This is a genomic window from Patescibacteria group bacterium (assembly GCA_018897195.1).
Taxonomy (GTDB): domain Bacteria; phylum Patescibacteriota; class Patescibacteriia; order Patescibacteriales; family UBA12075; genus JAHILH01.
Window position 1 is genome coordinate 461,371 of sequence record JAHILH010000001.1, and the last position, 57,671, is coordinate 519,041.

Below are 57,671 nucleotides of genomic sequence, written 5' to 3' on the forward strand. Positions count from 1 at the left end.
AAACCTCTCGGGAGAAAATCACGCCCCAAAAATTACCATTCCAGACTGCCGGTCGAATACTCTTTTACGGTTGCTTCAAAGAAATTACTTTCCGTCATATTCCCCTGGGTAAATTCATCCAACCAGGTAAAGGGATTTTCTGTGTTCCACTTTTTTGGTAAGCCCAAAGATTTTAAACGCAGGTCGCCAATAAAATAAAGATAGTCGGTTAAATTATTTTTATTCAAGCCCAGGATGCCATCATTGATGCACGACAAGCCCCAGCTCAATTCATGTTCAATAGCACCCTCGATATTTTTAATGATACGCTCTTGAAATTCCGCTGTCCACAACTCGGGCTGCTCCTGCTTGATGGTGCTGACAATGTTAATAAACAACTTCAAATGCATATCCTCGTCGCGGTTAATAAATTGGATCATTTGGGCGCTACCCGGCATTTTATTATTTCGTCTCAAGACGTAAAAATTCAAAAAAGCGCTGTAAAAATATATTCCCTCTAAAATGACATTACCAACACACGCCTCCAAGAAGGCCTGGTCGCTTTCCAAGGTGCCCGTCGTAAAACTGCGATCACCGATTTTATTAATCGCCGCCAAGACATATTGATTTTTGGTATATAATTCTTTGTCCACTTTATACATCCCATAAATTTCATCCGGATCAAAACCCAGCGCCTCGATCATCGTGGCATAGCTATGCACATGCAATGCCTCCTCGTAGGCCTGGCGCACCACCGCCAAGGTCACCTCTGGCGATGTAATTTGATTAATAATATTAGTCGTCAAATTGGCGGTTTGAATGCCGTCCAGGTTTGAAACAAAAGCCAAGCTTCGCTTATAAACCCGTCGTTCATTTTCTGTTAAAAAATCCGGTTTTTTCCACTGCTCGATATCTTCTTGCAGATTCACTTCTTGTGGCACCCAATTATTTTTGAGCATCGTCTTAAAGATTTCATCGGCGAAAGGATGTTTTAGTGGAGCGACTTGCATCAAGCCATCGTCTTCACCGTTAATGACGCGCCGTTTGTTTATCACTTCGGCGTTTGAAAGATTGTTCATATTTATTTTATTCTTAATTTTATTAATATTTCTATTGACAAGCCTCACAATCTGGATTGTCAATCAGACAAGCCTTCGGGGCAGCGACTAGATTGTCGCCACCAGAGGCCTCCGGCGCACCCGCTTCAGTCGCAGGCATTTCGATGGTTTTAGTTATTTGTGACGCTGCCAAAGTGCGCAAATAGTAAGTCGTCTTCAAACCAGTCTTCCAGGCATCGATATAAATATCACTTAATATTTTACCACTACTTGTCGTCACAAAAATATTTGTCGACGCACTCTGGTCAATCCATTTGCCACGGTAAGCGGCGGCGCGCACCACCCAGTGAGGCTCGATTTCAAAAGTTTCGCGATACTTGTTTTTTAATCTTTCGGGAATGACCGGAATATTTGCAATCGAGCCATTGTCATATTTTATCGCTTCAAGAATTTGCTTATTCCAAAGATTTTCCGCCATCAAATCATCCACCAGATATTTATTCAGCACCAAAAAACTACCAGACATATTTTCTTTGCTGTAAATATTTTTGAAAATCGGTTCCACGCACGGAATCGCACCAGCAATATTTGAAATTGTGGCCGTTGGCGCAATCGCCAAACAATTTGAATTACGCATGCCTTGTCGACTTATTTTGTCGCGCAAGCCCGCCCAATCCAGTGTATAATTTTTATCAATCGCGAGCGGAACATTTCTTTCTGCCTCAAGTAGACCCAAGGTGTCAATCGGCAATAATCCCCGACTCCATTTGCTACCCGGATAGGATTGATAAACTCCCCGCTCCTTGGCTAAGTCTGAACTCGCTTCCAATGCGCAAAACGAAATATATTCCATAGAGCGATCTGCAAATTTCCAATTAGCCTCACTGGCAAAATCAATGTCGACTTGATATAAAGCATCCTGATAACCCATCAAGCCAAGACCAACCGCCCGATGGCGACTATTGGCTGTTTCGGTTTCTTTGATAGTATAAAAATTAATATCAATCACATTGTCCAACATGCGCATCCCGCTCGTAACTGTTTGTCGAATCAAATCCTTGTCTAACTCGCCATCGCAAATCATTCGTGCCAGGTTCAAACTAGCCAAATTACAAACTGCCACCTCGTCGGCCGAATTGTTCAGTGTAATTTCCGTGCATAAATTAGAATTGTGCACTACACCAACGTGATCTTGCGGTGAGCGCAAATTGCAGGGATCCTTGAAGGTAATCCAGGGATGTCCAGTTTCATACAACATCGTCAAAATCTTTTTCCAGAGATCTTTGGCCGAAATTTGTCGCGCTCCTTGGATATTTGCTCTTTCGTATTCCTGATATTTTTCTTCAAACTTCTGGCCATACAAATCGTGTAAGCCCGGAACGTCGTTTGGCGAAAACAAGGTCCAACTCTCATCATTCAAAACCCGCTTCATAAATAAATCAGGAATCCAACACGCCGGGTGAATATCGTGCGCCCGTCGGCGTTCGTCGCCGGTGTTTTTCTTTAACTCCAAAAATTCTTCAATATCGCCATGCCACACTTCTAAGTAAGCCGCCAAAGCCCCGCGCCGTTTCCCGCCCTGGTTCACTGCCACTGCAATATCATTAAAGATTTTAATAAAAGGAATAATCCCCTGTGAATCACCGTTGGTTCCCTTAATCTTGGAGCCCATGGCCCGCACCGGCGTCCAATCAGTCCCGACGCCACCAGACCACTTGGACATACTCGCCACATCACTGAACGATTTAAAAATACCCGCAATCGAATCTTCAATTGTATTCAAGTAGCAAGAGCTCAACTGACTATGTGTGGTGCCGCTATTAAACAAGGTTGGTGTTGAAGGCAACAATAAAAATTGTGACATCACATTATAAAACTCAATCGCCCGCTCCTCGCGATTATCTTCGCGCAAGGCCAAGCCCATCGCCACCCGCATCCACAACCATTGCGGTAATTCAAAAATTTGGCGGGGCTTTGTCGGCGTTTTTAACAAATAGCGGTCATGCACAGTTTGCGCTCCCAGATATTGAAAATTATCATCACGTGTTTTATCCAAGGCCTTGGCCAATTTCAACAAATCAAAATTAGCTAATTCCGGATTAAGCAATTCGTAACCAATCCCATTGGCAATATAATCAATAAAGCCTTGTTGGTATTTTTTTATACTCAAATCTTCTCCCAGTAGCACTTTGTCATAATCAAGACCCAACACCTCTTCATAAAGCTGGTCCCATAACAAACGCGCGGCCAGGAAAGAATAATTGTAATGCTTTTCGACCAATGACGTAGCCGCGTTAATAATCGTCTTTTTTAATTCGCTCACCTTGATGCCCTCGTATAGATTTTTTTTAATCTCGGCCAACACCAGGGCTTGGTCAATAAAGTCCAGCCCCTTGGCCATAGTTGTCAATTTGGCCACAATTTTTGCTTCAGAAAAAACTTCCGCCAAACCGTCATTGTTCACAATCTTAAAAGCATGATGCGCAATTGAGTCCTGTACCTGTTTTTTCTCCGCTTCCCGCAATTTGGCATGCTCGGAGCGATAAATAATAAATTTTCTCGCGACATCATAGGCGCCCGCAGCCATCAAAACCTCCTCGATGACATTCTGTACATTCTCCACGCTCAGTGTTTTTTCCTGATCAATATAATCAATTTGTATTCGATTTATAACCTGGGAATAAAGCTCGTCCAACGACCAGCGCTCAGTTTGATTAACGGCAGCCACAGCTTTGGCGATTACCATTTTAATTTTATCCGCCTCAAAATCGGCCAATAAACCATTTCTTTTTGTGATTTTGTATAAATCCATATTTTTTTCATTTAGTGCGCTTATACTACAGCTAGTATACAACTACTTAATTATACCACAAGATGTAGTGTTGACCAAGCAGCGATAATAACGCTAATCTAACAGCACCGAGACAAATCAATTCCAAATATCACTCGCAGTGCGCACATAGCTGTGTATAAAATAGAGAAATAAAAAAACTGTTCTAAAATTAAAACAGTTTTTTCGGCTCACTTCCTAGACCAGCCCTGAGTTAAGAAAATATTTTGCAATAATTGTAAATATTATTCATTTTTATAATAATTATCAAATAAAAGGATTAATCATTTCGAATAAAATTTGCGGTGTTTCCATGTTTACCCGGTTTGTACTGATGTTGTATTTCTCGCTATACAAAGTATCGACAGAGCAAAATTTAGCTTGGTTATAATTAAAGCCAATCTTTTCTGACACCTTCATGACCTGCTCCGTCGACTGTCCCTCAACCTCCACAAACGGTTCCAAAAAAGGCCATTCGTCTATTGTTATATCCACCCCATCCAATTCCCACAATTCGCGCATACTTTCTTGATAGGCTTTTTCTTTGCAACCGATTCCGGCTAAAAACTTTTTTGCCTCTTCGAAATTATCAACCGTCAACATTGTCTCTTTTTGATTATGAATTTTATTACCATCAACCACTTTCAAACTCATAGTAATCCTATCGCCCTCATCTCGCACTCGCAGCCAACCGCCATTGATATGATTCCCTTCTGGCAATTTAAAAACCGCGCGCTTTTGCATAAATTCTTTTTTGACTAGCTTCGCTCCCGCTTCCTGTAATTTTTCTCGCACCTCATCTTTGTCTACATTTGTATATGTTGCTTCGTATTCGATATTCATATTTTTATTTTATTTAAAACATTAATTATTTCCCCAGGTCTTATATCATTATCCTTAATATCAACAAGTGACAACCAAGTCGGTTCATAATAATTATTACCAGACATTTTTTTATATTCTTCTCCATGTCCATGTCCCACAGCACCACTCACTATGTCGCACAAATAAAACAACTCCTCATTTTGATTAAACACCTGCTTGAATATCAAATCAGCAACCGAAACGCTCACGTTTATCTCTTCAAGGCATTCCCGAACTAACGCTGATTTATTATCCTCACCATCGTCAACACCACCACCAGGAAAAACAAAATATGCCTCATTGTTTTTGATACGTTTTATGGTAAGCACTTTACCATCTTGCACAATAACTGCTCTAACTCTTTTTTGCATATAATTTTATTACGTCATTATTATACCATAAGTTCTATCTCCTACCACCCTAAACAAAAAACTGTTCTAAGATTAGAACAGTTTTTGTGTCTATAAGTCTTTCATGTCCACTAATTGTCATTAGTTACAATTCCAATCTTTCAGCCACATAATCAACATCCTTATCACCCCTACCAGATAAGTTAACTATTATTATTTCTTCTTTTTTGAGCGTTGGAGATAGCTTGATTGCATGAGCGATGGCATGGGCACTTTCAAGGGCTGGAATTATTCCCTCTGTCTTGCTAAGTTCCAAAAAAGCACCAAGCGCCTCTTTGTCATTTATACAAACATATTCAACACGTCCCTTGTCTTTTAAATCAGCATGCACTGGACCGACACCAGGATAATCAAGACCGGAAGCGATTGAATGGACCGGCAAAGGCTCACCCTTCTCATCTTGAAGTAAATAAGTCATCATACCATGCAGAGCGCCTTTCTTGCCGAGTGTCAAAGTAGCGGCATGCTCACCGTCCTTAAAGCTTTTTCCAGAAGGCTCCACTCCAATCATCTTCACGTCATCATTCAAAAATTCATGAAAAAGGCCGATGGCATTAGAACCGCCACCCACGCAGGCGATTAAATAATCCGGCAACACTCCCTCCTTCTCACCAATCTGCACTTTTGCCTCTCTCCCGATAATCGATTGAAAGTCTCGAACAATCATCGGATACGGATGAGGACCGACAACGGATCCGATGGCAAAAAAGATATTTTGCGGATCACTCAAAAATGTTTCAAAGGCACTATCAACCGCATCCTTCAAGCATTTTCCACCACTCGTCACGCTAACCACCTTTGCGCCTAGTAATTTCATTCTCAAAACATTTTGATGTTGTTTTTTGATATCTATTTCGCCCATATGGATTTCGCAATCAATTCCCACTATAGCTGCAGCCGTTGCCAGGGCCACCCCGTGCTGTCCTGCTCCCGTTTCAGCTAACAACTTTTTCTTCCCCATTCTCTTCGCCAACAATGCCTCTCCCAGGGTGTGATTAATCTTATGAGCGCCAGTGTGATTTAGATCTTCTCTTTTTAGATATATCTTTGCTCCACCAAGCTTTTCTGATAAATTTTTCGCATAATAAAGCGGAGAAGGTCTGCCGACATAGTCACGCAAGAGCATCTGATATTCTTCCAGAAAACTCTCATCCTCTATCGCCTCCCTGTAAGAAACATCTATTTCATCAAAGATTGTTTTTAGTTCCGGCGGTATAATTTGTCCGCCATATTCGCCATAATAGCCTTCTTTATTTGGTAATACTTTTAAATTGTTTTTCATATATTTATTCTTAATTATTAATTATTTTAGAGATTATAAAACTTACGATTTGCATCGCCAATAATACGTCGCTCGGTTGTAAAAATAATATTTCATAAGACAAATAAAAAAAGACTGCTCAATATCTATAATATTGAGCAGTCTTTAATAATTACAAAACAAAAAACATCTACTCAATATTTTGAGCAGTCCACCAGCTGTTATTTTGTAATGCTTGTAACTTCATAATTGAACTATATCACAACTTATTAAAAATTGCAATATTCACGTCATTTGTAAATATTTCGTTTCTATTTTCATAATTATTTTTTCACTATAATAAAATTAGTGTCTACGTAAGACTTCTGATTTTCAATATTAAATTTGGATCTGGACAGACATCTAAATAAAATTCTTTTTTCGATTTTGCTGCCACCCCGGGAAAATCGCCAGACTTGCCCATTAAATCGGTAATAATTTCAAAATGAAGATGTGATGGCCAGCCGCCATTTTCTTTATAATTTCCGATAGTTCCTACTTTATCTCCTTTGTGAAAAATTTTGCCAACAACCCAATCACTCATTGAACTTCTAGAGAGATGACCATAGAGGGTCCAGAATTTAACACCATTAATAAAATGTTCCAAGATTAAAGTCGGACCATAATCCCCAAAAGCATCATTATCCTGAAAACTATGAACAATCGAATCAAGTGGCGTACTAATCTCCACGCCTGCCTCAACCCAGATATCAATTCCCAGATGAATAGTTCTTGACTCTTCTTTTGATTTAAAAAGATCACTCTTTCGATAAATTATTCGGTCCTCATCATATCTTCCGATTCCATATCTAGCATCCTGATTCCCGATTTCGTCTGAGATATACTGAGAAAAACTTTCCGGATTGCCCACATCCACTTTTTCCAACTTTTCATCTTGGCAGGAAAAATCAAAAATCGTCGCACGTTTTTCGTTAAGATTAAAGGGAAAGATTTCTCCGATTTCCGAAGAAATGTCTTTCAATAATCTTTTTACCTCTAATGATTTTGATGAATGCATATTTTTATATTAATTTGTAATTATATTTCATTAATTAACGACCCCAATCTTTATACCAAGCACGCCATGTTCATCTTCTTTTTCTTTTTTATAAAAATTATAAATATCAGCAAGTAGAACTTCCTTACTATTACTACCAAATTCATAAACATCACGAGCATCGAATAACTGTTTAAAAGTGTCATAAGGTAATAAGCCACTTACCTTAACTTTAATTTTTTCATCAGTTTTTACATTTGTAAATTCAATAACATCTCCAACTTGCAATAATTTTCTTTTCTCATCATTAAGTCTAACTTCAATAGTTTTATGACCATCTCTTATTAAATTGAAAGACTCATTCTGTAATTTCATTTTGATCATAAATTTTTAGTTACAAATTATTAATCATCCTTATTCATTAGCATACATTTTAAATGTAAACACCATGAGTAATGAAGAATACATGTGACCAATTCCGGCATATTTTTTTCCATCTTTTTCAAAAAATTGTCCTGACCCCATTGACTCAATATACGTATATCCTTGTTGTTCCATGCTTTTAGTAAAGTTAGTCGGATTTTTGGACAGATAGGTGTCGTCATCAAGACGTGTGACACCAGAATTGAAGATTACTTTTGGCAATGCTAAAAAAATACCAATATGATTTTCTGACTGTCTGAGTGCGCGCCCAAAAATCACAAAATATGACAATAACAAAATAGTTGTAATAATCAAAAAAAGGATAAATATTTTTTTTAAATCTATACTTTTCATATAAAAATTTTTTCTAACGCCCACTTTATTAAAACACTCAAAATGAAAATCAACTCCTATTCTCGTGTATTATATAAATTATTTCAAATTTACAGCGCACTTGTTTATTTCATTCACATCCAAGTCCTCGCCACTCTTTGGAGAAAGCTTTACTGTCAGACCATTGTCCCCCTCCAGAATTTCCATTTTTTCCAACTTATCATACTCTTTGCTCTTGCAATTGCATTTTCCAGACTGGCATTTGCCAAGTGATTTCATAACCCTCGCCTTAGCGTCACCCAAGTTTTTGATATTTATTTCTACTATGTCCCTGTTCTTAGTTGCTTTGATATCCATATAATTTTATAAATTATTAATTATTTAAATTTCAAAAATTAACCCTGAATTAATTACCAATTTATTCAAAAACCTAATTAATTTCAAACCACTCCCCCTCGCCAATCACCTCGACTTTGCCGTCCACAACTTTCAAGGCAGAATTATCGTCCATAACATAAATTTTTTCCGTCATATCCTTGACAGCCTTTCTCACAAAATCTTCGCGCAAATTAATAAAGTATTCTGAATTCAAATGTGGCAAGAAATAGAAATCAACAAAATTTAATCCCTGCATTTCATAATCTTTGTCCAAATCTTCGCCATAAACTATTTGTGAAATTTTTAGCAACAAATCTTTATTAGTAACCATGCTGCCCGCACTAACCCCGACATAAACTTTTTCTTTGAGCAGTCCTGGTAATACTTCAGCGAGTCCCGACTTATCCAGCCACTCCATGAGATAATAAGTGTTTCCACCCTCAAAAAACAAAACATCCGCCTGTTCCAAGCTGGGTCTCCAGATGTTTTCATCTACCGCTGAAATATCGGTTATTTCAATCGATTTAAAATTTAGATTATTCAAGCTAAGCAAATCATCGATGAGCCAACCCTTATCACCAGTTTCAACGTTTGACGCTGTTGGAATATAAACCAAAGTTGTATCCTCTGGCTTTTTTCCGGTTAAACTAAATAAAGCGTTAGCTATTGATTGATTAGTAATACCTGCTGAGGTTAAAAGTAGTTTCATATAATGTTAAATTTGCACAAATTTTTTAAAAATCTTTTCTTTCTCCCACTTTATCAAAACACTCAAAATGAACATCCTTATCATTAAAAACTTCCATAACTTTATACTTACCCTTAGTCCACATCTCACCGCCTTGAGCAAAATGCGTCGCTTCCAGCATGAGAATGCTTGCTCGCGGACGAGACAAAACTTCATTCCCGCGAGTTTCAATTAAAGGAATCTCACCGAAAAACCAATAATTTCTTTGATCTCTTTTCAAAAATTCATAAACCTCGCCTTCTCTCATATTTTCAGGAAGACACTCCTCAATTTTTCGATTGCCTTTTTTGTATTCCTCAATACTCCGCAAGGCAAGGTCTGGATTGTATTCAACTTTTATTCCCATATGGTTTGTAAATTATTGCAAATTTAATTATTTTAATATGAAATTCAATTTTTCAAAACCAGACTTGTCTAAATATTCACTTACATAAAATTCTTCATCCCTAATATCAAAGGCTTCTTTCGTCTTTGGATTAATCCAAAAATAATAGCTATATCTTTTGCCATGAATCTTTTTATGTTGCGTAGTTAGCTCTTGAAGTTTTTTTGTAGGAATAACAATCGAATGAGGACTCAATGTTCTTCTCCCGATTTGAACGTCTTCTTCTATGACATAAATTAAAAAAATGAAAAATTCAGCCGTTGCACCAAATATTGTTTTTCCCTCAAGATAAAACCAGCCCACATTTCCATGTCCATGCCTACGAAGCTCATTCTTTTTTGGCTCAAAGGCCTTGCTACCCTTAACCTGGATCGTTACTGCGCTCTTGGTGTCCACATTCATTAAAACCAAATCAACACCTTTCATTTGTGCATTCATTGGCATTAAGACTTCAATATTCTTATTGGTTTCGTTTCGTAATATTCCAGAAACGACAGCCTCATCCGTATTCAAAGACCAAAAATTTTTATAAGAGACTCCCATATTTTTTATAATTTATGATTTATTCTTTTGACAATATTAAACGCATCAATAGTCCAGTAAGATACATAAAAGCTTCAGCCTCTTTATTTGAAAAATTAGATCCAGAATGTCTACTGCTATATTCGTGAGCAATTTGCTTGTAATTATATATTATTTGTTTATATTCTTTAGAAAGCCCAATTTCATCCACCAAATCATTTGAGTTTTTTTCAAAAGTTTTATTATTTTTCAAAATCAGCCTGGTCAAACCCTCTATTGAAGAATACGCATTAGTAATGGCATCTTTACGAGATGCTAAATTCCCCAAGGAGTCCTTAAAATGATTAAGTGCTACATTATACTGAATCTTAATAGCTGGATATTTATCTAACCATAATAAATTATCCAATATTAAGGCGTCATCAAGCTCTTTAGCCCCTGCTCTGTAGAAATTTCCATCTTTCCAAAATATACCAATCTCCGAACTTGAATTTAAAAAAACATCTTCGATTCTTCTATTAAAGTTGCGGGTATTGACGACTCTTGAATTATCGAATATATATCTCCTATCCATTTCTCGAAGCCTACCGGTATCTATAAATTCATGACAATACTCTACCAACAACAAAGTCTTGATAAAATCATTGCCCGCAACAATTTTCAATGACATGTCGACATATTGACCTTCGTGGTTTTGGTGAAATTTTTCATTCCAAGCTTTGCCAGATTTCAGACTTATCCATAGAACGAAATCGCTATGCCAGTAAAAGCCATCATCGCTCTCAAGCCAACTAAAAAGATGTGAATTAACCCTATTCACAAATTGATTTTTCAACTCTTCTAAATTATCATCGGAAATTCCAAATCTTGAATTAAAATCTTTGCTCATTTAATTATTAATTTTAACACCAAATAAATCATTCTTTATATTTAAATAAGTCATCCTTTGTTCCGTCAGAGTCTCTCTATGAGCACTTAACGAATTTTTTTATACCCCAACACTTCGTGTCAAATATCACCTCACTAGAGTAATTATCCAGGAGACTTTAATGGACAATAAGGGCTTATATATATCAATATTTATCACTGAAATTAGCAGCCCACCGCTATTCACACGTTAATAATAAATTTTGAATAAATCACAACATCATATGTATTAATTTTATCCAATCAGCATTACGCGTTACCTCGCCTTCATGTCATTAATAGCTTCTAATAATTTTATCGTAACATCACCATCTAAATTATCTCCATCATATCTAACTTGATATAGACCTTGTAGATTTGAAGGGAGTTCAATGCCATTTTTTACTAACAATACAAATCTTCTGTTATACAAAGCCATCGCAGCCCCAATTTCTATCAATACATTGGAATTTATTACTACTCTTTCGTTGGCATTTTCGTCAATTAATTTTTCCTCGGCATCAACGTGAATAATTGCTGCTCCGCATTTTCTCATTCCCTCCAAAACCTTATCTGGTACAGGAACAGAAACTGTTTGTTCTTCAATTGCTACCACAGCTTCAAGTTCCCCAAATTTTAATAATTTTTTAATTGATTCTATAAATGCTTTGTTTCTGCCGTGTGTTATAAATACGCGTCTTTTCTTACTATCATCTTTGTTTGCATTTCCCATATTTCCGTCATTAATATCGTCAAATCTGTCGTCGCCACCATTGTCATTTTCAACAATATTAAGACTTTCCCCACTTCCATTCACAATACTATCCTCCTCAATATGTGCTTGTCTAGTCGGCGCCACGTCCAAAGATACGTAACTCTTTCCTTTTATATTTTCAATAAAATTAACAGATTGTGAAGTTTCAATAATTATTTGATAAACTTGTTTTGCCTTTTTGTTCGGAATGCCCATTTCCTCTAATACATTATAAGCAATATTCTCAGTTGGCAAGGCATGATTATTGTATTTGTTAAGAAATTTATTGATAACGCTTGGCATTAGAGCAGCCTCTCTTTTTGCAATCAAATCTCCTCCTTCAACAATAGGTTTTATTACCCGTCTACCTAAATCAGTAACACTTATTACGGACGCATTATAACCCCCCACGGTTAGGCCATAAGCTATTGATGCGCCACACATCATCCTAAAAGGACCAGATGAAAGTGATACATTCATTGCTTTAGCCACAAGAAGAGGTTTTGTTGGCTGTCCTCCGTAATTATCAATAATCGCCCGCGAAATACGAAGAGCATTTTCAATATTATAGCTTGGCACATCAGACTGACTCACATAGCCTTTTTTAAAATTTACTGTTTCTGATTCATTCTTTTTCATATTATTTTTATTATTAAATAAGATAATTCTATTATACATGATAAAATGTGTTTGTCAACTATTTATATTTAATTTAATATAAGCCAATAAATTATATTATTAAAAATATAAACACATTTCCAGACATTTTTATAATAAACAATAAACTATATTTATTTAATATTAGCAGAGGCATTCAGATTATTATCCCGAAATGTCTAAATAGCAGACAATATCAAAATGTCATCTATTAATCCAATAATTATATAACTTACCCAAAATGCATCTAGAATTATAACAAATTGCGTAATAACACAAATAGGTTTAGATAAAAATGCTCTTCTGCCACCTACTCTCATCACAATCATGTGGGCAAATAAAAATTCTGACCATTAAAAATAATTATGATCAACAAAAAATACAAAAAAACCAAGGGTATAAACCTTGGTTTTTGAAAAAGTAATTATCTACACAAAATATCTAGTAAAACACCAATATCCAACTATGTAGAAATTCTAAGCACTAAAAACTATTATGCACGGGTGGTAAGAATCGAACTCACGCTAGAGGTTTTGGAGACCCCTGTACTACCATTATACTACACCCGCCTGCGCTGAAGCTACGGCGTGGCGAGGCCCGCTTATCTAACAAGATATAACTTGGCATTGCCCACTATATTTCAGTTTATTTATTTGTCTTTCCTCCATTATAAAACAAAAAGTTCATAAAGACAAATTATGAACTTTTTTAAAACTTTGTGTATTACTTAGTTTCTTTGTGTGGTGTATGCTTTTTGCAATATTTGCAATATTTGCTAAGATTCAATCTCTCTTTCAAGGTTTTCTTGTTCTTTCTTGAGAAATAGTTAACTGTTTTGCATTCAGTACACTCAAATTTAATCATGTTGTCTTGTGACATATGCCCGCTTTAATAACAATAAACAGACGTCGACGCCTGTCTAAGGTATGTAAAATAATATTAATTTCTGTATATATAATATTACAAAACTGTAATAAAGTCAACTATTGTGGCAACTGGTGTCTTTGTGGATATTTTTTACCTAATATTAAGCAAAATTATCTATTCCAATCTCAATTCCGATTCTAGGTCTTTTGGCTCTGGAAAAAGCAAAACGTCTTCTGGATAAAATAGTAAAAAAACCTGATCACCCACCTTAAAGCTCTCCTTGATCTTTTCCTCCTTAATTCGCTTGTAGGAGCGGAAAATAACCCCATCACCGATATTGACCTTATATTCATACATTGTCCCCAAAAAATCAATATCTTCGATTTTTCCACTCAACATATTGTTGGTGCCATTGGTGCGTAAATGAATCTTTTCCGGACGCACACCGAGGACTAATTTCTTATTCTTGGGTGTCTTTGCTACCTCGATATACTTCTCATCAAAAACAACCTCAGTACTGGAAAATCTTTCTACCTTCAAAAAATTACATTTACCGATGAAGTTAGCTGCAAAAATTGAATTGGGATGATTGTAAAGCTCTTCCGGACTACCCATTTGGATTATCTTACCCTTCTTCATCAAGATAATGTCATCAGACATCGTCATTGCCTCTATTTGGTTGTGGGTAACGTGAATAGCGGTGATTTTATTTTCGCGAGCGATTCTTTCTAATTCATGACGCAAGAAAGTTCCAATCTTGGCATCAAGAGCTGACAATGGTTCATCTAGTAATAAAAGTCCAGAGCTAGACGCTAGGGCCCTTGCTAAGCCTAAGCGCTGACGCATACCACCGGATAACTCACTAGGCATCGCCTCTGAACGATGCGCCAAGCCAACGCGTTCTAGATTTTCCTTCACGATTTTATCAATCTCCTCTTGGGGTAGACCTTTGACTGTTGGACCATAGGCTACATTATGCCAAACATCCATGTGCGGGAAAACAGCGAAGTGTTGAAAGACAAAACCGATATTACGAGCTTGTGTCGATAACTCGGACACATTCTTGTTATCAAAATATAACTTCCCGCTCGTCGGCACCTCTAAGCCGGCAATAATGCGCAAAAGAGTTGTCTTGCCACAACCGGATGGACCAAGCAAGGTGGTATATTTTTCATTTCTAATTTCCAAATCAACATGATCCAAAGCAAAGACTTCCCCACCCTTGGCACCTTTGAATTTTTTTACTAAATTTTTTACGGTAATTTTTGGCATATTTTTATTATTACATCTTATTCTTATTATACTTCAATAAAGTTAGGAAAACAATTGCGAGCGCGAATAAAACCACACTCACAAAGGCGGCTTGGTTTAATTCATTCGCTTTCACTAGCTCAACGATATAAACTGGAATAGTTTTTATATTACTCGACACCGCCAAAGTGGCACCCGTTTCTGATAGACTACGCATAAAGACCATAATTGAACCGGCAATTAGCGCAGGTTTGATTTGAGGCAATAAGATTGAGGTGAACATTTTACGGAAACTGGCACCAAGGGTAAAAGCCGCTTCTTCGGTCGCTTCGGAAATATCCTTGATAGCCGCTGAGACCGGCGCCACTAGCAAGGGAAAAGAAAAGCTAAGATGCGTGAGAACTAAAATCAATAATTCATTCCCAAAAAAATTACGCCAGAACAAAACTAAAGAAAGACCCAGGGCGCTCGTTGGCACCAAGAGGACAACTTCATTTAAGATGTCTAACACCTTGCCCAGGCGATATTTATTGCGGGCAATAATGTAGGCAATCGGCGCGGCTAAAAGCAGGTTCAAGATAGTCACGAGAAAAGCGACAGCGAAAGTTATTACCAAACTATTCAAGAAAACACTATTAAAGAAGGGCTCGAAGTTTAAAAAATTATACAAAGCAATAAATATCGTTGGTAAAAAGATTATCAAAGCAAAAAAGATTAAAGTCACGGTATTAATCACCGGCTTCAGCCCGATAATTTTCTTTTCAAAGTTCGGATAAACTTTTCGCAAATTCAAACTGTTTTTACCCAAAAATAATTTACCGACAAATAAAATAATCACCGATGATATAATCAAAATAATACTCGCCCCCGCCGCCTGCGGAATTGAGCCGGCATTTTTTAAACTCACCACCAAAACTGGTGCGGTCATAAAAGTCCCCGCCACCATCATCGTAGCGCCAGTCTCGGAAATACTGCGGGTAAACGACAAAACCGAGCCCACGATAATTCCATCCTTAAACAAAGGCAAAGAGACAGTGCGAAAAATCGTGAACGGATGAGCGCTCAAGGTCAGAGCTGCTTCTTCCAAGTTCGGGTCAAGCTGTTGAATGGCCGCCGTTATCGAGCGAATCATATATGGCAGAGTAAAGACAACATGAAGTAAAATAATCAAAAGTGGACCCTTGGATATCAAACCACCCTCAATCCCAAATAAGCGCGCCAGACCATTGGCAGAGCCCCAATAAAGAAAGACTGAAAAACCCAAGGCCGCTGTTGGCACCACTAAGGATAGATCGATAAGATTGTCCAAAACCTTCGCCCACCAAGATTTACTACGCGACATCCACCAAGCTAGCGGTAAACCAAAGATGAGATTTACCAAAGTCACAATCAAGCCGATTTCAAACGACAAGGTTACCGCCTTGATAATATCCGGACCAAAGGCGCCGTCGCCAAAAGAAAAATGACCAAGAATAAAGACAGCCGGCAAGAAAATTATTGCTAAAAAAATAACTATCGCCGACCCAAAGCCGAGATTACCGATTTTGAAAATTGTTTTTTTATTGTTCATAGATATTGTTTTAAATTTCCCCCTCACCCCGACCCTCTCCCGCGGGGCGAGGGAGTTTATATTCCCTCTCCTTGCCAGGAGAGGGTTAGGGTGAGGTAGTTTTTCTAACTAGGCCCGAATCAATACTCGTGCCAGACGCAATTCATCATAATCATATTTCCCATCCAAGTATTCAAATACCGGCTTCAATTTATCATCACCGATTTTCTTGAAGGCTTTTTTCATCGCCTCAAAGCGATCGCTGGGTAATTTTAAATAATTCAAATCCATTATCTCACCAGCATCAATCATTTTTTCAATATGATTCACAATCGTCGCGGGTTGGACTTTTTGGTTCTTGGCAATCTTGTCAACGGGAATTTTCTTGGCCAAAAGTTCTTTGGTCTTCAAATAAAAAGTCGGTCGTCTTTCCTTGATTTCAATATCGTCACTGCTTTTTTTCACTTTTTTCTGATCAATCTCAATTGATTGAATATTATGCGTGCGCGCAAAGATAGCAATTTCTTTCAAAAAGATGTCAGCATATTCTTCGAGCTTCTTGGCACCAACACCAGAGATTTTCGCAAAGGCTTCTTTGTCAGCGGGAAAATAATAAGCCATTTCACGCAAAGAAGTGTCGCCAAAGATGACGAAGGGCGGCACATTGGCCTTCTCTGCCAACTCGCGCCGAATACCACGTAATAATTCAAATAAGTCTTCATTGTATTTGAGCTCGCCTTTTTTCTTAGTCGCTTTTTTATCGAGAACATCAACTAATGGTTTCACTATTTCCAGCACTTCATCGCTTGGCAAAAATTGCCCCGCTTTTTTGGTAATGCTCAGTGTCGGATATTTCCCCTCCGTCTTAATCAAATAACCTAGATTGACTAATTGATTAATAATCTGGCCCAACTCCCCTTCGGAAAAATCATCAACAATGCCAAAGACAGACAATTGTTCATGCTTATTCGCTCTAATCTTTTGACTCTTCTTACCCATGAGCACATCAATAACATAATTCTTACCAAAACGACTTTCCGTTCTGACCACGGCTGATAATATCTTCTTGGCAATCACAGTCGCATCAAACATTTCCTTCACCGTCAAACAAACATCGCAAGCGCCACAATTATCCCCTTGCATTTCCTCACCAAAATATTTTAATAAATATTTCTTGCGACAAGTAGCCAATTCACCATAACTCAAAACCTCGCTTAATTTCTCCTCCGCTCGTTCGCGTAAAATATTGTCCTCAATTTGATTGATAAAAAACTGATGCTTACGCGTATCAGCATAGGTATAAAACATGACGCAATCACTTGCCAAACCATCACGACCAGCACGACCGATTTCTTGGTAATAACCTTCGAGGGTTTTTGGATAAGTGTAATGCACTACCAAGCGCACATCGGGCTTATCAATGCCCATACCAAAAGCAATGGTCGCCACAATAATATCCACCTTGTCTTTGATAAATAATTCCTGCACCAATTTACGCTCGCTCGCACTCAGACCGGCATGATAGGCACGCGCACTTAATTTATTTAATTTCAAATTACTAGCAATGTCTTCGGTCTCTTTGCGTGAATGGCAATAAATAATCGCTGACTCTTTGGGATATTTATTTAAGAGGTTAACTAATTTCACAAAAGCCTGTTTTTTCTCAACCACAGAGACGCGCAAATTCTCCCGATTAAAACTGGAAACAAAAAGTTGCGCCTTTTGCAGGCTTAGCTGACGCACAATATCCTCACGCACCTTCTCCGTTGCCGTCGCCGTCAAAGCAATCAAGGGCACGCCAGGAAATAGCTTGCGCAAGGCGCTGAGATTGCGATACTCCGGTCGAAAGTCATGACCCCATTCAGAAATACAATGAGCCTCGTCAATCGCAATTAAACTAATTTCTAAAGTTTTTAAAAAATCCTGAAAACCTTTCGCCCCAAAACGTTCTGGCGCTACATACAAAATCTTAATATCACCCGCCTGCGTCCGTTCACAAATCTGATCAATCTGAGCCGGCAATAAAGTCGAATTAATAAACTCGGCATTCACACCGCAAGCCTGCAAAGCATCGACCTGGTCTTTCATCAAAGCAATCAATGGCGAAACCACCAAAGTGACACCGGGGAACTTCAAAGCTGGCAATTGGTAACACAAAGACTTACCACCACCAGTCGGCATCAGCACAAAAGCGTCTTTTTTAGCTAAAACATTATTAATAATTTCCGCCTGCAAAGGCCGAAATTCGTCATAGCCGAAATATTTTTTAAGAAGTGTTTGCATAGGGTTATTTTAACATTAATTAGTAAAAAGTAAAAGAATATATATTGTCATTCTGGAGCGAAGCGATAGAATCTTCGACTACGTAAAAAACGAGTGTTAATATTCGAATTTTAAATCTTAAACATCGGAAGATTCTATCGGTCGTCCCGACTCCCTCCAGAATGACAATCGATTAAATTTTATAATATCAGATGACTATTCACCTACACAAAAGACGGGTATTAACTCCCTCTCCTTTGTAGGAGAGGGTCGGGGTGAGGTAGAGCGTGCGAAGAATATTATATAGGAAGTATTTTAACAATGCTCCCTCACCCCGACCCTCTCCCGGCGGGGCGAGGGAGAATACGATGACACACTTCCTGCTATATAAATTCAAAGTCATATTTTCACCAAGCCTCCCCCAACATCGGAATCGCCAAGCGTTTTCGGATTGTTTCACCTTTGAACAAAACACTTTTCCGATCCGCCTTCGCTTCGCGTCCGCCTTGGTGCTGGCGGAAATTCATTGCCTGCCAGCTGGTCCCGAGAAATAGCGTATGCTTGCCATAACGCGCCGCCATGTCGTCGACGCTGCCGAAAATTTTGAAATATTTATCTGACTTAAGCACTTCACCAAAGATATCTAATTGGCTCGGTTTGTGTTCCGCCAAGTCAGTCAGCACTATGCCAGACGCGCGATATAATTGGCGCTGATTGAAGACCTCGTCAAAACGATTGGCAATCAAACTAATCACGTCATTGGGCGAGGCCGTTTGGCGATTCATTTTTATTTCCAAACCGGCATATTGAAAGTCCTGGGTTTTTAAATAAAAAAAGAATTTCTTGGTAGCCAACTTATAACGACGAGCTTTAATAAAAGCATTTTCAACATTCTTGGAAAGTTGCGACAGAATAAATGCTTTGTCGCTTGATGGTGGCGTAAAAGTTTTGGTCTTGCTAATTGATTGATAAAGAGATTTTTTCGCCGTGTCGACATCGTTGACCACTTCCCCGTTTAATTCTTTCCAAATCTCTAAATACGGTTTGGATAAACGACTCTTGACCCAGTCAAAATCTTTTTGCGCAAAATCCAAGGCACTGCGTATGCCCAATTTATTTAAATACGCCGTTGTTTGCTGACCAATGCCCCAAACTTTATCGACGCTTAATTTTTCTAAAAAATAATGAAGATTGTGACCAGGCATAATTGTCAGGCCTGATGGCTTTTTCCACTTGGAACCAATCTTGGCCAAGACCTTGGTCGGTGCCAAACCAATGGAGAAGGTCATGCCCAATTCAGCATCCAAGTCACGTTTGATACTATCAGCAATCTTTTCGTAGGACATATTCAAGGGTCGTTGCAGGCCCGTCAAATCAGCAAAGCATTCATCAATGCTATATTCCTCCACATCGGAAGTATAGCGTCGAACAATCTCATACATCCGCACCGAAAAAAGACTATAAGTCTCATAATCGGACGGCAGGAAAATCGCATCCGGACAGATTTTCTTCATCTCCCAAAGGCTCATCGCCCGCTTCACGCCCCTCGCCTTGGCCTCATAGGTCAAAGATGACACAATCCCCCTCTCACTGCCGGTAACAACCGGCTTACCCCTCAAGGCTGGGTTTTTGGCCACTTCACAAGAGGCAAAAAAACAATCACCGTCGATGTGGAGGATGGCTTTGGGGAAATCAAACAATTTTAATGGCATATGTCTCCTTTTAAAGCAGTATATATAAATATTTATGTTTAATTTTCTAATTTTCAATTTTCAATTTTCGAAACAATTTTCAATGACACAATTTATTAATTTTCAAACACGATAATCATTCTATTTATTGTTTGAAAATTGTTTCATTGAAAATTTAATCATTGTTTTGAAAATTGAAAATTGAAAATTCGAAAATTAATCAATACTTCCGCACCACCGCCTTGACCACTGCCGAGATCTTTAATTCTTCTTTGGGATAAATCGGTTGAAAATCTTTATTTGCTGGTTCAAGGAAAATCACATTGCCTTTTTTCCGAAAATATTTAATCGTCCATTCGCCATCAACTTCGGCAATGACAATATCCCCGCTCCGTGGCGTGATATTTCGCTCGACAATCACCATGTCCCCCTCAACGATCCCCGCATCCTTCATCGAATCGCCGCGCACCTTGAGAATATAGGTCGCCTCACGATTGCCCACCAGATACTCATCGAAAGTAATCGTGTCCGCCAACTCCTCCTCGGCCGGCGACGGAAAGCCCGCCTCCACATAACCCAAAGTTCTAATCGCGCCATAAAGACTTCCTGGGCTCAAGCGCCCTTTACTATCTTTACTCAAAAAACCCTCATCCACTAAGCGATTAACCAACTTAAAAACCGCGTTCTTGGACTTATAACCCAACAACGTCATGATCTCGCTATACACCGGCATCCGCCTATTTGTCTTATAAAATTTTTCAATTTTGTTTTTCACATCCATGTCTATATAATAGGTGAACAGTCGTTCACCTGTCAAGTGGATAAGTATTATTATTATTTGATTGACAAAATCCAAATATCTGCTAATATTTAAAAATCAAAAAAGAAACAGCTCTTTCAAATTATACATATTTAGGCGAACTAGCTTGAGGAATTAAGCTGGTTCAAATAATGAATCAAAAGGGAGATGTGGAGATGAATACAACCACGGCTTTACCAAAAGAAAAGACAACGGGGGCAAAAGATTTGATTGGCAAATTTTTAAGCAGCCTCCCCTTTTTTGGCATGCATAAAGATCGACCCAGGATAAATCTATCATCTGATGGATTGCGAGTGCCGATAAAGGCGGCAGCGCCGATAAAAAGGACGGCGGCAACTGACCGTGTAATAGCCCCTGGAGTGCCCCTTCTTTCTAAAGGTGCCGAGGGAAATATACAATATTACATCATAGTTGAAGGGAAAACATTCAACGTTGACCCATGTTGCCATCTTAAAGACATCACCGAGGTTGATGAAAATTGGGAAAAAACAATTGCTATATCAAAAGGTATAACTGTCTATAGTGACCAAAGTAAAGCATTGGTTTCATACGCCAGAGCTTTTTACATCAACAACAAACAGATGCCAGCGCTGCAAAGAATCTGCCATGAAAACGGCCGAGAAATCGAAGGGGAAAACGGCAGAGAAACAATGGACATCCCAAGGAGTGAAATCTACAAACTCTTCACTGAGCAACCGACACGCGTCATGGCCGCAATAGCCGGCTTACCCCACGATTATCTAAGCGAACCCCTGCAAAAGGCGCCGGGATTTCCAATTTGGTAAAACCAACAATCACCATCACCCAGGACGCCCCCAAGCGTCCTTTTTTTTATCCAAAAAATAACACTTTACAAAATCAAATAAATCTGCCAATATATAACAAACATAAAAAAAGGAGGAATCGATGAAAAAAATAAAAATGATTGTGTTTGATTTGTACGGCACGCTGATTTTCACAAAAAGGAAAACTAGTCCGTATAAAATGTTCTTGGAAGCAATTTCCGCCCGCAATCATAAAGAGCTTGTAAACATAATCCTTTGTAGCGATTTTTTCAAAACGCCCGAAGGAGAGATTGAGCTCTTTAATCTTGGCAATTCTGTGGATGTTGAAAAATTTACAACTGATTTGCGCACCGAATTAGAGTCAACCGAGCCATACCCGGAATCAATCGAGCTGCTCAAAGAATTACGTAGCCTTGGCTATATGACTGGCGTGATTTCCAATCTAGCCACACCTTACAAAAAACCATTTTTCCAATTAGGCCTTGATAAGCTCATTGATCACAGTGTCTTTTCCTGCGAAGTTGGTCACATTAAACCGCACAAGAATATCTACACAGTAATGAGCAAAAACTCCGGCATCGCCCTTGAAGAAATGCTCATGATTGGCGACAGCCTAAGATGTGACGTGGCTGGCCCAAAAGCAGTCGGCATAAACGCCATTTTGTTGGACAGAGCCGGTTCATCCAAAGAAACAAACAAAATAAAAACGTTAGACGAAATTCTAACCATCCTCTAACCCCCTCAGAATAAAAACTGAGGGGTTTTTTATACAAAAAAAATAACCACCATTGCTGATGATTATTCTTCGTGTGGGCCGGGAAGGATTCGAACCTTCGAAGGCGTAGCCAGCAGATTTACAGTCTGCCCTCGTTGACCGCTAGAGTACCGACCCAATATCCTTTTAAAACAAAATAATGCCCTATTCCAGGGCTTATTTTACCTATAATCAAAATAACATATTTAAAATAATAAATCAATACCAGGCATTTTGTCAAAAATATTGTTAAATATCGCTATTTTTGTAAGAAAAAATCGCCTAATGGCGATTTAATCTCAAAATTATCTTAACAAATTTTAAACCTTTAGTTTCCACATGAACAACTGCCATCTGAACAACAATCGTCATCTTCGTAATCATAACCATCTTCATCCACCTCGGTAGCCATATCATAGTCGGCATCATCATAATCAGCCTCATCGTCCTCGCCCTCATCAAGCGCCTCGTCAAATTCAAAAGCGAAATGAGCTAAGTGGTGATCAGGAATATTTTTATAACGTGGAGCTGTAATCATCTTCTTTGCTTCAGCAATCCATTCTTCCTCATAGCCAATCATATCTTCTAATTGTTGCAAAGCATCTTTCTCTGTCAATAAAAAATCAGGGATATAATTGTATTGCCAAACCTCCTTCTTGTCTTTATGCTTGGCAATAATTTTATCATGCACTTTTTTCTCCAACATTAATTTATCCAATTTCATTTGAACAGCACCAGCCTCCATCATTAAGTCTTCAAGGTCAATTTTTCGTCGGCGGATTAATTCACAAAGCATAAACTCTTGATCTTCCTTTTCGCTATTTGGTTGATAATAAATAAATTCGCATTCCTCCAAGGCCATCTCCGCGTAGGCTCTTTTTTCCTCATCTTGCTCAATTTTTAAATATTGCTCAATTTTAGCAATCGCCTCTTTAGTCCCCGCGTTGGCCAATTTTTGCAATTCACCCGGCGCTAAGTCCTTAATTACTGTTCCCTTTTTAGCAGCAACTTTCTTATTGTTTACCTTAGTTTTTTTCGTAGCCATAAATTTGTATTTAATTAATAAATAACTTACTTTTTTATACTAACATACTTTTTAATCATGTCAATTTTTTCCTCCCGCGATAAATTTTTAATTCTAATTTCTTCTTTTGAGGCCAAGGATCGGTTGGCAAAATTCTGCGCATAAACAAGTCTTACTGGACGTCGGCCACTCGTATATCTTGCCCCCAAGTCAGAGCTATTATGTTCACCCACTCGCCTTTCCAAATCAGTTGTAATGCCCGTATAAAAAGTCTTATCCGCACACTTTAAAATATACACCTGCCACATGAAATTTACATTAATAACAAAAATTTTAAATTGAATACTTAGTCAAAGATTGATTAACAGAATTTCTTTTTATTGAAAAATAGATGCCAATCATAATAAAGACAATTCCGGCGAATTGATACAAGGAAAAATCTTCTCGGAAAATGCTAACCAAGAAAAGCAAACTAAATAAAGAAGATGTCATTCCCAGGGAAATGGCTTTTGATATATCCAAACGCCTAAGACCCTCATACCAAATAACCTTGCCAATACCTAATGAGATAACACCCACAAAAACAATTAATTTCCAATGACTTAAGATTGGACCAATTCCATTTCCTTGTGGCTCAAACAACAAAGCCAAAACTAACATAAAAAGGCCCCCTAATAAAAAACGCGTAAACAAAATTATCGACGGTGACACCAAATTTAAAGCCTTTTTCGCATAAAAATTACCGAGCGGAAATGTTATAGTGCTAACAACAATCAATAAATCACCAACATTTAATCGCGGGGTGCCATTATATAAAATCAACGAAGCCCCAATAAACACTCCACCCGCACCAAGTAATTTCAACCTGGTTGTTTTTTCACCAATAAAGTGTGTGAAAATTAAAGTGAATATTATTTCCGATAGCTTTAAAAAAGAAGTATTAATGCCAGACGTTTTACTTGAGCCAATAGACATTAAAAGATACGGAATTACTACAATGCAAAAAGTTACCATCAACATCGAGGCGTAAGCATTTTTATTTTTTAATTCATGTAATTCTCCTCGAGTCGCTGCATAAATAAAAGAACCACTAGCCGCCAACAAAGTTGTAATCGCGGCAAACATCACCGGTGGCACAAGTTGCGTTCCCCTATTCACCAAAATCGGAAACATTCCACCAATCGCCGCACTTACCAAGGCAAAAATCACGCCTGCATTTTCTTCTTTTCTTGTCATATTAAATTACGCTTAAACTGCCAGTTAAAAAAAGATACGCTAAATATAAAAAAGTACTATTCTGGACAATTAATAACGGAATTCCAACCACAAAATACCACTTCCGAGTTTTGTGACGAAAAGCAAACATCCCAGCATACACGCCCACACTCCCAAAAACTGTCGCCATAAAAAACAACATCCCTTCAGAAATTCTTTCCGCCCCGCTAATTCGCGACTTACTCTTATCCAAAAGCATCAAGAAAAAAGCGATAAAATTTATCGCCAAAAAGATTGATAAAATTACTAACAATTGATTGTTCATAAATACATAATATCATATTTGAGCCATATAAACAAAAAAACGGCCGAAGCCGTAATTTTATTATTTTGGAGTTAACTAGGCAAACATCTTGCTTTCCATCTCCACCCAATCATCAAGACCCTCATCCCATTTATAAGCCATCATCTGCTGACTTCTATCGGTCTTACTATAAGTATAATCTATTTTTGTTTCTGATCCAATTCGATTGGAGTAAGTTGTTTTTTTATCTAGAATTGCCGGCCTGGAAACATATTCTAATCGCATCTTCCCTAATGGACCCGCAAAAACAATATAATCAACATCAATGCCGCCCTCTTCGTCAATATGTTCACTCCCCTCATCCTCTACCTCAAAAGTATCCTTAATGTGGCTCGTGGTGTCTTTCCATCGTTCGATATCCATATTATTTTATTGAAAGTTATAATAAAATCCTTGAGCCATTGTCGGGAATCGAACCCGAGACCCCTTCCTTACCATGGAAGTGCTCTACCAGCTGAGCTACAACGGCGAATAAGCTGTAATAGCTTAAACCTCTAATTCAACAATCTCTTGTTCCAATTCAGCCAATTTTCCATTCTCCGGATCAACTTCTTTTAATTTCTCAAAAGTAGCGCTGGCTAATTCTTTGTTTTTATTTATTATACAAAGCTCAAATTTTGTGTCAAGGTAACGCGGGTTATTAGGCTCAATATTTAGAGCTTTGTCAATATAACTCATGGCCAAATCGTTGTTTTCGGAGATTTTTTCAATTAAGCTTAAATCAAAATATATACCAGCGAGTTGTCTATTATTAGTACTATCAACGCCGTCCAAGGCATAATCATCAGTATCGCTTTCCAGAAGCTTAATTACATGTTTGTATGTTTGCTTGGCCTCATTATATTGCTTTTTTTCAAAATACAAATCACCAAGACCTTGAAAAGCTTTCAGATTTTGGCTATCCATGCCAATAATTTCGATATATTTTTTTTCGGCTAAATCCTCATCATCATTCTTCAAACATTCTTCAATATCAAGAAACAAACGACTGATAATAGTCTCCTCGCTTTCCAAATTCACTTTCTTGTCTTTTTTATAATTAAGCTTATGCTCAATTAGTCTATCATGAAGATCAACAAAAAATTCCGAAATATTTGCAATCATGGGCTTAAGAAGACTTAAGGCTTGATTCTGATATTTGGAATAATTTCTTTTTATTCTATTGCTAATTATCTGTTGTTTGAATTTTGCTTCTCGCTCTTTTTTGATTGCTTCAACGTCCAAGCTGGCCAAGACAGAGAACTTTCGAATTGCAATAATAATAATTGCAGTCAGGCCGGCTAAAATCAAAATCAATGGAATTATATCGTACATAGTTAATTATTTGTTACATTTATTATTTCACTCTTCCAGCACTTCCGAAAATTTTCATGTGCTTCATAGTCACCTCTTCAATCGCCGCGACACTTGGACTCATTAGCTTGCGTGGATCAGTTTCTTTGACATTTTCTAGGCAAGTTTTTTTCAGAGCTTCAGCAAAGGCAATTTTAATATCACTACCAATATTAATAATATTAACACCTTCCTTAATGGCTTTCTTAATTTTTTGACTAGGTAGACCAGAACCGCCATGTAAAACAAAAGTTCTTCTAGTTTGCTTTTTAATACTTTTCAAAAGTGGAACAATAATATCCTCATTATCATAAACACCGTGTGCCGTGCCAACTGCCGCGGCGATTGTATCCACGCCAGTCTTCTCTACAAATTCAACTACTTCTTCTAATTTTGCAAGTTGAATACCTTCAAGTTGTCCACCAATATCACCATGGCCGCCCATGATTGCACCAACCTCGCCCTGTACCCAAACGTTTTTCTTATGAGCAATGGTGACAATTTTCTTCGTAATTGCAATATTTTCTTTTAAGGGCAAATGTGAACCATCCATGTGCACTGAGGAAAAGCCAGCCTTGATACAAGCTAATACAATGTCTGGATTCTTGCCATGGTCAAGATGAAAAGTCAAGGGCACCTTGGTTGCACTTGTCTTAGCCACCGTTGTCACCAAGGCCACAAAAGCCTCTAGGCCCATATATTTTATTGCACCTTCTGATACTTGAATAATTGCCGGCGAACCCGCTCGCACAGCCGCATTAGCCACGCCCAAAATCGATTCTAAGCCGTGAACATTAAAAGCGCCTACGCAATATCCCCCTTTTTCTGCATTTTTTACTATTTCTTTGATGTGTACTAACATAAATATTTATTTAATAATCGCTTTCGCTACTTTATAAAACTCTTCGACATCAAGACTGGCGCCACCGACTAGTAGGCCGTCCAAGTTGTCCAAATCCACAAAACTTTTTACATTTTTGCTATTAATACTGCCACCGTAAATAATTTTAAAGTTATTATTAACTATCTTCATACCAAACATATCGTTTAGTGTCAAACGGATAATTTTGTGCGCATATTCAGCTTCAGTTGGCTCAATCGCCGTACCAGAGCCAATTGCCCAGATTGGTTCATAAGCTACTACGATTTGCTGATTACCAACAACATCAATTCCGCTCAAGGCTTGCTGTATTTGATCGAACAAAACGTAATCACGACGATCAGTTTTTCGCTCATCCCAGTTTTCACCAATGCAAACAACCGGTGTTAAGTTTTCCATCTGCAAGACCGCCTTGACTTCTTTATGAATCATTTCATAATTAACCATCAAAAATTTACGACGCTCTGAGTGACCAATAATAACATATTCGCAACCAGCCTCAACCAATAAACTTGGGGAAATTTCACCAGTATAAGCACCATTCTCCTCCCAAAAAACATCTTGACCGCCTAATTTAATATTACTGCCTTGCAAAACATCTCGCACGCCTAATAAAGAAATAAAATTTGGACAAACGGCAATTTGCTCTCCATCCATATTTTTAAACTTTGCTTTAATTTTTTTAGCTAAGTCTAATGACTCTGCCAAACTAAGCTTCATCTTCCAATTTGCGATGACGATTTTTTCGTTTTTCATATTTTTTATATTATTAATTAATTATTCCAAGAAAAATTATTAAACGCCCATTTGGCCAAGTTGTGCGCTTGATAAAAGCGTGATGCTTTTTCGCTATCATCCAAAATTACCGAGATAATATTTTTATTTTTATCATCAACAAACTTACCTACAAAACAATAACCGGCTGAATTGGTAAAACCAGTCTTGCCGCCAATAACTCTAATCCCATCAGTAATTTCATCGTCCAATAAAATATTCGTGCTTTTAGCAATAACCTCACGTCCATTTTTTGTTTTAAAAATATATTTATCCTGCGCCACAATCCCAGCAATCACTTCATTGGCAAAAGCCAAGTTAGCCAACTTGGCCACATCAAGTGCTGTCGACAGATTTTGCTCTAAACCAATCGTGTCAATAAAATTCGTATCAGCCAAACCATTCTCCTTGGCAAAAAGATTCATTTCTATTACAAACTCTTTTACACTTAAGTCACTGGCACTTACCAAGGCCATCGTCGCCATATTATCCGATGACACCAAGCTCAAATTCAAAAGATCTTTAATCGTCACTAAGTCACCCGTACGCAGGTGCAACAAGCCACCCTCAACTCGATCCTCTTTTTTTACCTCATAGACGCTATCCAGGCTTAAATTCTTTTTTAAAAAAACTAACGCAGTTGCCAATTTGGTAATACTGGCAATTGCAACTTTTTCTGTCGAATTTTTATCGTAAATTGTCGAGCCGCTCTTGCAATCAAGAACCACCGCCTTGCCAGTTTTTAAATTATATTCAGAGCTACTAGCATTCTTTGTTGGTGGTAAATTTTCATCAACAATGCTCGGTAAAAAATTATTTTGTGGCTCGATGTTACTGTCTACCTCTCCATTGGACGCTTCTTCACTCACACCCAAGACAATACCGTTCTTATCCAAACTAGCTTCAAGGGAGTGATTGGAGCCGGATTTGCCATAGACAAAAATGCCAAACACAAAAAAAATGATTGTAAATAATGATAAAGTCTTACGCATGGGGATACGTATCAACCGCAAGTTTTAAGCTGCAAGTTGAAAATTTATTTTTATTAAATTTTATTTCTCTTTATAATTTTTTCTTACTAATTTTCCTCTTTTTTTTCTCCCAAAATTTCGTCCAAATTCATATCTTTGCTTAATCGTTCATAATCAGGTAATTCAGTAATGTCATTTATGCCCAAATGTCGTATGAAGTCAAAGGTAACACTATAATAACTCTCGCCATCCTCACTACCCTCCTTTGACTCAATTAAGCCACGCAGTAATAAGTTCTTTAAAATGAGCGAACAATTAATACCCCTGATTCGATTCAAATCTGCTCGAGAAATCGGTCCGCGATATGCAATAATGGTCAAGGTCTCAAGACTAGGACGACTCAATTCGCCCGTGGTTTCATCTTTGATTAATTCGCGAATCAAACCAGCATTGTCTGGTGCTGTTACCATTTGATATTTGGCGTGGTCTTTAACTATCTGCATACCTCGCCCACTCTCACGATATTCGGCCAGCAGCTCATCGCCAGCTTTTTCTAATTCGCCTACCTCAACCTTGATCAATTCCGCCAGATGACTAATTGCAATCGGCTTAGCTGAAACAAATAACAGCGATTCAATTTTTGACTTCAATTCATTCATTGTTTTAATCTTAATTCACAACTCTCGAGATTGTAATCTCGCCAAACAAATCCTCCTGGTCTAAAACCAGCTCGCGTTGTCGCATCAACTCCAAAACTGCCAAAAAACTAACCACAACATCCGCCTTCGAACTACAATTTTCAATTAATTTATCAAAACTGGTTTTCACTTTATTCAAAAACATCTTTTGGATGTTGGCAATACGCTCCTCGATACTAACCTTATATTCCAACACCTCTTCAGTTAATTTTTTCACTGGCTTAATCCTGGCTAGTAACTCCTCGAAAGTATTTTTTAAATCAATCATCTTTAGATCCTTGGGTGGTGAAAAAGAATTAGTGTTATTCAAAATCGCTTTTTTATTAAACTCACGTACAAACATAAATCGCTGTGTCGCCAAAATATCCTCAACACTCTTAGCTGCTTCCAAATATTCTTTATAAATCTTCAATTGCTTTTCAAACTCTTCCAAGTCTTCTTCTTCCTCCTCGTCCTGTTGCAAGAACGGCAATAAGGCTCGTGACTTAATATACAAAAGTCGCGCGGCTATAAACAAAAAATCAGCCACGTCGCCAGGGCTTATTTGGGTTGATTTTTTTACAAACTCAACATACTGATCCGCAATCGCTGCCAAACTGATTTTCGTGATATCCATCTCCTCTTTTTCTATCAATTTTAGCAATAAATCCAAGGGACCTTCAAATTTTTCCAAGATTATTTTCATATATACTTATACACATATTATACATTAATATGAATATAAAAACAAATTTCACCATCTTGAATATTCCTTTATAACACAAAAGATTCGACCATCTTATCGACTATCGAATCTTTGTACTTTTTGTTTAATTTTACAGAAAACCTACCGAATAGCTTCCATTTGCGTTGCCTTCGGATTTTCAAATATTTTCTGCGTAAAGCAATATCGACCAGCATCATGGTCCCAAATTACTTGTCCATAATAAGTAATATTCTCATTCGCTTTTTTATTTGAGGCCTTAAAGACGGAACATGTTTCATAATGTGTCGCATCAACAACCTTGTACTCAAATTTTTCTTTACTAATCGGATTAACAAAATCTTTTTCTTGCAAAGCGTACTCTTTTATCAAGATTGAAAAATCGTTAGGCAGTTTGCCCTTCTCGGTATAATAACGATCCAAATAACTATGGACATTATTCAAATTATTAATCACCTGCTCATCCATCTTTCTGTCTCTGGTCTGCGTTGGTGTCTCCACCACAAACAAAGCACCCACAAAAGAGATAACCACTACGGCCAAGGCGGCCCAGAAATAAATCTTTACCACTTTATCTTTTTTGTCTTTAATTTCCACCCTCTTTATGTCATAAAAATAAAAACCAAAAATTGCTCCCGAAATCACCAATGACGTAAGCGCTTTTAACAAAAACTTCAAGGTCAATTCTCCGTTTAAAAAACCGTTCAGGGTGCCGATTAACCAACCAATCACCACAAATGAAGAAATTAAAATAATAAAATAACCAAGCCATTTTCTAATTGGCGATTCTTTGTCCAATTCACCCGTGAATAAATTCTTCATGATTTGCATAGTGATAAAGAAATAAATCGGCGCCGAAATAAAAATCACTGAAATCACCGACTTCATCACATCGTCAGAATACGTCCCACTATACTGATTCACTACATCAACAATATACTTGTTGATAATCTGAAAAATCACCGTCCCCGTCGACATCGCCATCGCAATCAAGGCCACCAAGCTCAGGATGTAATAAAAGGCAAACTTTGCCGCGTTGTTTGAGTTCATAAAATTGTTTGAGATAATTAACATGGTTATTTGTCTCATCAACAAATAGTTTGCCAATTTATCCTTTATTTAATTAACAATTTAAATAATGCCAACTACTTGATTTATTAATTCCGCCCTTGACCGTCTGTATCCACTCAACTTCTTCAAGGCTTGTTTTTCTTTTTCTGCTATAAACCGTTTAACAACCATTTCTTTTTGCGCTTTATCAGCTTGATCAGTATCAACAACCAATCTTCCCAATTCTTCATCATTAATATTGTACCCACCTTTTCTCAAGAAACCTATTACCTCTTTGTAACCATCCCGGTCCTCACTAAATCGATCCATCAATAATGAAATTCTAGTTTTTCCTTTTTCCAAAAAAGATCTCTTATCGGCAATTTCCAACCAAACATCCTTTAACTCATCAAGTGCTTTTTCATTTTTTATTCTCCCTCGATATTCATCAATTTTTAACAACTCCTTAAAAACTTTTAAACCTTCAGAAATATGGGCGGTGCCAATATCCAAATTAGGCACTAAATCATAGTTAGCCAAATTGGCCACATTTTTTTGATTCCTAATATCTTCAGACATTGCCTGGATTTTTTTCTGGAAAATTTCTTCTGAATCATGAACCAAAGCCGTAATCTCATCACCGCCATGACGATAACCATCAAAACCATGACTTTTAATCTTTTCGCTGATATTTTTTAAAAGTTTATCACCAACACTGTGTCCTGCCTCGTTTGCCAATGAAAGATAAGAGACGTCGCTCATCATTACTGATAAGTTAATATGCCGACAATCATCATCTAAGGCCTGAATCGCGCTTATTACCTTGTCATTGCTAATCGCTACATCGCTATCAAGACCAAATATAACGCGCAAATCCTCGTCCATTTTTTTAAAAAGTTCTTTTCTAATTTTAAATCCAGTTACATCATCAATTAACACATCCTCATATTTTTTTTGCAAATCCTTGGCAGACTGCTTATCATTGAAAATTTTCTCCTCAAGCATGTCATTTAAGTCCTCCACCTCTATGGTGTCTCTATATTGTTCGGCAATCCAATTATTCTTAACCGCCTCATAATTAGCATCGCTTGTTCGTTCATTATTTTCTTTGTCATAAATTTCAGCCAAGTCTGTCATTGCTTGCTGTTTTCTTTTTTCGATATCACTTGTTTTTGCAGGAGAAGATTCTGCGGAAAATTCTTTTGTCATATATTTTTTTTAAAATAAAAATAGGCAATTATCTTAATATGATAACTGCCTATAGTTTAGCATTTTCTTTCAAAAAAACAATATCCTAAGCAATTCTGCCAAACATCGGATCCTTGAATAATTGCTGATATTTCCCATTTTTATTGCGCATGAGACCGCTAAGCCAGTTGTGCAGGTCAGACTCATCCATCCTGCCAAAATCAACTTTCAGCTCATCGGCTGTTTTTTGGCTCAGATTGGCAAAATCTTCTTCAATTTTCCGACCTTTCATGGACGCTTGAATCAAAATATCAAAAATTTTGTCCTCCACATCAGGAAAGCGAGTTCTTAAAAAATCAAACAAATCCTGGCCAATATGGTTCATACACACCTCCTATGTTATTTTTATTATAAAGAGCGATAATAATTAAGCGCTTTTATCTTTATCTTTTAAGCAAAGATTGTCAAGGGCGTGCGTCAAATATATTAAAAAACGCTACGGGGTTTATTTGGACCCCGTAGCGTTAAACTACTGACAACTTTTACCTATCTCTGTTTGCACTTTTTCAAATACACCTATTAATGTTTCCTTTGTGACCTGATCTGCTGTCTGTAATTCATCCCAACCCTTGGCGACATGATTGCAGACAACATTTAACAAAAAGTTCAACTTGTCTATTTCCGCCATGGCCGACGACAAGCGCTTATCCTGATCATCAATCACTTGTCGAAAACCCGTATTCTGGTCTTCAAGTTTTTTATTCAAAACAAGCTGTGCTTTTTGCTCGTTACTTCTTGACAAGGCTTTGATGTGAAGGAATAAATTTCGACATTTTTTCACATCAATCTTTTTGGCATTTTCCAGATTTCCCGCCAAACGCATCTGTTCTTTGAAAATGGTTTTATCAGCCGACATATTCCAGTCTGTTTGTTTTAAAAATAAATCAAACAAAGCCTTAAATGTCGCAAACTCAAGAGAAATTTCATTAGTACGCATAAAATATTCTATCTTCTTTTGAAAAATCTCTTTCTCTCTCCACTCCATCGGCGTCCCAATAATCTCCTGGGCCCGTCTAAACGCCTCAAACCTGGAAATCGACTGCTCTTTTTGCAATTTATCAGCCAGATATTCCAAACTTCTTTGAAGATTGAAAAAATCGGGGTTCATAACCAATGAACCACATGAAGCTGATGCAAAAAAATCGTAATCAGAATACTCTCTTGCCACTTTTTCAATAATCGCCGTTTGGTGCTCTGTGACAGCATCAATTAACCCAAGCTTTGCCTCGTTAAAATTTTGGGCAAGAAGATCGACTTTAAATCTTTCCGCAAACCCCACAAAGAAATGGTCTATCTTGCTTTTTGCATTGATAATTTTTTCAATACAATCCTTAGCTAAATCCATCTCCGAATCAGCAAAAGCGATAATCATCGCCTCCCTATCAGCAAAGTCTGAACAATCCATCAAAAACATCTGATCATGCAACTCGAGTTTTAAAAGCTCATCAATTCTCAAAGCTGCTGCTTCGGACGAATTAGCCGTTGCTGGAAAATAGCTTTCAGACAAATTAATTCTTCCGCCTTTTTTTGCAACTCCGACTATCGAAAACTCGTCACCGCTCTTTGCGATTGGAAATATATCAACTTCATCTTCAATCCGTAGATGCGCACAAGTGCCCCGATAATAGGCATTAATATACGCTTGAACATTTTCGATGGCGATATTAATACATGTCCAGGTCTTACTCAAATAAACATTGCCATTCTGGTGATCCCAGGTGTCATTAACAAATTTAACCCCATCGCCATCCACCTCAATCAAAAAAAGATTAAAATTTCCGCTATTAATATGACTTCGAATAGACTGTTTAGCAAATTCGAAATTACGCGCTGGGGGATATTGTCCTGTTTTGAGAAAATTACGGGGATCAATATAATCCTTTTCATATTTTTGGATTATACTATCCACAATATTCCTCTTTCTTCTTGTTAAAGGACAACATCGAAACAAAGAAGTGCTAACATCATCTTTCACCTTGTCACGAATAGAATCATCCGGCAAAATGGCAACACTTAAAGCTTTGTCTAAATACCCGCGAACAGACAAGTGGTAAAGCAATAGTAAATATTTTTTTAGCAGACCCATCTCGTCTCCTCCTATTGATAATAATAAAAGGAGGGTGTCATTTGTTTCCAAATGCACCCTTCTTAGTGAGCAAGACTCCCTCTTCAACTGTTGGCGATAACCAATTTAGCCTGATCAGCTAATTTCCTTAACTGCTCAGCTTTTTCTCTGATATAAGTTATGACATACTGTGACATGGCAATCCTCCCGGTTTATTATTTTATTTAGTTTTTTATTGTAGAATCCACATATTTACAAACAATCAAAATTGCTTTTAAATACGTGAACTCTACAATCAACATTATAAAAGAACATAACCAATCCATTTACTGTTTATTTCTTTGGTTTTTATTTTTGTATAAGTATCTTACGTTAAAAAATGTTGGATTACAATAGCCTTTTACGGCTATTTCTGCACATTCCTTACCAAGATTTTACACAGAGTTCTTCACAATGTTATACCCACTTTATTCAGTTTTCAAGGCACATCTAGTCGATAATTGAGTACTATACCTTGTTTGTTTTATTTTGTCAATTTAATGAATTTTTTATTTATATTTAAATTTTTATTTCTAAGTTTATTGTAACACCTCCCAATTAACAACTCCTTAAACAAAGATTAGGGTTGTATTAAATGCTATTTTTACATCACAAACACACTCGTACCTCATCTTCATTATCACCATACCCGCTCCACATTAAACTAAAATTAAAAATCGCAGTATTGACTACTGCGATTATTCGTGTTACTTGCAACACGCTTCAGTAAAACAAAATAAAGAAGGAGATAATTAAAATCATTATCTCCTTATTTCCTGTTTTTTTCAGGAGGCTCTAAAAAGCTGGCTCAGAAAAACTGAGCAGTTTGCGATCAGTAACTCCGAGATGATACTGCACTTTTGTTACCTGGTGTGGATCGCGATTCTGCTTTACTCTATCCAGTTTTCGCTTCAGGGCGATTTGTTGTTTCACTAGCGCCATAAATCGTCGTTGCGATCCGTTTAAGCCGTTACCTATATCCATGATCAATCCCTCTCCTATTAAATTTTGTTGCCTCTTTTTATTGCCAAAACCAGATAAATGTCCACGATCATGCATACTACCCATCCCCTCCTATCTCATCTTTAAAAATTAAAAAAGCCCACAAAAGCTTAATAATCTTTTTACTTCATTAGCACCTCCTTTTTAGTTTAAAAGAACAATATAAAACCACTCTTACTGGAGTGGTTTTGCGTCTAATCTTATTTTATCTCATTAACCACTCTTTCTAATCACGAAGAAACAAGCCCAACAATTGGACTTTCTTAATAACTAAGACTGTGAAAAATTTATTTCTCATATGGTTACCTTTATTTTAATCTTATCTTAACTTTTGTCAACGCAAAAATATTACCTAAATATAAACAAAAAACTGCTAAAAATTTCTTTTCAGCAGTTTTTTTGAAGTTTATCCACAACTATTCCAAAATACCATCCAAGTTTACGTCATATAATATTTCATCTTGTGAGAATTTATAATCAAAGACTTCGTTGTCATTAAACCAGATTTTGGTTTCTCTTTGTGCCTCAGCGACAGCATCTGAACAATGAATTAGATTACGCACAGCACGACCATCAACACCGGCAAGTGCATATGAATCTAAAGTGTAGTCGCCACGAATAGTGCCGATGTCAGCCGTCAACGGCTCTGTGCCACCAACTAACTTTGTTACCACGCCCACAGCTTGGTTGCCCTCCAAAACCATCGCCACTACTGGACCAGCAGTCATAAAGGTTGCCAATTGTCTAATAATATCTTTACCGTATTCAAGCGCTTCTTTTTCCACGGGCACACCAGCCGCCTCTCTGTCCTTAACAATGTTCTCGCCTTTCTTTTGAAACCAAGCGTCATCCTTATTATAATGACTAAAGCATTGCGCCTCAGTCGGCACAAACAATTTCATCGCTGCAATTTTCAAACCAGCTCTTTCAAATCGCTTGATAATTTCTCCCACTAATGATCGTTGCACGCCATCAGGCTTAATAATTACAAATGTTCTTTCTTTTTTTGGATGTTGCATAGATGTGTTTATCTAGTTCTAAAATAATTCAATGAATAATTTAATAGAATAGTTGTTGCTTATTATTATAAATTTAAAACTCTACTTCAAATACTTCTTTACTTCTGCACTAACCTCAGTTGGTGTCAAACTTGCTTTAACTAAATAACCATTAGCGCCCATTTCTTCACCCTTCTTTTTATCTTCCTCTGTTCCCAAATTGGTTAATAATATGATTGGCGTTTTTAATTTTTTATTTTTTCGAAAATCCTCCAAAACGGAAAATCCATCCAAACCTGGCATAATCACATCCAAAAGAATTAAATCCGGCTTTTCTTGCTCCACCATTCCGATCGCCTCGATACCATTGGCCGCCAAAACAACTTCGTAACCATCTTGTGCGAGTTTAATTTTGTACATACCAGAAATCATTTCATCATCTTCTACTATTAATATTTTTGCCATACTTTTGTAAATTCAAATATAATTTTCTTAATAAAATTATTATAGCATTATTTATTGATAAATCAAGGGCTACTTTCTTTTTTTTCTATGTCCTGCTAAAATCAGGGCATGGAGAAATTTATTTTACATACCAATTTTAAACCAACTGGCGACCAGCCTAAGGCAATTAAAGACCTGACCACTGGCTTAAAAAATAAACTCAAAGAACAGACCTTATTAGGTGTCACTGGCAGTGGCAAGACTTTTACCATGGCCAATATTATTAACAACGTCCAAAGGCCGACTCTGATCATCTCCCACAATAAAACCCTCGCTGCTCAACTCTACGGCGAATTTAAACAATTTTTTCCCAACAATGCTGTCCATTATTTTGTATCCTATTACGACTACTACCAACCAGAGGCCTATCTTCCCCAAACAGACACCTACATTGAAAAGGAGGCGACCATTAACGAAGAAATTGACCGCTTGCGCCACTCAGCCACGCAATCACTACTTAATCGTGATGACGTGATTATCATCGCCTCCGTATCTTGTATTTACGGACTTGGCTCAAAGGAAGACTACCAATCACTTTGTGAAAAATTCCAACAAGGACAAAAAATCAAACGCAACGATATCCTGCGTAAATTGATCAAGATTCAATATGAACGCAATGACCTTACTTTTGCTCGCGGACAATTTCGCGTCAAGGGCGAAACGATTTTTATCCATCTCGCCACTGGTGAAGCGATTGTGCGCATTTCCATGGCTGGTGATTGGATTGACGAAATTGCCCTATTTACCATCAAGCCGGATGTTAACAAGATTATTCAGGCTAATGATTTAAAAATACGCGATGGAAAAATCTTAAACGAAATCTCCATCCTTCCTGCTAAGCATTTCATGACTCCCGAAGAACGCATAAAAAAAGCCGTCAGTAATATTCGCGCTGAATTAGTTAAGCGATTAAAAATATTATACAAAGAAGAAAAAATAGTGGAAGCACAACGCCTAGAACGGAAAACCAATTATGATTTGGAAATGATTGAAGAGGTTGGCTATTGCAATGGTATTGAAAATTATTCCCGCCACCTTACTGACCGTCCAGATGGCTCATCACCGGAAACTTTGATCGATTTTTTTCCCAAAGATTTTTTAATCATGGTTGACGAATCCCATGTCACCATTCCTCAGATCCGCGGCATGCACGCAGGTGACCAATCCCGTAAACAAACTCTCATCGACTTTGGTTTTCGTCTCCCCTCAGCCAAAGATAATCGCCCACTTAATTTTGAAGAATTTAATGCCAAGGTCAATCAGATTATTTATGTTAGTGCTACCCCATCAGAATATGAGATCCATCGCTCTGCCCAAATTGCCAAGCAAATCATCCGCCCTACCGGATTGCTCGACCCAGGCGTAGAAGTGCGACCAAATGAAGGCCAGATTGATGACCTGATTAAAGAGGTTCGAGCCGCGACGGCCAAGGGCCAAAGAACTCTCATCACCACTTTGACCAAAAAAATGTCAGAAGCTCTGACTGAACATTTGGCCGAGCAAGGTATCAAAGTGCAATATCTGCACAGCGATGTCGAGACTATGGAGCGCGTGGAAATCCTCCGTGATCTGCGCCAAGGTCGCTATGATGTTCTCGTTGGTATTAATTTATTACGCGAAGGTCTCGATCTCCCAGAAGTTTCCCTCGTTATTATTATTGACGCCGACATCGGCGGCTTTCTCCGCCACGCCACTGCACTCATGCAAACCATGGGGCGCGCCGCGCGCCACTCCGAAGGTCGCGTTATTATGTATGCAGACAAAATGACCCCAGCAATGAAATATGCTATCACCGAAACCAAACGTCGTCGCAAAATTCAAGAAGCCTATAATTTGAAGAATAATATTACGCCGACGACAACCAAGGCTGGTCTTCACGAGAGTATTACGCAGTATAATTAAAAAAGAAGACTATTGTTGGCTCCATAGTCCCCCGCGTGGGCTGTGGAGCCTTAGTGCAATTAAATTATTTTCCGTTTTATTTAATTGTAAATTTAACTTGTGTTATAACAAAAACCTTTAACTATCTAATTTAATCAAACTATTATCATTTAATACTCGATTCCGCGCCGAAGAATACAACCAATCTTCAGACATACTCACAAAGCCTCTCTTGACGGGATTATTATGTATATAATTCAATTTTTGATTATAAAATATTTCCGTAGTCATCACTTCTGGATAATTTTCTCTTTGCCATATTTGATTTTCATAACCCTCTTTTTTCCTAAAACTATTATCTAACAAATTTTTTATATATTTTCTATTATCAGTTTTTAATAATTTCAAAATCTCCCTAGTTGTGTGTTTTTTAAAATCACTAACTATCTGTGACAATTTAACCCCGTCCATTGCTCGACATATCATATGGATATGGTTTGTCATTATTACATACTCAAACAACAATAGTCCTTTATTTTTTTGACAATATTTTAAACTATCAATAATTACATCAAAATATTCTGTCTTTGTAAATATATCTATCCACTCAATTGTAGTGATAGTTATAAAATGTGTATCGTCTTCATTTTCTATATTAATTCTAAGGGTTGGCATAATATTATTTAATAATTACAATATTGTTGGCTCCATGCAACCGCGTCCCGGTGGAGCCGAACTGCAATTACTTAAATTACAATGATGAAATATTTAATAATTGCACTAAGGCTCCACAGCCCTAACGGGACTATGGAGCCAACAGCTGATTATCTTTTTAAAAATCTCTTTGCTCTTATTCCTCGGTGATATTCAATCGCAAACCGATGCGCCTCATCGCGGACACGTTTGATGAGGTGCAAGGCTGGAGACGCCAAAGGTAATTCTAGTGGTTTTTTTTCACCAGGGAAAAATATTTTGTCTGGTGCATTCGCCCCTCGCAAACCATCACCCTTTGAAATCGCAATCACAGGAATATCTAATTTATGTTTTTTCAAAATCCGCACTAATACACCCAACTGCGCTTTGCCACCATCCACGATAAGAAGGTCAGGATTCTCCCAAATGTCCTTATCTTTAATAATTTTCCCCTCACCCCGACCCTCTCCCGCCGGGGCGAGGGAGCTATCTATTTGATATTCGTGATCAAAATGTTTCATGCGTCTCTCCAAGACTTCTTCCAACATCCAGACATCGCCCTCCAAATCCAAATCTTTTATTTTAAATTTTCGATATTCATTCTTGTCCGGCTCACCATCTTTGAAAACAACCATTGACCCCACTGCCTCTTTGCCTTGTAGATTAGAAATATCATAACCTTCAATTCGATTAGGAACCCGTGACAACCCCAAAGTCTTGGCCAATTCCACCACATCGCCGGCATACTTATCCGCTAAGCTCAGAACTTTAGAATGATCCAAAACATTATTAATATTTTTTAGTTCGTATTTCAATTTACCTAATTCATTTTGAACTTGTTCATCTGTGTTATCGCCTTTTTTTAATTCTTTCTCGAGTTTCGTAATTCGTAATTCGTAATTTTTTATCAAGACAGACCTACCTCCATCCAAAAATAAAACAATCTGCTTTATAGTCTTGGCATATTCCTGTTTCGAAACCAAGCTCTCACAAACACCTTGGCATTTTCCAAGACGATAATACAAACAAGCGCGCTTAGGCATATTTTTACATGAACGATATGGCCAAATTTTTCTCAAGGCTTTCAAGGTTTCGCGTACTGCTTCGGTGCTCACAAAAGGCCCAAAATATTTTCCCTTCTTATCCAAATTCCGTGTCATAAAAATCCGCGGATATTCATCCTCGGTCGAAACTTCGATATAAATATAACGTTTGTCGTCGCGCATGACCACATTATACTCCGGTTGAAATTTCTTGATTAAATTCGCCTCCAGTAACAAAGCCTCAATCTCGCTCTCAACCTCAATCCATTCAATACTCGCCACCTTCTTTAACATCGAATACTTCGCCGGCGTATGGCTCGTCGCCTCGCGCCAATACGAAAGCACTCGACTGCGCAGGTCAACTGCTTTGCCGATATAAATAATCTTCCCGCTCGCATCTTTGAACTGATACGAACCGGGAGTTTTGGGAATATCTAGATTTTTAACTTGTTCCAAATTCATAAAATATATAAAAGAACTAAGCCATAAAGCTTAGTTCTTTTATTTCAAGGTATCTTCAATTAAGCTTAGGCAATAGTAATTGCTTGTACAGGACAAGAAGCAGCCGCATTTTCCGCACAGGCAACATCATCCTGACTAATAACATGTGACTTGCCTTCTTCGTTCATGTCAAAAACACTTGGGCAAAGAGCTACGCAGGCACCGCAACCGATGCAACCATTTTGATCTACTGTAATCATAGTTTTATCTGAATAAAAGTAAAGATTTAATAAAAACCTAATTAAAATTTATTCAACTTATATATTTAATAATTAGTAAGCATTATATGGATTATTATATCAGATTTTATCTCCTGTGCAAGTTTTAGTAATTATTCACAATTTTAAGCTGATTTTATGCTATTAACTATTTATAAATTATTTCTTAACCATGCGTGCTTTTTTCACATATGGCACCTCAAAATAAAACCGACTACCCACTCCTTTCCCGGCACTTTCTGCCCAAATCCTGCCACGATGCGCCTCAATCATTTTTTTAGCCACAAAGAGACCCAGTCCGGTCCCATTGGCATTAATTAACGATGACCCAGAACCACGCGAAAATTTCTTAAAAAGATTAGGTAGATCATCTGACTTAATACCAACACCAGAGTCGGAAACACAGAATAAGATATTATCTTTTTGTTTTTTTAAACTTACAACAACTTTACCGCTTGATGTATACTTAATAGAATTATCAATTAAATTCATTATCACCTGCCTCATTTTTGTCTCGTCCAGATTCACTAATGGTAATTTGGCTACAGATTTGATAAACTCAAATTTTAATTTTTTTTCTTTTGCATTTATGCTCAACTCATCATAAACACTTGCCACCAAGTCTTGTAATTGTTTCTCTTCAAAAGTAAATTGTAAACGTCCAGATTCAATACGAGAAACATTTAACAGATTTTCAACCAAATCAATTATGCGTTCGTTTGATTTATAAACTTTTTCCAAAGAATCCTTTTCACCTGGAGTTAAAACACCAAAATTACCCTCCAAAATCATGGAAATGTAACCCTTAATAATACTTAACGGGGTGCGCAATTGGTGTGAGGCAATCGAGATAAATTCACTCTTGGCCTGATCCAACTGCCTCAGTTTTTCATTAGCCTCTATTAATTCCCTCGTCTGCTTTGCCACCTCCCTTTTAAGTTTATCATTAAAGTTTAAAGTCTCTTGATACAAGAGAGCATTTTCTAAGGAAATTGCCACCTGCGCTCCAATCACCTTTAAAACATAAATATCCTCATTGTCATACAAATCTCCGGACTCTTTGGCGGATAAAGCAATTATCCCGAGATTACGATCCTTGACAATTAATGGCACCAAAAGCTCTATTCCCATTGCTTGCCAATATTCAATATCTTTTTTATATTTTTCTAATTCTTTATTTTTTAAGTCATCAACAATAATGGGAAGATTTTTTTGCAAATAACCATCGCATAAAGGTTCAGAAATTTTCATACCCTCATATCGATAATTTTTATTACCGGGTAAGCGCAAAAAATTCTCATCGCCATCATTATTATTATACTGCACAAAATACTCCCCCTTCTTCTCATTATAAATCAACACTCCCAAGGCCTTAACATGAAAGGAATTAATCAAGGCTTGTGAAATGAACCGATACATTTTGTCCACCTCAATAGTTGAGCGCAACTGCTCGCTAATTTGCGAAATCACTTCACGTGTATCATAAAGTGAAGAAAAAAAATATTCATTAGCCAGCTTTGAGAACTTTTTACGAATAAAAGGAAAAATAGAAATAGCAATTACTATCAAAAAAATATGGCTAAAGCTGGAAAATTTACCTAATTGCCTAGGATATAAATATTGCAACAATGCCGCTGGCACAACAATCACTAAAAGAGAAAGAAAATAAACCGAATATTTTCGCAGTACAACCTTAATGTCCATTAAACGATGAACAACAATGGCATAAGCCGTCAAAATAACATATGATGACGCAAAAATATTCCCATAAGGCGGAAAATTTATATTATACCAGAGAAAATAATTAGTCGCTCCGCCCACATATGTTAAAATCATACCAACTACTAAATATTTAATTTGCGCTTTTCGAACACCTGTTGTTTTCCTCATATTCGTCATTAGCAAATATGAGGAATAAATTGCATAGCCAAAAAAATACACCAAATAATAATGATATATCACCCCCGGCACTGCCCAAAATTTCATAGAAAATTTTGGCACCATATCACTAATAAACAGTGGTGAAAAAACAAAAAAGGCAAAAAATGTCGCCATTAAATAACCAATATAAATAACTTTTTTTATTTTTTCTTTAACGTCTAACCAAGTTGCGACAAAATTTAAATAAAAGACTGAAGTGTAGATAGCACCGATATGGAGTATCTGAAACCAAAATAAAGTCATCTCCCTTGTTTTAGCTATCGGCCACATCGCATAAGGAAACGACCAAAGGGCGACGGATACACAAAAGATTACAAAAGAAGTATTGATTGGATTTTTACTATTTTTACTAAAAACTAAAAAACCAAGAAGAGTGCTGGCCAGCGCATTAAACAGACCACTTAGAGAAAAATATAATTCCATAAATAAAAAATCCCTAAATTATTATTACATTTATTGTAACATAATTCAGGGATTTAAACAAAACTTGTTCGAGGCTACTGCACACAACCAATGCCAATCTCGTAACAACGAGTTGGCTGTTCTTGTACATAACCTTCATACATATAACCAGCACCCTCATAAGCATCTTGAACGATGCCAATAGGAGGATGTTGCAAAATCCAGCCCGCCACCTCGCGCAGAATGTACGAGCACAGCAGATCCAGATCAAGCATGCGATCCAGCAAACCAGCGCCAATAACACGAGCACCAGGCCTAAAATACGGCTTGACGAGTTTCAACAGCCCCGTGCGTTCTTGCGTGTTCAGGCCACACAGGACACCGATAATCAAACCGTAATCAACTGTGCCCTTGTAATCACGATGCAACCTCGCCATACTCTTGGCAACGAACTTAATATTCTTCAATCCGTGTTGTTCGACCAATTTTTGACCATAACTAATCGCCTCCGGGTCAGTGTCGATACAGTGGAATTCCACGCGGTCGGCAAAGTCCGGATTGCTCAGGGTGACATCAATGCAATTTCGACCAGGACCAGAGCCCAGATCGAGAACAAGACATTTTTCTTGTTGCTTTAATATCTCCCTTACATGTTGCACCATCATCTCGTTGACGAGGTTATAACGACTTTTCAAAGAAATCCCACCGGGACCACTCTTGGAAAAAAACACATCTACGGGATGTGTAACATCCTCGAATTGATACATCTTCTCGAGCATTGTAAAAGTTCCCGGATACTCAGCCAAGGCAGGGATGATGGTGCTATTCTGCTTAAAGAAATCAATCACCGCCACGCCTCCGTTGGCAACCAATGGTTTACCAGCCAAAAAGGAACGCACAAGCTCTGTACGAATTTCAGAGGGCAAGGCATGCAACAAAGTTTTTGCATGCCTTGTTTCGAGATATTTTTTTTTCTCACTTTCCGGCAATTGATACCTCTTCATCAGATTAGCATCAAAAACCGCCCTACCAGCCATCGCATTTTCACCTCTACTCATCGCCATTCTCCTTTTATGGTTATTTTACTTGTATATTTATTTAAAAGACCGAGTACTAAACAGCGTCAACGTCAACGATATTTATATATTTAAGAAACTATTTTCCTAAATATGCTTTTCAATATAGCACAAAATCAACAAAATGTCAATTTGTGTAATAAAATAAGCCAATATTAAATAAAATGGATAACAAATAAATAAGTGATTTTATTGAGAAATAATTTCCGTTGATGACGAGATTTGATCGATGTTTTTTAGTGTCTCAGGACTTGAAGAGGCTGTTTCAAGACTATTAGTAGAGCTTGCCACCACTGGCTTTATTGCTTGAGTAGAAGTCGCCGTTGTCGTGGCTATAATTGTAGTTTCTTTGCTAGTTGTTGCTTCTATTTTTTCTTCACCAGTCGGTATCACCATTTTTCTATTTAACAAATCCTTATCAATCACAATCCCTGATCTTTCTGTACTTGTTGAATTATTACCAACACCACTCTCATCTAAATAAGCAGCATCACTGCCAGCTTGAGAATCACTATTTTGCGTATTATTCATTTGTCCCTGATCGCTGCCACTACCAACACCCATCCCGCCTATCCCCCACAAACCCAGATAACCAACACCGATTAATAATAAAATTAAAATTAAAATCATAATTGTTTTTTTCATATTCAAGATATATCAATAGACACTAACGCAATTTGCCGTAGCAGATTATGCCTTAATATTTATTCCAAAATTTTTACATAGGTTGCGCTAACCCAACCTTCTTGTGTCTCATCGACTTTTATCTTATACCACTCCCCCTGGTTGTCTATTAATTCATAAACATTTTTCGGGTAAATCTTGGTAAGGATTGCGGCTTTGGTTGATGAGGCCACTCGAACATTTAACCATGTCAAACCAGAATCGTCAAGGGAGACAAATTTCTTCTTACTATTGGCAAATAAAGCACTTAAGTCTTTAATAGAGCTAGCTTCACCAATCCCTTGCTGACTACTACTCGCCTCAGCAGCCCCTTGCTCCACACTTAAATCAACCTTTTGCCGGACCGCCACTTCTTTGTTTATAATTTCAGAATCTTTTACAATAACTGCAGTGGTCGTAGCCATGACATTAACCGGCTTTGTCTTTGTCGCAATATTAACCCTGCCAGTTAAATAATATTCCTCACCGTCTTTTTCCAAATTCAAAACTTCAACATTTTTAAAGCCAAAGTCTTTGTCATTATTATGTTGCTTTTTCGCTTCAGCGATAAACTTCGCTGTCACATCTTTTTCATTATAAATCAACCACTCCATTGTTACTGGAAAAATAATCTTTTTCACTTCTAACACATTTATATAATGCTCCCATAATTTTTCACCAGGCTTAGTTTGTTTCAAGGCAAATTCCTTACTCTTTACTACTAATTTATCAATAGCTAAATTTTCTTTATAAACATCTTTATAAATCCTAGCCTTAATACTACTAGCACCGTACCCTGTCTTCCCCGTCGCAACGAGCACCTTAACATTGATAGCTTTTTCATAAGTTTTTTGTTGTTCAATTGCCAATTGTACTTTTTTGGCACTCTGACCGCGATACCAAAAAGCCCAGCCAAGCAACGCAGTACCAACAACTAATAATACCAATAATTGCACCAACTGCTTATGCTCTTTTACCCAGGCGAGCTTATCACTCCCCTCTGACTCTTCCTGCATTTCTTCCATTTCGTCATCCAGGGGCGCTAAACCATATTCATTGGCATTAAAATTTAATGGAAAAACAGGTGAAATTTTATTCCAGGCAGTGTTATACCTTCTTAAAGCCAGACCCAGGGCCTCGGTAAACTCGATTGACAAACCCTCGGCCAAGATCTGACCATTGCTAACTTTAATATCCTTGTTGGCGGTCTTATCTTCTTCTCCTTCGGCATTTTTAACAATAAGCTCATATTTCAAACCAGACAAGTTAGATGAGAGATATTCGACAGATCCTTTTAGTTTACTAGAGCCGCCAACCAAAATAACTTCATTAATTACCTTGCCTGTCTTCATATTGTAATACTTAAGTGCGGTTTTTACCTCCTCAACAATTTGCAACATGGCGCTTTTTAAAATTATTGGCACATTAACAAATTTTTCCGAAGGTAATATTCCAATCTCACGCTTTAACTGTCCAACCTCCTTGTGGTCATAGCCACTCTCTGTGCCATCTGCTTTTTTGCCAATACCATCTTGCAGTTTTTTGGAAAAATAATTACCAGCCGCATTAATAGCGCTCGAATACATCAGGCCATGTTCGGAAATAATACTAACATTGGTAATACTGGCACCGATGTCAACTATTAAAATCGCATGGTCTAATAAGTTTCCAAATAAACCCTGAAAAGTTGAAAAAGTTTCCAGGGAAAAATCCTCTACTTTCAACTCCAGGGCTGCAAAAATATTTTTCCATTCTTCCACTACTTCATTTTGAACACCAACCACCAACACCCTAATCTTTTCTATCAATTCGACTTTTTTTTCTACTTTGTTTTTAGGATTCTTGTTATTTTCTTCAAAATCATAAAAAACTTCATCAGCCACAGCCTTAAATCTTTCCAAAATTTTATAGGAAAAAACCAAGTCCTCGCGATTCAAGGGGATGGAAGATAAGGCCTCATCATAAGCAATCTTGTTCAAGTCTTTTTCTTGGCTGGCATCAACTTCAAAAATATGAGAATACACTTGTCTTTCCGGAATAGCAAATGATATCTCCTTGGGAACAATTCGTCGCGGACTAGCCTCGGCAAAAACTTTTTTAACATATTCCTTTAGTCTTTCCATGTTCATAATACGTCCATTCGAAACCACGCCCGGATCCATCAAAATCATACCTGAACTTACCACTTCAAATTTTTTATCGAAACACCTAACATCAACCACTTTTATACTGTAGTCGGAAATATTTATGCCTACTAAATTTTTATTGGGGCAAACCTTAATCATTTAAACTCCATTTATTAATAATTATTTTATCATTATTTATTACTACATTGGCGGTAATTTTTTTATGATAATCAGTAATTGTGCCTTCTGCTATAATCAGACGCTCATCACCACCGCCCTCCACGGTCATCAAACAAGAGCCGTCACCTTGCATTAAATTTAAATCTATTACCGCGTAATTATGATCAAATTGCAAACGACGCAATGATTCTTCAATGCAACCCTCTGTTAAATACTCCACCTCGCTTTTTTTGTCAGAAACAAAGGAAGTGTTCAGGCTGCTCATGCTCAAAAAAGCAGCACTACGTGCCATAATCAGCGCAGCCGCTCCAATCACCAAAATTGTAAATATCGCCGCCATACCTTTTTGATTTGATAAATTTTTCATATTAGCGAAGTGTAATACTTGTCTGATATTGTTTATTATATTCATATGCCCTGCTGTTATGATAGCGATATTCCATATCCAAGTTTATAACAATATTATCTTTTTGCCCGAGCAAAGCAGTATTCACAAAGGACAAATCTTTTATATTAATCTCGTCACCGCTAATTTGTGTTGCATCAGCTATACCCTCAGCTAAATATAAAATGCCATCAGTCACCGAAAAAGTCATATTTTCTTCTGGATCCGGCATGTCCAGCACCAAAATATTGGTCGTCGAATCCCCGGTTAATGGCGACAAAACTTGCCGCGATTTTTTCAAATAGTCCTCCAAAAAATTAATCGTTAGCGCGCCATTCGCTTCCACGTCTTGGATTACCGAAGTCTTTGCGCGCAAATCCGACATTTGCGAACCAAAACCAACAAATAAACCAACGGAGACACCGATAAAAGCGATATACATTATCGCTTCAACCAGGGTAAAACCTGACAGATTTTCTATATTTTGTTTTAACTTTCTTTCAAACATTAATTATAATTTATTCTCATTTCTTGCAGAATTGGCGTTGCGACACTATTGCCGCTAAATTCAATGCGATATTTTATCCAACGTTTTTCGTTACAATCCGTATTTAAAAATTCCCCAGTTGAAGTCGCAAAATAATCACTCTCATCACCATCATCACCATCTGGTCCAGACCAGGTTTGATTCCAATCACCAGGAGCATCAGCAACATCAAGGGCGGTCTTAATTAAAACTCTTATTTCGCACTCCGGGCACTCACTTGTTTTCGTACCAGTAGCTGTCCATTCAATAATATTAAAATTTCCGCCCACGGGAATTGAAAAGGCCGATGATTCCAAATAAGCACTAATCGCGTAAGTAGACGTTGCTATTTCCTTTAGCGTCACCGAACTCGAGCTCGCCTGAACATTACCATCATCATTGGCGTATTTACTTGCATCCACCCAAATATCCTGTCCAAGACCACCAGACCAATCATTCTGCTTCCAAAAAGACGAATCCCAATTGGTCAAATACGTTACACGCCGAGCTTGTTTTTGATCAAGCCCCATTACTTCCCAATTCACCACCACTTCTACCTTTTTACTATATAAATCCAAGATTGCACCCACTGCATTGCTAGCTACTAGCTCGCCGCTGTCATTTCGAAAAATTGGATAAAAATTAATTTGACGACCAAAAATACCGACCTGTTCACTTGTCCCTTCACCCATTAATTCCCAATGACCACCATCACGACTCAAAGCGCTTTGCTCATAAAGCAAATTATTCCATTTATTATCCTTAATAAAACGCACAGCCTCAATTCCCTCATTAGCTAAATTATTCGCCTGCGTGATTTCTGATTGTCGTGTCAAAAGACTAAAACCGCCCATTAATAAACTCGCCAAAGATGTTGTAATCAATGAAAAAATTGCCATCGCTATTACAATTTCCATTAAAGAGCTGCCTTGATTATTTAATCTAAATTTCAACATGCGTTTTTATTTCCAGGGGAATTCCGTATTGATTAATCTCTATGCCTCTTTTTTCACCACCAAAATTAAATTCCACTTGCCCTATTGCATCCGGATCACCAGCACTTTGTGTGTAATTTATATCATTAGCTGGAATCGTTGTTGAAATGGTTACGCCTGGTTCCAAATTCAAAACTTGGTCATAGACCTCATCACGAATGAAAAACGAAGGACCTTGATATAAAACAACTTTATGGTTACCGGGATCAAAATACACGCCGTGATTAGCTCCCCGCAAGCCGGCTCGACTCTGCTCCCGCGCTGAACGCAAAAAATCAACCGCCTGGGCCAAACTTTCATCTAATTTTGTTGACGCTTGCAGATTACCGTATAACGGAATTGAAATAACCGAAATCGAAATGGTTAAACCAATAGTTATTAACAATTCAATTAATGAAAAGCCTTGTTTGTTTTTCATAAAAGCAAAAAACACCCTCAAAACAAGCACCCTTCCCCTCCTTTTTTCCTCCTTGCTTATGAGCATACTTTATGAGAATATTATAACACAAATAGCAACGAAAAACAAAATATTTTCAAAACAAAAAAAATACCATTCATTGTAAATGGGATTTTTAAAAAATCTATATTAAACAACCTAGTTAAGGTGGTATTTTTCGAAAAATTTTATAACCAAATCAATCTCTACCTGCACCCTTTCTTCAATTTCAAGCTTTAAAATATTAGCGAAACTATTTTCCAAAATTTTCCGTAATAAAATAACAGCCTCAATTGAAACTAAAATATTATATTTTCGCTCTTCTGGAAGGGCGCTCACACAGTGCTCACACTCCAACCCACCCTTCTTGGCATTAAAATATAATTTTTTCGACTGATCAATTTGGCCACAGCCAAGGCATGTATTCAAAATTGGTTGATAGCCGAGCAAGGACATTAATTTAAAAATAAAAAATCCATAGTCTTTTTGTGTAGTCGAACATTCATCTTTCTCGACTGCTTTAACGGAATTTAGGCTGCTCAAAAAATCGACCAATAGAAAAAAAATGTTTTCATCTACCTCGTGCGCTTTCACAACTTCACCCACGCGCCGCAAAACTGCACCCGTGCTCATTATCTTATTATAATCTTCTTTAAGATTGCGAAAACAATCGCGTGCCAAAGCTGAGCCGACATAATCATAGTTCTTTCCTCTGATTATCATAATTTCCACCAATGACATCGGTTCTAGATGCGCCGCCAACTTCGACTTTGCCTTCTTTGTTCCCCGCGCAATCAGCTCCATTAAACCCTTTTCTTGACTATAAACCAAAACACGACCATCGGTTTCCCGAAAGTCGTCTCTTTTCAAAATTATACCCTGGATATTGAAGGTTTCGTTCATATCGAATCAAAATAACTTTGCAAAATCTCCATCGCCGCAATCTCATCGCGCGAAGCTTTTGTTTTTTTGTCACCGATGCGAGCATCACCAGCCTTACTTGATAAGCGTTCGTCAACCTCTTTAATTGGAATATCAATTGCCTGTTTCAAACTTTCCAAAAAATCCGCAAATCTTTGCGGGAGCTTGTGCGTCACGTCGGAAATCGAATAAGGCACGCCAATGACCACCACTTCAATCTCTTCGCTCTTAATGATTTTCACCAACTCTCGAAAATCATTGGCAACCTTAAAAGGTGAAGCGAGTTTTACTTCGTCTTCACCTATGGCCAAACCAATTCTTTTTTCCCCCCAATCAACGCCTAAATATTTCATAGATTATTTATTTTAATTTTCATTCCTGGTTAGACTGCCCCTCACCCCGACCCTCTCCCGCGGGGCGAGGGAGAATTAAAAATTATTTCTTCTTTTTAATTGCATTAATACCGATAATCGTGCCCAAGACAGCCGCCGCCCCGGCGACACCAGCCAATACCTGATGCTTGGTTTTTTCATCGGTCTTCGCATATTTGTCTTTGGCCAGTTTCACTAATTTTTCAATTTGTACAATACCTTCGTTAATTTTTTCAGTCACCACGTCTTTTATCTCATTTTTTTCGCCTACTTTTGGCTTGCAACTTCGACAAGCGGTTTTTTTGACTACCATATTTTTAGAGTTAGTTTATAAAGATAATTCTATTATATTAATAAAAGATTAAGATAAAATTAAAAAGCTGTAATCACCTCACAACCATCATCGGTCACTGCGACCGTATGTTCAAAATGAGCGCTCACGCTACCATCAGTGGTTACGATTGTAAAACCGTCATTGGCATTTCTAACTTGATATTTTCCAATATTAACCATCGGCTCAATCGCGATTGTCATGCCAGATTTCAAAATAATGTTATCCATACTCTTCTTGGGGATTTCAAAATTTGGTACTTGGGGCGCCTCATGAACGCCGTGTCCAACCCCATGACCAACTAAGTCACGAACCACGGAATAACCACGTGCCTCAACATATCTCTGTACGGCTATGCCAATCTCGCGAATTTCCGCTCCCGCTCTTACCTTGCTAATCGCTAACTCCAAAGACTTCTTTGTTGCCTCCAGTAGATTTAAAATCTTTTTATCAACTACGCCCACTGGTACCGTAATTGCCATATCTGTAAACATCCCATTTTTGGCCGGATACTCCATACCAATATCAATTCCAATAACATCCCCTTTTTTTAAGATCCTGGCTGGTATTGCTGGACCATGAACAACCTCACTATTTATCGAAGTGCACAATGCAGTCGGAAAAGGCTTTGCACTACCCACCTTATATCCCTTAAAAGCTGGTCTACCTCCTGCCGCCAAAATCAACCGATTAGCTTCTTTTTCGAGATCTGCAGTACTCACGCCTGGTTTCACCATGTCGCCTAATTTAGCCAAAATACTAGACAATATATTACCCCCCTCGCGCATAATCGCAATTTCTTCTTTTGTTTTAATTGTTATCATATTTTTAAATATTTAATTTCGATACAGATTTTTTATCATATTTAAGATAAATATGCAAGAAAATTACTAATTCTGCACATTGCCCGTCATCTTATAGATAGGTGTGATAATAGCAATCGCCAAACCACCAACCATTAAACCAATAAAAATCAAAAGCATCGGCTCAATGGCGGTTGAAAGAGTTTTAGTGGCATTATTAACCTCAGTTTCATAATAATCAGCCAAATACGTCAATACCTCTTCCAAGCGACCGGAATTTTCACCAATCTTAAGCATGCTCACCAAAAGAGACGGAAAAAGATTGCCATGACGACTAAGGTTCTCCGACATTTTGGTTCCTTGCCTAGTCTTCATAGCCAAATCTTCCAAGGCCTTTCGATAATAATAATTATCAATCGTATCCTTAGTAATGCGCAAGGCCTCGTCAATATTTAAACCACTTTTTAATAGTGTTCCCAGGGTAGAAGAAAAAATCGTTAAATTTTTATTGCGGCTAATATTTTTTACAATCGGAATTTGCAAAATTAAATAATCAGACACCGGTTTAAAAAACTTCTGTCTAAATATCCATAATAAAAATATTACCCCCGCAACAATCATCGGAAAAAGAAGTTTACCTTGTTTTTGGATAATATCAGAAAAAGCGATTAAGACCCGAGTCGACATTGGCAAATCCATACCCAAGCCCTTGAATAGCGGCGTTATTTTTGGTAAAACGACAAAAGAAATCGCCATAGCTAAAACGAAAGCCAAGGTCAAAACAATCATCGGATATACCATCGCGCCTTTAATCTTATCCATCAACTCCTTGTCCTTTTTTAAATGATTAGCCAAGTTATCTAAATTCTCATCCAAGGTTCCCGACGACTCACCCACAAAAACTGTATTTACAAAAATAGGTGGAAAAATTTTGGGAAATTTTCCCAGCGAAACTGATAAAGAATTGCCTGCATCAACCGATCGTTTAATCACACCAATAACTTTCTTTAACTTTCCTTCAGCCTGTCCGTAGACAATATCCAAAGCCTCTGTAATCGTCAAACCAGACTTCAACATCACGGCCAAATGCTTCGCAAAGGTAATTTTTTGACCAAAATTAATACCACCGATACTAATATCCATATCTAGCGCGCTTTTTTTAGGATTGTTTATTTTTTGCATAAATATCTAATTTTGAATTTCAAATTTTCGCCCTAATCCATGGTGACCCGTACCACTTCCATGATCGTCGTCTCACCATTAAAAATCTTTCTAACCCCATCATGAAGCATGACCGTCATACCCTCTTCTTTAGCCGCCTTTAAAATCACGTCGCTATTCACGCGATCAATAACCAAGCCACGAATCCTTTCAGTCATTTCCAAAATTTCAAAAACGCCAATACGTCCAGAAAAACCAGTGTTACCACAAACAGGACAACCCAGACCTTTATAGAAACGCATATTTTTAAAATCTGTCTGTCCTTCTAATTTCAAAATATTTTGAATAGCTTTACTTTTTTCAATGATTCTCAATTCATCTTCAGATATTTGATAAGAAACGATACACTTGCGGCAAATACGCCGCACCAATCTTTGGGCAATAGCCACATTGACTGTCGAGGCGACCAAAAATGGTTCAATGCCCATTTCCAAAAAACGAGGCAAGGTAGTGGCCGCATCATTTGTATGCAAAGTAGACAACACTAAGTGACCTGTTAAAGCTGAATTAACGGCAATATTGGCCGTTTCTTCATCACGAATTTCTCCAATCATGATAATGTCTGGATCTTGACGTAAAATTGCCCGCAAACCATTAGCAAAGGTTAAATTAGTTTTATTATTTACCTGAATCTGATTAACGCCTTCCACATTATACTCCACCGGATCTTCAATTGAAGAAATATTAATTTCACGTTTATTTAAGATTTTTAAAATACCATAGACAGTTGTTGTTTTACCGGAACCAGTGGGACCAGTCACCAGAATCATACCGTGCGGATTTTTAATTGTCTTGTTGATTAATTTCAAATTATCATCAAAAAAACCCAAATCTTCCAAGCCATAGTTGCGATTTTTGGATGACAACAAACGCATCACTACTTTTTCACCATTAGCTGTCGGCAAAATCGAAACACGAACATCTAAATCCTCCAAGGCGGTTTTAAAACTAATCTTGCCATCCTGCGCTGCCCGGTGTTCGTCCGTACGCATCTTGGCCATGATTTTAATTCTCGACACAATTAATTCTGACAAACTCTTAGGGACATTTAAGACATCGTGCAAAATACCATCGACCCGAAATCGAATCATAATCTCATTAATAAAAGGCTCGATATGAATATCAGAGGCTTTGCTTTGGTAGCCATATTCCAAAATTACATCCACGATTTCAACCGTCAATTCATCTTTCTGAGTAACGGAAATTGATTTATTTTTTAATTTTTGTAGGATTTTTTTGAATTTTTCCTGCGCGCTACCCTTATATTTTCCCAGAGCATATTCCAAGTCATGCCTTGTAATATAATATGGAATAATTTTTTTGCCAATCTTTTTCTGGACCAAGTGCATTATCTCAATATCATCCGGATTGGTCATGCCTACCTTGGCAAAATTATCATTCTTCTCAAAAACAATTACTCCGCGTGCCCGCGCTACTCTTTCGGGAATTAAATTTAATAATTTTTCATCCAATTTCTCCTCGCGTAAATTAGCAAAACTAATTTTCAACTCTTCAGCCACAATTTTCCCCAACTGATCTGGTGTCACCAAATTGGTTGACGGCAAATAATCTAAAAGAGAGAGATTTTTTAAATCCGCCTCTTTTACTACTGTTTCCAGTTTATCCCAGGGAATCAAGTTTGATCCCAACAGTAAAATCTTCAATTGATTATTTGACAACTTCATAAGCCTCCCTTTTAATTTTATTCCTCCATTAACGCCTCCAACACTGTTGCGATAATCTGCTTTTGCGAATAAGAATCTTTTTGCAAATATTTATAAGCCCCCAGCGCCAGCGCCTCATCAATGTCTTTTTTTTGTGACAAAATTGAGGCCACTAAAACTTTAACATCTTTTAATATTTTGTCTTTTTTAATTTTTGCCAAAAAATCAAAGCCATTTATACGTGGCGAAACAAGTTCAAGTAAAATTAAATCCGGCTTATTTTCACTAGCCATCTTTAAACCTTCTTCACCATTTGAAGCTAAATCTACAGTGATATTCTGTTGATAAAGCTCTGATTGATAAATTGTTTTAGTTGTATTATCTTTTTCAACTACAAGAACTCGCATATTCTAAATTTAAAAAATTACATTCTCACCATCACCTCTACCACCCCATTCCCTAAATTAAATTTCGCACTCCGTCCGATGTGACCACCAGTTGATTCTGCCTTAACGGGTACATTTAATAATTGTAAAATTTTTTCAGCCGCCTTAACATTTTCATTGCCAATTTTACTGGTATCGAAAACCTTAAACATGCTTGAACCGCCAACAATTTTAGCTTTTAGATTTTCTTTTTTTGCGCCAGCCCTAATAACATCGTCCACTAATTTAACAATTGCTTCATCAACATATTTACCAATACTATCGCTCTCATCAAATACAAAAACATCACTTTTTTTAGGAGTAACTCTGGTTGGTAACATAGAATGAACCGCGCCCCCGACCTTATTAAGGCTATCATAAAGACAAACAAAAACACAGGAGCCTATTCCCGATGTTGTAATAACGGCTCCACTTTTGGCAACAGCCATCTCGCCGGTATTTATATTGATTATCTGGTCCATGCCCTAAATATTAATTAGTCGATTATTATTGATCTTATTTATACTTATCTTCTATTGCCGCCAAGAGTTTAGCAGTTGCCGCTGGATCAACAATAAATAAAAATTTTGTTCCAACATTTAACTCCTTAATATTAAATTTAACTTCAAAAATTAACACTACGCCAGAGACTTTGCCAATTTCAACAGCCACTGAATTCATAATCGAATCTGCTGTGTCGACAACCACATCCGCAACGGAATGCAAAAGGCTCATGTTTAAAAACTTAGAAAAGGCCGACAATGAGGCTCCAGCCATAATATTACCAACCTCTTTTACAGCTGATACCTCTAACTCTTTTTGGCTGCCAGCACAGTCGACATCATCCATTAAAATAGTAGCTATTTTTGACTCATCGCCGTCGGAGAACATAAAAAACATTACTCCACTTGCATCGCCATAAATCTTTAAAATAGCCGTTGTTACTTCCTCGTCTTTATTTTCAATAAATTTACTTAAATTTTGAATTTCATCAACATACGCCCTTGGCACTGATAAATCTACTTTTTTGTGAATCATTTGTGACAAAGCCGTTGAGGCATGGCTGGCACCGATGTTCATAATTTCCTTCAATTGATCGATTTGGAACTCATCTATTCTTTGTTGCATATAATTATCTTGGTTAGCATGTAAAAAAATAATTTTTTACACAATTTTAATATTTTAATTTTAAAGCATCTAACAATGTCTTTGTTGCCTTCGCATCAATAAAAAACATAAAATTTGTATCTATGTCCTGCTCTCCACTGATACTAAAATCAATTTGAAACATCAATGCCACGCCCTTCTCACCCACAACCTCGATACCGACCTTTTTAACTACATCAATTAAACTTCCACAAAAAACCTTAGAAAAAGAATGAAGCAAATTTAAATCTAAAAATTTGGAAAAGGCGGTCAGTGAAGCGCCAACTAAAACATTACCGAGCTCCTCTACCACCGACGATTCAAGCTCTTTTT

The 57,671-nt window shown here is 37.5% G+C and carries 62 protein-coding genes and 3 tRNA genes (1 of these 65 running past the window's edge); 3 read left to right on the forward strand and 62 right to left on the reverse strand.

Going from position 1 to position 57,671, the window contains the following annotated elements; genetic code table 11:
• Positions 1-32: 32 nt before the first annotated feature.
• From KKD45_02235 to lexA, 21 genes are all read right to left on the reverse strand, one after another.
• On the reverse strand, positions 33-1,058 hold the full coding sequence (locus tag KKD45_02235; GenBank protein ID MBU4309322.1) for a ribonucleotide-diphosphate reductase subunit beta: 1,026 nt from the start codon (positions 1,056-1,058) through the stop codon (positions 33-35).
• Between the two features lie 31 nt (positions 1,059-1,089).
• Positions 1,090-3,849, reverse strand: a complete 2,760-nt coding sequence (locus KKD45_02240; GenBank protein MBU4309323.1) for a ribonucleoside-diphosphate reductase subunit alpha — start codon at positions 3,847-3,849, stop codon at positions 1,090-1,092.
• 285 nt (positions 3,850-4,134) lie between these two features.
• Positions 4,135-4,710, reverse strand: a complete 576-nt coding sequence (locus KKD45_02245; GenBank protein MBU4309324.1) for a CYTH domain-containing protein — start codon at positions 4,708-4,710, stop codon at positions 4,135-4,137.
• Positions 4,707-5,102, reverse strand: a complete 396-nt coding sequence (locus tag KKD45_02250) for an NUDIX domain-containing protein (GenBank protein MBU4309325.1) — start codon at positions 5,100-5,102, stop codon at positions 4,707-4,709. The genes KKD45_02245 and KKD45_02250 overlap by 4 nt, the downstream gene beginning before the upstream one ends.
• A gap of 124 nt (positions 5,103-5,226) precedes the next feature.
• Positions 5,227-6,423: a tryptophan synthase subunit beta gene (gene trpB, locus KKD45_02255; GenBank protein ID MBU4309326.1), complete on the reverse strand. Its 1,197-nt coding sequence runs from the start codon at positions 6,421-6,423 to the stop codon at positions 5,227-5,229.
• A 331-nt stretch (positions 6,424-6,754) separates the two neighbouring features.
• Positions 6,755-7,459, reverse strand: a complete 705-nt coding sequence (locus KKD45_02260; GenBank protein ID MBU4309327.1) for a peptidoglycan DD-metalloendopeptidase family protein — start codon at positions 7,457-7,459, stop codon at positions 6,755-6,757.
• 30 nt (positions 7,460-7,489) lie between these two features.
• Positions 7,490-7,822 carry an ASCH domain-containing protein gene (locus tag KKD45_02265; protein ID MBU4309328.1) on the reverse strand — a complete coding sequence of 111 codons (333 nt, stop codon included), beginning with the start codon at positions 7,820-7,822 and terminating at the stop codon, positions 7,490-7,492.
• A gap of 30 nt (positions 7,823-7,852) precedes the next feature.
• On the reverse strand, positions 7,853-8,215 hold the full coding sequence (locus KKD45_02270) for a hypothetical protein (protein MBU4309329.1): 363 nt from the start codon (positions 8,213-8,215) through the stop codon (positions 7,853-7,855).
• 78 nt (positions 8,216-8,293) lie between these two features.
• The gene (locus KKD45_02275; protein ID MBU4309330.1) at positions 8,294-8,551 is read right to left on the reverse strand and encodes a hypothetical protein; all 258 of its coding nucleotides are present in this window, start codon (positions 8,549-8,551) and stop codon (positions 8,294-8,296) included.
• 73 nt (positions 8,552-8,624) lie between these two features.
• Positions 8,625-9,281: a Type 1 glutamine amidotransferase-like domain-containing protein gene (locus tag KKD45_02280; GenBank protein ID MBU4309331.1), complete on the reverse strand. Its 657-nt coding sequence runs from the start codon at positions 9,279-9,281 to the stop codon at positions 8,625-8,627.
• A 25-nt stretch (positions 9,282-9,306) separates the two neighbouring features.
• Positions 9,307-9,666, reverse strand: coding sequence for a hypothetical protein (locus tag KKD45_02285; GenBank protein ID MBU4309332.1), 360 nt, complete (start codon positions 9,664-9,666; stop codon positions 9,307-9,309).
• A 27-nt stretch (positions 9,667-9,693) separates the two neighbouring features.
• Positions 9,694-10,248, reverse strand: coding sequence for a hypothetical protein (locus tag KKD45_02290; protein MBU4309333.1), 555 nt, complete (start codon positions 10,246-10,248; stop codon positions 9,694-9,696).
• Between the two features lie 19 nt (positions 10,249-10,267).
• Positions 10,268-11,116 carry a hypothetical protein gene (locus tag KKD45_02295; GenBank protein ID MBU4309334.1) on the reverse strand — a complete coding sequence of 283 codons (849 nt, stop codon included), beginning with the start codon at positions 11,114-11,116 and terminating at the stop codon, positions 10,268-10,270.
• Positions 11,117-11,410: 294 nt separating this feature from the next.
• Complete coding sequence (locus KKD45_02300; protein MBU4309335.1) at positions 11,411-12,526, reverse strand: nucleotide-binding protein; 1,116 nt, start codon at positions 12,524-12,526, stop codon at positions 11,411-11,413.
• Between the two features lie 516 nt (positions 12,527-13,042).
• A tRNA-Trp gene (locus KKD45_02305) sits at positions 13,043-13,113 on the reverse strand.
• A 154-nt stretch (positions 13,114-13,267) separates the two neighbouring features.
• Positions 13,268-13,423 carry a 50S ribosomal protein L33 gene (rpmG, locus tag KKD45_02310; GenBank protein ID MBU4309336.1) on the reverse strand — a complete coding sequence of 52 codons (156 nt, stop codon included), beginning with the start codon at positions 13,421-13,423 and terminating at the stop codon, positions 13,268-13,270.
• Between the two features lie 162 nt (positions 13,424-13,585).
• Complete coding sequence (locus KKD45_02315; protein ID MBU4309337.1) at positions 13,586-14,683, reverse strand: ABC transporter ATP-binding protein; 1,098 nt, start codon at positions 14,681-14,683, stop codon at positions 13,586-13,588.
• 10 nt (positions 14,684-14,693) lie between these two features.
• The gene (locus tag KKD45_02320; GenBank protein ID MBU4309338.1) at positions 14,694-16,232 is read right to left on the reverse strand and encodes an ABC transporter permease subunit; all 1,539 of its coding nucleotides are present in this window, start codon (positions 16,230-16,232) and stop codon (positions 14,694-14,696) included.
• Between the two features lie 108 nt (positions 16,233-16,340).
• A complete protein-coding gene (gene recQ, locus KKD45_02325) occupies positions 16,341-18,494 on the reverse strand; it encodes a DNA helicase RecQ (protein MBU4309339.1) in 2,154 nt (717 codons plus the stop codon).
• 386 nt (positions 18,495-18,880) lie between these two features.
• The gene (locus tag KKD45_02330) at positions 18,881-20,185 is read right to left on the reverse strand and encodes a DNA polymerase IV (protein MBU4309340.1); all 1,305 of its coding nucleotides are present in this window, start codon (positions 20,183-20,185) and stop codon (positions 18,881-18,883) included.
• Positions 20,186-20,384: 199 nt separating this feature from the next.
• Positions 20,385-20,945, reverse strand: coding sequence for a transcriptional repressor LexA (gene lexA, locus KKD45_02335; GenBank protein ID MBU4309341.1), 561 nt, complete (start codon positions 20,943-20,945; stop codon positions 20,385-20,387).
• A gap of 170 nt (positions 20,946-21,115) precedes the next feature.
• On the opposite strand from lexA, the gene KKD45_02340 reads away from it, so the two are divergent.
• Both KKD45_02340 and KKD45_02345 read left to right on the forward strand, forming a co-directional pair.
• Entirely contained in the window at positions 21,116-21,769 is a 654-nt protein-coding gene (locus tag KKD45_02340; protein MBU4309342.1) for a TusE/DsrC/DsvC family sulfur relay protein, read from the forward strand.
• Positions 21,770-21,890: 121 nt separating this feature from the next.
• Positions 21,891-22,505 carry an HAD family hydrolase gene (locus tag KKD45_02345; GenBank protein ID MBU4309343.1) on the forward strand — a complete coding sequence of 205 codons (615 nt, stop codon included), beginning with the start codon at positions 21,891-21,893 and terminating at the stop codon, positions 22,503-22,505.
• A gap of 74 nt (positions 22,506-22,579) precedes the next feature.
• On the opposite strand, the gene KKD45_02350 is transcribed toward KKD45_02345, so the two are convergent.
• The 20 genes from KKD45_02350 to KKD45_02445 form a co-directional block, all read right to left on the reverse strand.
• Positions 22,580-22,661 (reverse strand) — tRNA-Tyr (locus KKD45_02350).
• Between the two features lie 190 nt (positions 22,662-22,851).
• On the reverse strand, positions 22,852-23,568 hold the full coding sequence (locus tag KKD45_02355) for a hypothetical protein (protein ID MBU4309344.1): 717 nt from the start codon (positions 23,566-23,568) through the stop codon (positions 22,852-22,854).
• Positions 23,569-23,594: 26 nt separating this feature from the next.
• Complete coding sequence (locus KKD45_02360) at positions 23,595-23,855, reverse strand: GIY-YIG nuclease family protein (protein ID MBU4309345.1); 261 nt, start codon at positions 23,853-23,855, stop codon at positions 23,595-23,597.
• A 25-nt stretch (positions 23,856-23,880) separates the two neighbouring features.
• A complete protein-coding gene (locus tag KKD45_02365; protein ID MBU4309346.1) occupies positions 23,881-24,783 on the reverse strand; it encodes a DMT family transporter in 903 nt (300 codons plus the stop codon).
• A gap of 1 nt (position 24,784) precedes the next feature.
• Positions 24,785-25,087 (reverse strand): DUF1294 domain-containing protein, encoded by a 303-nt coding sequence (locus KKD45_02370; GenBank protein ID MBU4309347.1) that lies wholly within the window; start codon positions 25,085-25,087, stop codon positions 24,785-24,787.
• Positions 25,088-25,162: 75 nt separating this feature from the next.
• Complete coding sequence (locus tag KKD45_02375; protein MBU4309348.1) at positions 25,163-25,489, reverse strand: hypothetical protein; 327 nt, start codon at positions 25,487-25,489, stop codon at positions 25,163-25,165.
• Positions 25,490-25,522: 33 nt separating this feature from the next.
• A tRNA-Thr gene (locus tag KKD45_02380) sits at positions 25,523-25,595 on the reverse strand.
• Between the two features lie 17 nt (positions 25,596-25,612).
• Positions 25,613-26,440: a hypothetical protein gene (locus KKD45_02385; GenBank protein ID MBU4309349.1), complete on the reverse strand. Its 828-nt coding sequence runs from the start codon at positions 26,438-26,440 to the stop codon at positions 25,613-25,615.
• A 22-nt stretch (positions 26,441-26,462) separates the two neighbouring features.
• A complete protein-coding gene (locus KKD45_02390) occupies positions 26,463-27,320 on the reverse strand; it encodes a class II fructose-bisphosphate aldolase family protein (protein ID MBU4309350.1) in 858 nt (285 codons plus the stop codon).
• A gap of 6 nt (positions 27,321-27,326) precedes the next feature.
• Positions 27,327-28,094: a triose-phosphate isomerase gene (tpiA, locus tag KKD45_02395; GenBank protein MBU4309351.1), complete on the reverse strand. Its 768-nt coding sequence runs from the start codon at positions 28,092-28,094 to the stop codon at positions 27,327-27,329.
• 17 nt (positions 28,095-28,111) lie between these two features.
• Positions 28,112-29,104 (reverse strand): serine hydrolase, encoded by a 993-nt coding sequence (locus KKD45_02400; protein MBU4309352.1) that lies wholly within the window; start codon positions 29,102-29,104, stop codon positions 28,112-28,114.
• Positions 29,105-29,190: 86 nt separating this feature from the next.
• Complete coding sequence (gene scpB / locus KKD45_02405) at positions 29,191-29,742, reverse strand: SMC-Scp complex subunit ScpB (protein MBU4309353.1); 552 nt, start codon at positions 29,740-29,742, stop codon at positions 29,191-29,193.
• A gap of 10 nt (positions 29,743-29,752) precedes the next feature.
• Positions 29,753-30,466 (reverse strand): segregation/condensation protein A, encoded by a 714-nt coding sequence (locus KKD45_02410; GenBank protein MBU4309354.1) that lies wholly within the window; start codon positions 30,464-30,466, stop codon positions 29,753-29,755.
• Between the two features lie 141 nt (positions 30,467-30,607).
• Complete coding sequence (locus KKD45_02415; protein ID MBU4309355.1) at positions 30,608-31,534, reverse strand: hypothetical protein; 927 nt, start codon at positions 31,532-31,534, stop codon at positions 30,608-30,610.
• A gap of 81 nt (positions 31,535-31,615) precedes the next feature.
• Positions 31,616-32,743, reverse strand: coding sequence for a diguanylate cyclase (locus KKD45_02420; protein ID MBU4309356.1), 1,128 nt, complete (start codon positions 32,741-32,743; stop codon positions 31,616-31,618).
• A gap of 85 nt (positions 32,744-32,828) precedes the next feature.
• Positions 32,829-33,107 (reverse strand): hypothetical protein, encoded by a 279-nt coding sequence (locus KKD45_02425; protein MBU4309357.1) that lies wholly within the window; start codon positions 33,105-33,107, stop codon positions 32,829-32,831.
• Between the two features lie 144 nt (positions 33,108-33,251).
• Positions 33,252-34,868 carry a hypothetical protein gene (locus KKD45_02430; protein MBU4309358.1) on the reverse strand — a complete coding sequence of 539 codons (1,617 nt, stop codon included), beginning with the start codon at positions 34,866-34,868 and terminating at the stop codon, positions 33,252-33,254.
• Between the two features lie 813 nt (positions 34,869-35,681).
• On the reverse strand, positions 35,682-35,945 hold the full coding sequence (locus KKD45_02435; GenBank protein ID MBU4309359.1) for a hypothetical protein: 264 nt from the start codon (positions 35,943-35,945) through the stop codon (positions 35,682-35,684).
• 359 nt (positions 35,946-36,304) lie between these two features.
• Positions 36,305-36,907, reverse strand: a complete 603-nt coding sequence (locus KKD45_02440; protein MBU4309360.1) for a nucleoside-diphosphate kinase — start codon at positions 36,905-36,907, stop codon at positions 36,305-36,307.
• A gap of 81 nt (positions 36,908-36,988) precedes the next feature.
• The gene (locus KKD45_02445; protein ID MBU4309361.1) at positions 36,989-37,351 is read right to left on the reverse strand and encodes a response regulator; all 363 of its coding nucleotides are present in this window, start codon (positions 37,349-37,351) and stop codon (positions 36,989-36,991) included.
• Positions 37,352-37,459: 108 nt separating this feature from the next.
• Here KKD45_02445 and uvrB point away from each other — a divergent pair, with 108 nt between their 5' ends.
• Positions 37,460-39,292 (forward strand): excinuclease ABC subunit UvrB, encoded by a 1,833-nt coding sequence (gene uvrB / locus KKD45_02450; GenBank protein MBU4309362.1) that lies wholly within the window; start codon positions 37,460-37,462, stop codon positions 39,290-39,292.
• A gap of 117 nt (positions 39,293-39,409) precedes the next feature.
• On the opposite strand, the gene KKD45_02455 is transcribed toward uvrB, so the two are convergent.
• From KKD45_02455 to KKD45_02555, 21 genes are all read right to left on the reverse strand, one after another.
• The gene (locus tag KKD45_02455; protein MBU4309363.1) at positions 39,410-39,946 is read right to left on the reverse strand and encodes a transposase; all 537 of its coding nucleotides are present in this window, start codon (positions 39,944-39,946) and stop codon (positions 39,410-39,412) included.
• A 149-nt stretch (positions 39,947-40,095) separates the two neighbouring features.
• Positions 40,096-41,469 carry an excinuclease ABC subunit UvrC gene (locus KKD45_02460; GenBank protein ID MBU4309364.1) on the reverse strand — a complete coding sequence of 458 codons (1,374 nt, stop codon included), beginning with the start codon at positions 41,467-41,469 and terminating at the stop codon, positions 40,096-40,098.
• Between the two features lie 65 nt (positions 41,470-41,534).
• Positions 41,535-41,708 carry a ferredoxin gene (locus KKD45_02465; GenBank protein MBU4309365.1) on the reverse strand — a complete coding sequence of 58 codons (174 nt, stop codon included), beginning with the start codon at positions 41,706-41,708 and terminating at the stop codon, positions 41,535-41,537.
• A gap of 177 nt (positions 41,709-41,885) precedes the next feature.
• Positions 41,886-44,090, reverse strand: coding sequence for a GAF domain-containing protein (locus KKD45_02470; GenBank protein ID MBU4309366.1), 2,205 nt, complete (start codon positions 44,088-44,090; stop codon positions 41,886-41,888).
• A gap of 74 nt (positions 44,091-44,164) precedes the next feature.
• Positions 44,165-45,127, reverse strand: a complete 963-nt coding sequence (locus KKD45_02475; GenBank protein MBU4309367.1) for a class I SAM-dependent methyltransferase — start codon at positions 45,125-45,127, stop codon at positions 44,165-44,167.
• A gap of 207 nt (positions 45,128-45,334) precedes the next feature.
• Positions 45,335-45,790: a hypothetical protein gene (locus tag KKD45_02480; protein ID MBU4309368.1), complete on the reverse strand. Its 456-nt coding sequence runs from the start codon at positions 45,788-45,790 to the stop codon at positions 45,335-45,337.
• Between the two features lie 59 nt (positions 45,791-45,849).
• Complete coding sequence (gene pilM / locus KKD45_02485) at positions 45,850-48,093, reverse strand: pilus assembly protein PilM (protein MBU4309369.1); 2,244 nt, start codon at positions 48,091-48,093, stop codon at positions 45,850-45,852.
• Positions 48,086-48,481 carry a hypothetical protein gene (locus tag KKD45_02490; protein MBU4309370.1) on the reverse strand — a complete coding sequence of 132 codons (396 nt, stop codon included), beginning with the start codon at positions 48,479-48,481 and terminating at the stop codon, positions 48,086-48,088. Before KKD45_02490 ends, pilM begins: the two co-directional genes overlap by 8 nt.
• Before the next feature lies 1 nt (position 48,482).
• Positions 48,483-49,007, reverse strand: a complete 525-nt coding sequence (locus KKD45_02495; protein MBU4309371.1) for a hypothetical protein — start codon at positions 49,005-49,007, stop codon at positions 48,483-48,485.
• Positions 49,007-49,981 (reverse strand): hypothetical protein, encoded by a 975-nt coding sequence (locus KKD45_02500; GenBank protein MBU4309372.1) that lies wholly within the window; start codon positions 49,979-49,981, stop codon positions 49,007-49,009. Before KKD45_02500 ends, KKD45_02495 begins: the two co-directional genes overlap by 1 nt.
• Positions 49,968-50,438, reverse strand: coding sequence for a prepilin-type N-terminal cleavage/methylation domain-containing protein (locus KKD45_02505; protein ID MBU4309373.1), 471 nt, complete (start codon positions 50,436-50,438; stop codon positions 49,968-49,970). The genes KKD45_02500 and KKD45_02505 overlap by 14 nt, the downstream gene beginning before the upstream one ends.
• Positions 50,439-50,615: 177 nt before the next feature.
• Positions 50,616-51,359: a DNA repair protein RecO gene (recO, locus tag KKD45_02510; GenBank protein ID MBU4309374.1), complete on the reverse strand. Its 744-nt coding sequence runs from the start codon at positions 51,357-51,359 to the stop codon at positions 50,616-50,618.
• A complete protein-coding gene (gene ruvX, locus KKD45_02515; protein MBU4309375.1) occupies positions 51,356-51,730 on the reverse strand; it encodes a Holliday junction resolvase RuvX in 375 nt (124 codons plus the stop codon). Before ruvX ends, recO begins: the two co-directional genes overlap by 4 nt.
• 82 nt (positions 51,731-51,812) lie before the next feature.
• The gene (locus tag KKD45_02520) at positions 51,813-52,061 is read right to left on the reverse strand and encodes a hypothetical protein (protein ID MBU4309376.1); all 249 of its coding nucleotides are present in this window, start codon (positions 52,059-52,061) and stop codon (positions 51,813-51,815) included.
• Positions 52,062-52,120: 59 nt separating this feature from the next.
• Positions 52,121-52,903 (reverse strand): type I methionyl aminopeptidase, encoded by a 783-nt coding sequence (map, locus tag KKD45_02525; GenBank protein ID MBU4309377.1) that lies wholly within the window; start codon positions 52,901-52,903, stop codon positions 52,121-52,123.
• A gap of 66 nt (positions 52,904-52,969) precedes the next feature.
• Positions 52,970-54,064 (reverse strand): type II secretion system F family protein, encoded by a 1,095-nt coding sequence (locus KKD45_02530; protein MBU4309378.1) that lies wholly within the window; start codon positions 54,062-54,064, stop codon positions 52,970-52,972.
• A 32-nt stretch (positions 54,065-54,096) separates the two neighbouring features.
• Positions 54,097-55,788: a GspE/PulE family protein gene (locus KKD45_02535; protein ID MBU4309379.1), complete on the reverse strand. Its 1,692-nt coding sequence runs from the start codon at positions 55,786-55,788 to the stop codon at positions 54,097-54,099.
• 17 nt (positions 55,789-55,805) lie between these two features.
• Complete coding sequence (locus KKD45_02540; protein ID MBU4309380.1) at positions 55,806-56,174, reverse strand: response regulator; 369 nt, start codon at positions 56,172-56,174, stop codon at positions 55,806-55,808.
• 17 nt (positions 56,175-56,191) lie between these two features.
• Entirely contained in the window at positions 56,192-56,674 is a 483-nt protein-coding gene (locus tag KKD45_02545) for a chemotaxis protein CheD (GenBank protein MBU4309381.1), read from the reverse strand.
• 34 nt (positions 56,675-56,708) lie between these two features.
• On the reverse strand, positions 56,709-57,320 hold the full coding sequence (locus KKD45_02550; GenBank protein ID MBU4309382.1) for a chemotaxis protein CheC: 612 nt from the start codon (positions 57,318-57,320) through the stop codon (positions 56,709-56,711).
• 46 nt (positions 57,321-57,366) lie between these two features.
• Positions 57,367-57,671, reverse strand: the 3' portion of a protein-coding gene (locus KKD45_02555; GenBank protein MBU4309383.1) for a chemotaxis protein CheC. Its footprint extends 307 nt past the window's final position; only the last 305 of its 612 coding nucleotides appear in the window; its start codon lies off the right edge, out of view; its stop codon occupies positions 57,367-57,369.

Excerpts from the sequence above, each read along its gene's own strand:
- KKD45_02520 (MBU4309376.1), bottom strand. The coding sequence starts at position 52,061 with ATGGTAGTCAAAAAAACCGCTTGTCGAAGTTGCAAGCCAAAAGTAGGC.
- KKD45_02375 (MBU4309348.1), bottom strand. The coding sequence starts at position 25,489 with ATGGATATCGAACGATGGAAAGACACCACGAGCCACATTAAGGATACT.
- KKD45_02535 (MBU4309379.1), bottom strand. The coding sequence starts at position 55,788 with ATGAAGTTGTCAAATAATCAATTGAAGATTTTACTGTTGGGATCAAAC.
- KKD45_02275 (MBU4309330.1), bottom strand. The coding sequence starts at position 8,551 with ATGGATATCAAAGCAACTAAGAACAGGGACATAGTAGAAATAAATATC.
- map (MBU4309377.1), bottom strand. The coding sequence starts at position 52,903 with ATGATAACAATTAAAACAAAAGAAGAAATTGCGATTATGCGCGAGGGG.
- KKD45_02460 (MBU4309364.1), bottom strand. The coding sequence starts at position 41,469 with ATGAATTTGGAACAAGTTAAAAATCTAGATATTCCCAAAACTCCCGGT.
- KKD45_02355 (MBU4309344.1), bottom strand. The coding sequence starts at position 23,568 with ATGGCTACGAAAAAAACTAAGGTAAACAATAAGAAAGTTGCTGCTAAA.
- KKD45_02365 (MBU4309346.1), bottom strand. The coding sequence starts at position 24,783 with ATGACAAGAAAAGAAGAAAATGCAGGCGTGATTTTTGCCTTGGTAAGT.
- KKD45_02530 (MBU4309378.1), bottom strand. The coding sequence starts at position 54,064 with ATGCAAAAAATAAACAATCCTAAAAAAAGCGCGCTAGATATGGATATT.
- KKD45_02430 (MBU4309358.1), bottom strand. The coding sequence starts at position 34,868 with ATGGGTCTGCTAAAAAAATATTTACTATTGCTTTACCACTTGTCTGTT.
- KKD45_02315 (MBU4309337.1), bottom strand. The coding sequence starts at position 14,683 with ATGCCAAAAATTACCGTAAAAAATTTAGTAAAAAAATTCAAAGGTGCC.
- KKD45_02505 (MBU4309373.1), bottom strand. The coding sequence starts at position 50,438 with ATGAAAAACAAACAAGGCTTTTCATTAATTGAATTGTTAATAACTATT.
- KKD45_02500 (MBU4309372.1), bottom strand. The coding sequence starts at position 49,981 with ATGTTGAAATTTAGATTAAATAATCAAGGCAGCTCTTTAATGGAAATT.
- KKD45_02445 (MBU4309361.1), bottom strand. The coding sequence starts at position 37,351 with ATGGCAAAAATATTAATAGTAGAAGATGATGAAATGATTTCTGGTATG.
- KKD45_02235 (MBU4309322.1), bottom strand. The coding sequence starts at position 1,058 with ATGAACAATCTTTCAAACGCCGAAGTGATAAACAAACGGCGCGTCATT.
- trpB (MBU4309326.1), bottom strand. The coding sequence starts at position 6,423 with ATGAAAAACAATTTAAAAGTATTACCAAATAAAGAAGGCTATTATGGC.
- KKD45_02340 (MBU4309342.1), top strand. The coding sequence starts at position 21,116 with ATGAATCAAAAGGGAGATGTGGAGATGAATACAACCACGGCTTTACCA.
- KKD45_02370 (MBU4309347.1), bottom strand. The coding sequence starts at position 25,087 with ATGAACAATCAATTGTTAGTAATTTTATCAATCTTTTTGGCGATAAAT.
- KKD45_02545 (MBU4309381.1), bottom strand. The coding sequence starts at position 56,674 with ATGGACCAGATAATCAATATAAATACCGGCGAGATGGCTGTTGCCAAA.
- KKD45_02270 (MBU4309329.1), bottom strand. The coding sequence starts at position 8,215 with ATGAAAAGTATAGATTTAAAAAAAATATTTATCCTTTTTTTGATTATT.
- KKD45_02240 (MBU4309323.1), bottom strand. The coding sequence starts at position 3,849 with ATGGATTTATACAAAATCACAAAAAGAAATGGTTTATTGGCCGATTTT.
- scpB (MBU4309353.1), bottom strand. The coding sequence starts at position 29,742 with ATGAATGAATTGAAGTCAAAAATTGAATCGCTGTTATTTGTTTCAGCT.
- KKD45_02345 (MBU4309343.1), top strand. The coding sequence starts at position 21,891 with ATGAAAAAAATAAAAATGATTGTGTTTGATTTGTACGGCACGCTGATT.
- recO (MBU4309374.1), bottom strand. The coding sequence starts at position 51,359 with ATGAACGAAACCTTCAATATCCAGGGTATAATTTTGAAAAGAGACGAC.
- KKD45_02465 (MBU4309365.1), bottom strand. The coding sequence starts at position 41,708 with ATGATTACAGTAGATCAAAATGGTTGCATCGGTTGCGGTGCCTGCGTA.
- KKD45_02495 (MBU4309371.1), bottom strand. The coding sequence starts at position 49,007 with ATGTTTGAAAGAAAGTTAAAACAAAATATAGAAAATCTGTCAGGTTTT.
- KKD45_02410 (MBU4309354.1), bottom strand. The coding sequence starts at position 30,466 with ATGAAAATAATCTTGGAAAAATTTGAAGGTCCCTTGGATTTATTGCTA.
- KKD45_02480 (MBU4309368.1), bottom strand. The coding sequence starts at position 45,790 with ATGAAAAAAACAATTATGATTTTAATTTTAATTTTATTATTAATCGGT.
- KKD45_02435 (MBU4309359.1), bottom strand. The coding sequence starts at position 35,945 with ATGCATGATCGTGGACATTTATCTGGTTTTGGCAATAAAAAGAGGCAA.
- KKD45_02360 (MBU4309345.1), bottom strand. The coding sequence starts at position 23,855 with ATGTGGCAGGTGTATATTTTAAAGTGTGCGGATAAGACTTTTTATACG.
- KKD45_02490 (MBU4309370.1), bottom strand. The coding sequence starts at position 48,481 with ATGAAAAATTTATCAAATCAAAAAGGTATGGCGGCGATATTTACAATT.
- KKD45_02390 (MBU4309350.1), bottom strand. The coding sequence starts at position 27,320 with ATGTTAGTACACATCAAAGAAATAGTAAAAAATGCAGAAAAAGGGGGA.
- KKD45_02415 (MBU4309355.1), bottom strand. The coding sequence starts at position 31,534 with ATGAACTCAAACAACGCGGCAAAGTTTGCCTTTTATTACATCCTGAGC.
- KKD45_02280 (MBU4309331.1), bottom strand. The coding sequence starts at position 9,281 with ATGAAACTACTTTTAACCTCAGCAGGTATTACTAATCAATCAATAGCT.
- KKD45_02550 (MBU4309382.1), bottom strand. The coding sequence starts at position 57,320 with ATGCAACAAAGAATAGATGAGTTCCAAATCGATCAATTGAAGGAAATT.
- recQ (MBU4309339.1), bottom strand. The coding sequence starts at position 18,494 with ATGCAAACACTTCTTAAAAAATATTTCGGCTATGACGAATTTCGGCCT.
- KKD45_02330 (MBU4309340.1), bottom strand. The coding sequence starts at position 20,185 with ATGCCATTAAAATTGTTTGATTTCCCCAAAGCCATCCTCCACATCGAC.
- KKD45_02440 (MBU4309360.1), bottom strand. The coding sequence starts at position 36,907 with ATGCAACATCCAAAAAAAGAAAGAACATTTGTAATTATTAAGCCTGAT.
- KKD45_02400 (MBU4309352.1), bottom strand. The coding sequence starts at position 29,104 with ATGCGTAAGACTTTATCATTATTTACAATCATTTTTTTTGTGTTTGGC.
- KKD45_02285 (MBU4309332.1), bottom strand. The coding sequence starts at position 9,666 with ATGGGAATAAAAGTTGAATACAATCCAGACCTTGCCTTGCGGAGTATT.
- KKD45_02470 (MBU4309366.1), bottom strand. The coding sequence starts at position 44,090 with ATGGAATTATATTTTTCTCTAAGTGGTCTGTTTAATGCGCTGGCCAGC.
- KKD45_02300 (MBU4309335.1), bottom strand. The coding sequence starts at position 12,526 with ATGAAAAAGAATGAATCAGAAACAGTAAATTTTAAAAAAGGCTATGTG.
- KKD45_02250 (MBU4309325.1), bottom strand. The coding sequence starts at position 5,102 with ATGCAAAAAAGAGTTAGAGCAGTTATTGTGCAAGATGGTAAAGTGCTT.
- rpmG (MBU4309336.1), bottom strand. The coding sequence starts at position 13,423 with ATGTCACAAGACAACATGATTAAATTTGAGTGTACTGAATGCAAAACA.
- KKD45_02265 (MBU4309328.1), bottom strand. The coding sequence starts at position 7,822 with ATGATCAAAATGAAATTACAGAATGAGTCTTTCAATTTAATAAGAGAT.
- pilM (MBU4309369.1), bottom strand. The coding sequence starts at position 48,093 with ATGATTAAGGTTTGCCCCAATAAAAATTTAGTAGGCATAAATATTTCC.
- KKD45_02245 (MBU4309324.1), bottom strand. The coding sequence starts at position 4,710 with ATGAATATCGAATACGAAGCAACATATACAAATGTAGACAAAGATGAG.
- KKD45_02540 (MBU4309380.1), bottom strand. The coding sequence starts at position 56,174 with ATGCGAGTTCTTGTAGTTGAAAAAGATAATACAACTAAAACAATTTAT.
- uvrB (MBU4309362.1), top strand. The coding sequence starts at position 37,460 with ATGGAGAAATTTATTTTACATACCAATTTTAAACCAACTGGCGACCAG.
- KKD45_02385 (MBU4309349.1), bottom strand. The coding sequence starts at position 26,440 with ATGTACGATATAATTCCATTGATTTTGATTTTAGCCGGCCTGACTGCA.
- lexA (MBU4309341.1), bottom strand. The coding sequence starts at position 20,945 with ATGGATGTGAAAAACAAAATTGAAAAATTTTATAAGACAAATAGGCGG.
- KKD45_02455 (MBU4309363.1), bottom strand. The coding sequence starts at position 39,946 with ATGCCAACCCTTAGAATTAATATAGAAAATGAAGACGATACACATTTT.
- KKD45_02425 (MBU4309357.1), bottom strand. The coding sequence starts at position 33,107 with ATGAACCATATTGGCCAGGATTTGTTTGATTTTTTAAGAACTCGCTTT.
- KKD45_02260 (MBU4309327.1), bottom strand. The coding sequence starts at position 7,459 with ATGCATTCATCAAAATCATTAGAGGTAAAAAGATTATTGAAAGACATT.
- KKD45_02420 (MBU4309356.1), bottom strand. The coding sequence starts at position 32,743 with ATGACAAAAGAATTTTCCGCAGAATCTTCTCCTGCAAAAACAAGTGAT.
- KKD45_02290 (MBU4309333.1), bottom strand. The coding sequence starts at position 10,248 with ATGGGAGTCTCTTATAAAAATTTTTGGTCTTTGAATACGGATGAGGCT.
- ruvX (MBU4309375.1), bottom strand. The coding sequence starts at position 51,730 with ATGAAATATTTAGGCGTTGATTGGGGGGAAAAAAGAATTGGTTTGGCC.
- KKD45_02320 (MBU4309338.1), bottom strand. The coding sequence starts at position 16,232 with ATGAACAATAAAAAAACAATTTTCAAAATCGGTAATCTCGGCTTTGGG.
- KKD45_02475 (MBU4309367.1), bottom strand. The coding sequence starts at position 45,127 with ATGAGTAGAGGTGAAAATGCGATGGCTGGTAGGGCGGTTTTTGATGCT.
- KKD45_02295 (MBU4309334.1), bottom strand. The coding sequence starts at position 11,116 with ATGAGCAAAGATTTTAATTCAAGATTTGGAATTTCCGATGATAATTTA.
- tpiA (MBU4309351.1), bottom strand. The coding sequence starts at position 28,094 with ATGAAAAACGAAAAAATCGTCATCGCAAATTGGAAGATGAAGCTTAGT.